Raw genomic sequence first — 44,960 nt, 5'->3', positions numbered from 1 at the left:
TCAGATACATCAAGCAGGTGTTTGGTTACGACAAAGTCCGCTATCGAGGCTTGGCCAAGAACAAGAGCCGGCTCTATCTGTTGGCGGCCTTCAGCAATCTGCTGATGGCAAGGAAAGAGCTGCAGGTATAGGGGCAGTGAGCCCAGATGACGCCCCACAGGGGGGGAAGATCCAAAATGGCCGGAAAAACACTCTGAATATTCGGCCATATATCGTCGAGAGTTTGAATTACCTCAGAACCTTGGGGTTATTCAGACTCTCCTTAGTTCTCAATTTGGCTTTAAGACTTCCTTCATGCGGGAATCTTTATGCGTATTTATTTGACAGAGCCATCCTAACTATTTCATAAATGAAAGGTAATTGGATAAAAATGAAAGTTGAGTTTGCAAAAATGAACAGTGATCTTCGCTGGGAGGACCTGAGGGTGATTCTCGCGATCTACAAATCGGGTTCACTTTCTGGTGCTGCCAGAGTGTTAGAAGTCAGCCACGCGACGGTCTTTCGTCGGTTGCAGGGTATAGAATCCCGAATAGGTGCATCCTTATTTGAGCGACACAGAAGCGGGTATGAGCCGACCCTGGCAGGAGAGGATCTGGCGCAGACAGCTGAGCGGGTGGAGTTGGAGATACTTGGGGCCGAACGAAGGGTCATGGGTCGTGATCTGAAGTTGTCCGGTACTATCCGCGTCACAACGACAGATACACTGTTATCCGGAATGCTATCCCCCATTTTTCATCAATTTGGTGCCCATAACCCTGAAATATGTCTTGAGGTGGTGGTTTCCAATAGGGTCTTCAACTTGTCCAAACGAGACGCGGATGTCGCTGTAAGGCCCTCCATATCACCGCCTGATCATTTAGTCGGGCGACTTCTCGGACGAATAACCATGGCGATATACGGGTCTGTGGACCTGGTCCCGGACAAGACGGATGACCAGGAGATAAGTCGATTGCAATGGATCGGGCCGGATAGTCATATGGGCTATCCGGCTCTGGAAAAATGGATGGAGGATCATTCGTACCATGATCGTTGCCGTTATCGAGTGGATAGTTTGCTGGCAATGTTGTGGGCTGCTCGGGAAGGTGCTGGGCTGGCGGTATTGCCTTGTTATCTGGCTGAAAATGATGCTGGTTTGCGGCGGCTGGGTGATCCTGTCCCGGAATTGGAAACAGATCTTTGGATCTTAACTCATCCGGATTTGAGAAATGTGATGCGGATACGCCGTTTTCTAGACCATATCGGCGAGTCTGTACGTGGTCAGGAGCTTATTACTCCACCTGGGAAGTTTTGAGTCTGCTGGGAAAGAGAGCGGGGTGGTATCCAACCAGACCCACTCCGTCCGGATTAAAGTCGAAGCTGGCCCAGAGCCAACTTCAATTGTCGTTCCTGTTTCTCAAGAAACGAGACCATTTTTGATCCCTGCAGGAAATTTTCTGACCAGTAATGCTTTTTCCTGATGTCTGCCCAGCAATGGTGTTGGTTAAGCTGCTTGAGGAGCTGTTTCATCTGTATAAGCTTTTCTGAGGGGACTGTCGGACTGGTAAAGAATCCACGCCAGTTCGCGAGCTCAACGTCGAACCCCTGCTCGTTGAACGTGGCGATCTCCGGCAATTCCGGCAGACGTGTCGGGCTGGTTATGCCCAGTATTCTGACTTTCCCTTCTCTGTATGCCTGGACCATTTCGCCACCCCCCCCGATCAGTGCAGTTCCGTATCCCTGCTCAAGAAGGTGCATCGCTTCTCCACCTCCATCGGCTGAAACGTAGCGGATGTTGCCGGGGGGAAGTCCGGCTGACCTGGCGATCAGCTCAATGGAAATATGGTCGAGGCTGCCGTAGGAGGAGCCGCCGATAATGGGGTGTGTGACCGGTGCTTCCCTGAGTGATGAAAGCAGCTCACTGGCGGTGTGGAAATTGGAGGCCGACGGAACTGCTATGGCTTGATATTCTGTAATCATGATGCTGACCGGATGAATATCTCTAAATCCGTACTTGATGGTTCCCGTTAATTTGCGCAGGAGCAGGGGGGTGGACTGGACCATCAAGGTATCCTGGTATTGTTCGGCGTTTTCCACCATGTCTATGATGGCTCTCCCGCCCCCAGCACCCACCAGATTCTGATAAGACGCCTGATCAATTAAGCGGGAAGACAGAAGTACCTTACCAACCTCTCTGGCAGTGGTATCCCAGCCGCCACCTTCGCCACTGGGAATAAGGAAATGAATAAAGCCAATCTTGCCTGCATGTGCATGCAGTGCAAACAGACCAAATATCAGAATCATCAGATATCTGGAAATCCCCGACAATGCTCCCTTTGAAGGAGTTGTGGCCTGGCGGGATTTCTCCCTCAGGCCTGTCACGATGATATTCATATCATTGCTGTGCTTCGCTATCGGTAAGTGAAATGTGCCAGTTGGGTTTGCAGATCTTCTGACAGACTGCTGATCAACTGGGAAACCTCAGCCGAATTGGCTGCAAAGTCCTTAACCCCGATAGATAATTCATTTATTTTATTTATTTCCAGGTCAACGCCGCCAACGGCCTGTTGTTGCTCCTGAGTGATAGAAGCAATGGTTTGATTGCGTTCCACCAGATGTGCCAGATCCTGAATAATCTCTTCCAGTGACTGGCTGGCCTGTTTTGAGAGTGTTACGCCACTTTCCATCTGGCTACGATTTTCCTCCAGCGCTTTGATGGCATCATTGGCCAGCTTTTGCAGCAGATTGACCATGTTCTGGATCTCCTGGGTGGATTCGGCAGTTCTCACGGCCAGGGTCCTGACTTCATCTGCCACCACGGCAAATCCACGTCCCTGATCACCCGCTCGGGCGGCCTCAATGGCTGCATTCAAGGCCAGAAGGTTGGTTTGCTCGGCAATACTGTTTATAACATCCAGTACGCCACCAATGGAAAGACTTTGCTCCGCCAACTGATTGACAACGGACTCAGCTTCTTCAAAGCGCTCAGCCAGTTGTTGTATTGCGGAGGCGGTGTTATTGACGTCCTGACGGCCGCTGTTGGTTTTCTGATCCAGCAACTCCACCAGTTCAAGGCCGGATTTGGCAGTATTGGAAATATCTTCAGAACTGGCTCCAAGCTCAGTGGCTGCTGCCGCAATGGTTTCTGTGAGGCGCTGTTGCTCCATGCAAGACTCATGGGTCTGCTGGCTGAGGTGTAGCCCATTGCCGGATTTCTCAATTAATTGAGCGGCAACATCTCCCACCGCGACTAGGGTCTCTCGAATATGAGTGATGACATTTCTTGTGGCATCAGCCATCTCATTCACTTCGTTGCGGCCTTTGTACTCAACCTCCAGTGGTTGAGTGAGGTCCTGTTGACGATCAATTAGGGCCAGTTTGTTTCTCAGGCCGTGCAGTGGCTTCGTTATAGAAAATACAATGAGCAGAGCCACAACAATCGTGACAGGAACACATATGCCTAGTATGGCCAGGATCATCCCCTGGATATCTTCGATTCTGGCAGTGTTCTGTTGACTGGAGTTGGCAACGTCTTCACTGCCTGCCTGGGTTTGTTTGAGCGAATCCTGAATCAGCGCGTTGGAGGTGTTCAGCTTATCCTGTAGCATGAGTCCGATCTGCAGGAGGCTTTCATTCATGCTCTCAATTTCGATTTTGGCCTCGGAGATTTCCGATCCTCCTAGATTGTTTTTACCCACCATGTAGTATTGAATGGCCTGGTCCATGAACTGACGATAGCTGGTCAATCGTTCTCTGATATTGCTGACTTCCGGGCTGAGGGCACTGTCCTGATTCAATGTTTCCAGGCTGGCGGCGAGAGTTTCTGCAGATTCATTGGCACGGTTGACAGAGTCGGGAAACAGGGACACGGAGCCATCGAAATACCAAAATACCATGTCTGAATAGGATTTTTGTATCTGCTGGAGCTGCTGTAACAAGGCTTGGGTGTCGGCCTGATTATGAATGAGTTCTGCCTGTTGCTGGATCAGTTCCTTCTGATGTTCGGCTTTGGCCAGCTGTTCCAGACTCTCTGATTTAACGTCAGTAACCGCCGTCAGAGTAAAGAAAAGCGCCAAACCAAATACAATGATTGAAAAAGTTGCCAGAACCATAATCCGGACGACAACACGGGTCAGAGAAAGCCACTTGTAGATTACGTTCATCGTTAGTTACCACTTGCTCAACTGCCACCGGCACTAAAAAATTAATCAATATTTTTGACAAATTTGCTGATGGTTCTTTCCTGGGTTTGCAGGAAGGCTTCAGCGTTGTCACTGGTAATGTAAAAGGGTTCCCAACCATATTTTTGGCGGGTCTGTTTCCATTCCTGTGACAGGTTCATGTCGGCAAGAAGACCTTTATAGGTGTTGAGAAGTTCAGCATTAACTTTTCTGGAAGCGAAGAATCCGCGCCAATTGGCCAGAATGACGTTAATGCCCTGTTCTTTCATGGTAGGGGCATTCAGGCCCTCGATACGTTGCTCGCTGGTGATGCCCAGTATCCTGAACTCGCCGCTCTTGACCTGGTCTATCACCTCGCCGAGCCCGGTGACCATCGCCAGAGCATAGCCCACGGAAAACTTGCGTATGGCATCGCCGCCGCCATTGCTGGGAGAGTAGCGAAGCTTTGAGGAAGGAATGTCAGCCGCCTCCAATACTGCGAGAGCAGTGATGTGATCAAGGCTGCCTTTTGCAGAACCGCCGACGAGGGGCTTTTTCTTGCCGTGTTCTTTGATGGCGGCAAGCAGATCATTCATGTTCTGGAAAGGAGAGTCTTTAGTCACCACGACTACCTGGTATTCGGCAATCATAATAGCGACCGGAAGAATATCCCGAAAAGAGTGATCGTACTGGCCGCTGATATTACGCATGATCAGCGGCAGTGATTGCACCATCAGATGATCCCGATAAAGGGTGTTGTTAATAATTTCACTGAGCGCCCGGCCTCCACCATTACCTGAGAGATTGGTGTAGTTGGCGGTTTCCACCAGGTTGAGTTGCTGGAGAGTATTTCCGGCTTCTCTGGCGGTAGTGTCCCATCCGCCGCCTTGTCCGGCAGGAATGAGGATATTCAGATCTGATAAGGACGCAGCCTGGCTGAGTGGGCTGTGAAATGAGAAAAGAATGAAGACTAGACGGAGTATGCAGGCGGTGAATTTTCGCATGGTTATTCCACTTCTTTCTTGTTGGACTGGAATGCTTGTTTACCGTATATGCCTCTTAGACAATGCCCCAAAAGGTCTACCGGCCGTAATATATGAGCTTAGGCCAGGCAATAGGAGATTGTAGGAATAATCAAATAAGGGGTATTTTGTTTTAAAAGAGCTTTTTGTTCATAAAGTTCACTGGGTCTGTTTACTCTAAATCGATAGGCGTATTTTTTAGTCGCAACAGATGTCATCAATTTCCTGTGAGCAGACCCTACCGTAGAATATGAGGGGCGGCTGTTCCCTGAGTGGGCACAGCCGGTAAAGAAAGCCCATCATTTTGGTGGAAACATGGGCGGATGGCGGGTTAATAACGGAGAAACCAAGAGGTTACCTGATCAGGGACTTGGCAATATTCTGCCAACTCACCATTTTGAAGTTTTGGTTTTCAAGCCCATAGTGGCTGTCAACGTTATACCAGTCCTGCGCGATGAAAAGACCCTCCGGGTAGTCAGGTCCCAGAGCTGCCGATATCACATCGATCCCGTCACTATCGCTGGCTCCGTCAACACCAATACTGTCGTCACCGATAATGGCGAAAGTGCCAACATAGCCGTTGTCATCCAGCAGATTGTAAACCACATAAGTATTGTTGCCCTGGCTGGAGGCAATCAGATACTTTTCTGAGCCATTATCAAAGATTGTCAACCCTTCCACATCGGCGACCAATCGGTCCCCATCAGTGGAGGCAAATAGCGTGGCGGTGGTATCGGCAGACTCATCTGCGTTGAATATCCAGATGCCGATGTCTTCTTCGCCTACATAAAGTTTTCCTGTAGTGTCATCTGCCACGCATCCCTCGGGTTGTGTGTCCACTTTCAGGTGGCGCACAATGCGTCCTTCAATACCTTCTTCCGTCGGCGTCAGTCGCCATTGTTCAATCTCACCATTCTTGCCATTCACAAAGACATAAGGCGTGCCGTCTACTGATTGGTACATACAAAGACCATAGACCTCGTCCACATTCGAGATCAGTTGGGCTTGTTCTGCGTGAACGTCGTCTCCAACTGCCGCCAAGGGTTGGATGGGGAGCTGAGTATCGGTGGCTTCGACTATACGATACAGGGCAAGGGTGTTCAGTTCGCGATTTGAGGCGGCGGCCAATGAGAAGACCGTATTATTCCAGTCTCTGACTTCCCGGCGCAGGTCAATGTTATTGGGTTCTCCACCTTCCAGGTACTGTAACTCGTTGCCGGACAAATCGTAGGCTATTAAACCGCCTTGTTTGTTGGTGGCTATCAGCAGGCTCTTGGTGGCGTCGTTCGGGTGCAGCCAGATGGCTGGGTCATCAGCCGCGTCACCGTCATCATTCACTTCAGCTATTTCGCCTTTGGCTGCCACAAGCTGGACGTTCTGCACTTCCAGATCCCGGTGGGAGATAGGTTGATTCAGGGAGATCTGCCTGGAAGACAAGAATTTAGCCAGATCAGACATCATCAGCTTTTCGTACACGGGATCATCTTTGCCGGTGTTACCCAACCAAAGAGATTCCGTGGATATGGCAAGGATTTTGGCTTCTGCAAAATCCTTGATGCTGAGCTTTGTTTCATAGGCGTAGTCACCATCACGACGATACAGAAGGAAACCAGCGCCCTCGTCCGCGACGACCAGATAGCCCTTACCGTTCTGAGCGTATATCAGGTCAAGTCCTTCGATTTCTTCCAGTTTTCCCAGCGGAGCGATGGCATCGACCAGTTGTCGCGTTTTGATGTTTTCAGCGTCGGCCCCGTAAGCCCAAACCCCCAGATCCTGTTCGGCGATAAACAAGATACCATTTTCATCGTCCGTTATGCAGGCACTGATTTCTCCGCCCACGGTAAAGCGACGTACTGGGACAGGTACTCCCATTCCGTCGTCGATGGCACTGATGATATTGCTGCCGTCATAGCGCAGTTTGTATTGAATAATCTCGCCATCTTCGGAAAACCCGCTGATGGTCAGTTCATCGGTCGTCACATTTTTGTAAAGGCACACACCTGCTGGCTCCAGCTCAATATCCAAGGTGCCGAGGTCTGTGAGGGGATTTTCCGGATCGTCATTCACGGTGTAAAAAGCGAAGGCTTCTTCATCAGGAATGGTCACCGCCAGCAAATCGATAGCATTGCCCAACTCATCACTGACGCCATAGCGGATATCAGCGCCGAGAGTTACTCGACGCTCATCCTGCCATAGTCGAATACCCTGATGATCAAAGACGGCAAGTCCATCGCCCTCAAGGGTGCCGATCAGCAGGTTTCGAGAAGAATCTGTAGGGTGTTCCCAGATCGCTGCATCTGCCAGATCCTCATAACTGTTTGCGGTTGAAAGTCGGGTGGAAAGTATTTGGTTTGAGTCAGAATCTACGCCACTCCTTGTATCGTTAGGGGAATTGCTGTTGTCACATCCTGACAGGGTTAAGCCCAGCGCAAGCAATGCGTGAAAAGTAAGTGCAGGAAAAGCAGGTACGGGTAAAGTAATTCCGGGTAAAGAATGTAGCCTGGGAAAAGAAATGAGGAGCGCATTCCGTCTCATAAAGTAGTCCTTGTCGTTTTCGTGATATTTGTGGCAATTGTCTGTATCAGCAGGTACCCGCGTTAAATACGGTGGAGTGCCTGCTTTGGAACCGTTGTCTGGCTGTACACTAAAAAGGACGAATGACACTAGTGTGACGTACACTCTGAATGCTGGCTCAGAGACCTGAAATAGGTCGCAGTTTAAGGTCTTTATCTGATCAAGAGGGCTCTCGGGAATTTTAAATCAGAGGATGTTGGGGGGAGAGAACGAAGTGACCGGTTTACAGACTCCCTAACTTGCTCCAGTTGGCGACGAATCCTAATGGTGGGTTGTGTTCGGTATGTTCAAGGTCTGCGCAGTAATTTCCGATATTTTCTGGAAGCTCTTCAATATATGTCAGATGTAATCCGACATTTATGGCTGCCATCAGAATGTCGCTCATGGTGTGATGAAACCAGTAGTTCTTTTTGGCCTTGTATTTAACGTGGTTGAAGTAGTCCAGGCCGTTTTCGTCTTCAAAGGGCTTTTTGTCAAAGTAGGAAGCGCCGATATAAGACGTTTCGTCTTCCACATACATGGATAAGATCGGGTGAATTTCTTCCACAACAAGCTGCCCACCTTTTTTGAGGACAGAGGCACAGTTTTTCATAAAATGCGGTAAGTCAGGCATCCAGTTCAAAACACCGACGGTAATCAGGGCAATATCGAACTGGCAGAGGAATGTCTCTGGCAATTCATAGATGTTGTGGCATTGAAACTCTATGGCTTTGAGATTGGCTGCGGCGGATAAAGTCTGGGCCTTGTCAATAAACTGTTGCGATCCATCAATGCCAAGACAGTACCCAGCCCCTTTTTTCTTAAGTGAAATCAGATCGATACCATTATTACAGCAGATCTGGATGCAGGACTTCCCCTTAATATCGATCGTTTCCAGCAATAACCTGGTCAGGTGCGTATCCAGATTTGAATAGTGTGCATTTTGAACCTCCTGAAGCAGGTGTCGATTGATTCTGGCGTGCAATGGCGCCGCTTCGTCCCAGGAGGCCAGGTTTTGTCGGGTGTACCTGAGCAGCGAGTCTTTGTCCATTCTGATTACCCCAGAGCGAGCCTTAATCCATCAGGAACAGGTACCGGCTTTTTGGTTTCAGGTGAGATGCATACTTGTGTGATTGTCGCCGTGAAAGCGTCAATGTTCAGGGGAAGTCTACCAACCACTGAGAAGGTAATTGAGCTTTCGCCCAGCTCTGCTACGCGGACTTCTATTGCCAGCTCGTCATCCCAGGTGACAGGGTGCAGGAATTCCAGGGTTAAGGCTCTGGCAGGTGGTAATATACCGAACCTCATCAGATTTCTAAGACCCGGGCCTTCAAGCCATTCACCCAATGCTTCATGGATGGCTTCTAAAGCGAAATAGGTGAATCTCGGGGTGTAGACAATACCTTCTGGATCGCAATCTCCAAACAGGACTTTTCTGCATATTGTAACCGGGTTGGGCACGGTAATAGCCTCGGCTTTCAGGAAAACATTTTCTTATTGAGCAGGAGATAAATGACTCCTCCTAACACGCCACTGTACAGGCAGATCTTGTGCAGTGTTGCGACTGTGATCACACCCAGGAAACCGTTGTTGTCTGTAAACGGGTAAAAAGGGGCAAGATCTCCGTGCATGATACTGTCCAGCAATACATGAGTGAAGCTGCCGATAAAGGCACTGGTAAATGTCACCCACCATGAAATTCTGACAGAAGAACCGTTTTCGGCCACGCCCAGAAACTTCAGTCCCAGCTCAGATAAATATTTGCCGCTGAGGGCTGCTACCAGAGCAATTAGTGTCGCTCCAATATAGGTGTGGGTAAAGCCGTGCAGGTGCCCTTCACCGGTCAGTAAGACGATCAGTGGCTGGATATCCATGACGATTTGGGTCCAGCCGAACACCATCAGGCTGAAAGCTCCCTGCAATAGGGATTTGATCAGGATTCCCGGTCCCATGTGAATTGGTGTGAATGGCATGCATTTTCCTGAGTTAAAAGATAATAAACAGAGGATGCGTTAAATGAGTGCATGAGTTTAAAAGCCCAGTTGGTGCGACTCAATATTTGCAAACGCAGTCACAACCAATGGCCGGGTAGGTATTTGACGATGAGCGAATTAGCTCAGTTTTTCTGGCATCTTAGGGGGAAGTGGTAAAGCGGGGAGGATAGGAAAAACAATAAAGCAGACTACACTTGTTGATACGACCCACGGCTCTTTATCGCATAGAGATGTCATACTATGAACAGGCATGCGGTGAAAAAACTACTTCAGTTGCTTTGTATTATCGGAACTATCCAAGTGGCTTATGCTAGTTCTTTGGCTGAAAATCGAATAACCCTGGTGACGACGAATTACCCGCCCTATGAAATAGAAAATCCAGAAGATGGTCTACCTGGCTATGATGTTGAAGTGATTCAGGAAGCATTTCGGCGGGCGGATATTCATGCCGAAATTCTGTTTATTCCATGGAAAAGGGCGGTGAGGCAATTAAGGACTGGAGACTCAATAGCCGGGTTTTCTGTGACGGATGCACCAGAGAGACGCGATATGTGTGCGTTTTCTGATCCGATCAGCACTTTGACTCCTGTTCTTGCCGTTAGGGCGGACTATGACGGCTTTGTTCCAAAAACATTAGCGGAGTCTACTAAATTATACGGTATCGGGCTCAACGGATACGCCTATCAGAATGAGCTCAAAGAAATCGGTGCTCCCCATGCCATCCTGACATCCGATGAACAGGCATTATTGTTTCTCATCCGTTCGAGAGCCGATGTTTTTTATACGGCTAAAGAAAGTACGCAGTATATTGCCAAGAGTATGGGGATCTCTGAAAAGATCCGGTATCTGGAACTTGAGGATAAAAGTATCGATAATTTTCATGTGTGTTTCAGTAAAGCCTGGCCGGGACATCAACACTATTTGAAAATATTTGACCGGGAACTTAACGGCATGAAGGAAGATGGTACTTACGACCGTATTCATCGTAAGTACCAGTAATCAGGGGAATTCACACTGGATTTTATTGTCCGGCTGCTGCATTGGTGATTCCTGATAGTGCCTTTTCAATTTTGGTCATGACTTTTTCACAGCCGCTGAGATCGTGTCGCTGATGTAGATACTTGGGATCGTTATAGGATATCCATACTTTGGAGGCTTCATCTTCCCAGATCAGAGCTTTCTGAGGCAGATCTATCGCGACACTTTGCTGGCACTTCATCAGGAGGCTGCCTACTTTGGGGTTCCCGAAAATCACCAGTTCAGTGGGTCTTAATTCAATATCCACCTTGGTGGCGGCCTCCGAATGTCTGATGCGATTGAACACGGTCATGCCTTTTTCTCCAAGCACCTTTTCCAGCCGGTCGGCAGTTTCTGTGACATTGAAGTTGCTGGGAACGTTGATCAACCCATCAGCTGCGTTGACGGAAAGGGCGAGTTGAAGCAATAGGAGTGCGGCAAGAACTTTTCTCATTGTGTTTGCTCCTGGTAGGACTGAACTGGCAGTGCCTTGGTTGATTTCTTGTTTCATTTGTCCGTTGACACTCTTCCATATTTCTTCTCGGAACTCCATATGTCGTTGGAGCCATAAGCACAACGAATTGCCAGGGAAGAGTTAGGGTTAGCGAGTGTCAGGGAATAGGAAGTGTCAGGGAATAGGAAGTGTCAGGGAATAGAGATTGGGGATAGAAAGGTAGATAGCCTGCGTCGTCGCCAAGGGGGCAAATAAAGCTGGCACAAAGCCCCATTCAGGGGCTGCAGGCGTTGCTTTCAATTAAAGGTAATGGGATGAAAGTCACCCCATATTCGACAACTCGTTTTTTAATTCTTCATTGAGTTCGTCGGGAGACATCATCCATATGGAAGTGTCGGTCGCTGTCGGAAAGACGCTGATAAAGAGCTCGTCTCGCTTCAGGCCTGGTATCCATTTGTTCAGGAAATGAGGCAGTGAGATGCTTTTGGGAGAAAGCGCTTTGTCCGTTTCCGAGGCATAATGGCTGGCAAAGTCTTTGCTGGGCCAAACAGGAAGATATTCAAGATCCTCTTCTTCTGAGTAGAGCTTCAGAAAACAGTCGTCTTCGTTAACAAGAATCCAGATATCTTTGCTTTCCACAACATCCATCAGGAAGTAATCGAACCTCTCTTCGCAGTTCAGTCCGAGTATATTATTCAGGTCGTTCTGATTCATTTTGTCTTTTGGGCGCTTCGCGTCTTTGTGCCGATACAGATTGCAAGTGTACCCCGAAGCGGGATGGAATGCGCCTGATTTCTGTCAATCGTCCGCAATCATTCTGTTTCCTGAAGATGAGGTAATGGGGCTTTCTGCGTGGGAGTGTACGACGGATTAAAGAATTAAGTGGCTGTACCCGAAGCTTTGAATACTTTTTTCAGGTACAGCCAGAGCTTCCAGGTAGGGCCTGAGCTCCAAGTACAGTCAGAATGGCCTGTCAGGCTGTTGCAGCCTTGCTGGTTCTCTTGGGCTTTGTGGTTTTTCTTGCTCTCGTGGTTCTTGGGGACTTGGGTTTTGCTGGTTTGACCAGTTTTTCCAGCTCTTCAAGAGCCTCACCGGTATATACCGCAAGACGTTGCATGCTTGGCAAAGTATCGCGGCAGCCCGTATAACCGAAATTCAGTGACCCGGCATAACTCAGGCAGGTAATGTTGAGCGCACCACCGTGGGCAATGAGTGACACCGGATACATGGCCTCAAGCTTGGCCCCTTCAAAGTAGAGGCTTTCCTCAGGCCCGGGAACATTGGAGATAGTAATGTTGAACGCCGGGCGCATTCTGCCACCCAGACCGGTCATCAGTTGCAGGATGTAGGGTGACATCAGCAACATGGTGTACTGGTTCAGCGCACTGCGAGGCAGACTTTGCAGATGCTCTTTGGCTGTGCGGGTGGAATCCATAATGGTTTGCAGACGTTCTCTGGGACCGGCAACGTCGGTCGCAAGGCTGGCAATCATAAAACTGATTGCCGTGCCGGTGCCGTCGTCGTCAGCTGGGCGAATATTTACCGGAATTCCGGCTGTTAACGCATGCTCTGGAAGGCTGTCACGCTCCAGCAGAAATCGTCTCAGAGCCGTTCCACACAGATACAGCACGATATCGTTCAGGGAGGCATCCACCTCATGGGCGAGGGTTTTTAGTCGGTCCAACTGATATTGCTGCGTGGCGAATCTGCGCTGGGCTGTGACTCTTTTGTTTAATATCGATTGTGGGCCTACGAAGGGGGCGGCCAGATGACTGTCGTCATGGCTGGCAGAATAGGTCATGCGCCCGAGAGCTCCAAGCAATTTCGGAAGTGTTGAAGCTTGTTGACGCAATGCGCCGATTGCCTGCAGAGCCGCACCCTGAACCGTGGGTACATGGTCTTCTGCCAATCCATGTGGTTTGCGCTTCGGACCGATAGACCAGGGGGCCAGCATGTTTTTGGCATTGGGATTTTTTGAGAGAATTTTCTGAGTCAGGCGCACGCCACTGATGCCATCTATCAGGGAATGATGCATCTTTGTGTACATGGCAAAGCGGTTATTCTCCAAGCCTTCAATAATATGGCACTCCCAAAGTGGACGCTTGAAGTCCAGGTGATTGGAATGAAGCCTGGAGACCAGTATCCCGAGTTCTCTTTCTCCGCCCGGGTTCGGCAGGGCGGAATGCCTGACGTGATAATCCAGGTCGATATCTTTGTCGATTTTCCAGGAAGGAGCGACGGTTCTGCCTATCGGCCCGGGGTAGGCGAGTTTCAGATTCCAGGGAGGAACCACTTCGTTGGTTTCTTTCATTCTCTGTACCAGATCGCGCAGAAAAGTGTCCGGTGCACCCTCCGGCAGAGAATAGATATGCAAATTACCGACATGCATCGGCGTATCATCTGATTCCACTGCCAGCCAGGCAGCGTCCAGAATATTGACTCGCTTCATATTTGGGCTCTTTCCGTGATGATGAGTGTAGTCTTAAGTTATATAGAGTTATTTTCTTTATTTATTATTTTTATTTGTTATCAACATCATTATAGCCATGTTGAATGGAGAAAAACTGTGATCAGGGCCATTAGTTGTATAGACACCAGTGCACAGGAAACTGGATTGATGCCTCTCTGTTTATGATTTCGATATCGACTGAACAATGGTGAGTACTCAATGATTATCGCTTGCCTGTTTTGTGAACGTTGTTCAATCACGGTGGCCGGACGTCATCTAGTATTCACAGGGCGCTGATATAAGTCAGTGACCTCAAAGAGACTAGGGAGTCCAATAAAATGACGATAAAAATAAACAGACGTGCTTTTATGAAGTCGTCGCTGCTGGTGTCTGGTGTTGCTGTTACCACGGGTATGCTGAGCGGTTGCGCAACGGGGGAGTTTGTTCATGGGATCGCCAGCGGTGATCCTTTACAGGACGGTGTCATCATCTGGACCCGGGTAACTCCGCAGGGGAGTGGCAAGCTGCCTGTAGAATGGGAAGTGGCGACAGATCCGGGATGTCAGGATGTGGTTCAGAGAGGGATCTACATCACAGACGATTTTCGTGATTACACGGTAAAAGTGGATGTGAAAGGTCTAATTCCGGGGACGAAATACTACTACCGTTTTCGTACCAGTATGGACAGCTCACCAATCGGCGAAACCCGGACCCTTCCTCAGGGCAGTGTCGATCGCTTCAAAGTGGCTGTGTTTTCCTGTTCCAATTATCCCGCCGGATATTTCAATGTCTACAAGCATGCTGCCGGGCAGGACGACCTCGATGCGGTAATGCATATCGGAGACTATTTCTATGAATACGGTATGGGCGAATACGCTACCGAAGATGCCGAAGCACTTGGACGAGTGCCGGCACCGGAAACCGAATTATTGACTCTGCAGGATTACCGGACCCGATATGCGCAATATCATACTGATCCGGATTTGCAGGCACTTCATGCAAAGCTTCCGTTCATTACTGTGTGGGATGACCATGAGATCGCCAATGACGCCTGGAAAGCCGGTGCTGAAAACCATAATGACGGGGAGGGGGATTATTTTCTCCGCAAGGCCAATGCGATAAAGGCCTACTTTGAATGGATGCCGATCCGGGAGCGTCATGGAGAAGATAATGACGATATTTACCGGTCATTCGAAGTGGGCGATCTTGTCAGTTTGTATATGCTGGAAACCCGGGTATTAGCCAGGGATAAACAGCTCGATTATGCCGACTATATGACTCCCACCGGTGGTTTCGACAGTGACCGCTTTCTGGCGGACTTATCCAACCCAGGCAGGGCGCTTCTGGGCGATGAGCAAAAAGCCTGGTTGCAAAACAGCATGGCGACATCCGGGGCTACCTGGCAGGTTCTCGGCCAGCAGATATTAATGGGCAGGATGAATCTGCCGATTCCTCTGACCACCTTCCAGATCGGATTTGCTGATTATATTCAACTGGTCCAGCTGGCCCAGACGAACCCTGATCAAGTGACACCTGAACAATGGGCAATTCTGCAGGCACCTTCAGTTCCCTATAACCTGGATGCCTGGGATGGCTATCCGGTTGAGCGCGAAACAGTGCTGGAGACTTCCCGTTTGCTGAATAAGAATCTCATTGTTCTCGCCGGAGATACCCATAATGCCTGGGCAAGTAATCTCAAAACGCTTACCGGTGAATCTGTCGGTGTGGAGTTCGCGACACCTGGCGTGACATCTCCGGGTCTGGAGTCCTATCTGGTCGGGCAGGATCCTAACCTGGTGGCCGCAGGGGCTGTGGAATTTATTCCTGACCTGAAATGGGCGAATACCCAGTACCGAGGTTACATGACCGTCACCTTTACACCCGAAGAGGCGGTGTCCCAGTGGATTCTGGTTGACACGGTGAAGAGCCAGGATTTCAATGTGCTCGATGTCTTTGGCAAGTCCCTGAAAGTTTTGCCGGGAGTTGGTAATCGGCAAATCATGGAGGTGTAGTTTGTTGAGCTGCCGGCGCAGTCTTGCGCCGGCAGAATGGCAATGATTGTTCCAGATACGGCGCTCAGGATTCCAAATAATGCCGTTAATTGATTTGTGTTAATATCGGCAATGAGGTTGTAGATGGAGTATGTATATGGAAAGCTCAATAGGCCTGGCGGCCATCGCTTTATTGATTCTCTGGCTCTGGTCTAGCGCTGCCGGCATTATTTCAGTTGTTCGTGACCATTCACTTGATTCCTTTCAAAAGAAAGCTCAGATCAGTGTGATTCTGTTACTCCCATTCTTAGGTGCGGTTTTTATTTTGATGCTGGTAAACCAGCATTCTCCTGAAGCGATACCTAAAAGACTGTTTCCCTGGCCTTTCAGTTTGCTGTTAGGGCATTCCAGTTATGGCAATACGGACAGAAATGATCGTGATGGGTTTGGCACGGACTTGGCTGTCAGCCATCGCCAGGACAATCGTATGGATTTAGGAGGGGATTCGGGGAGTAGTGACTGAATGGTTCCGTCTCAGACGCTAGTCTGAGAGCTGCATGTGTCACTCAATATTTTGTCAGATCCAAAATTTGCGTGCTATAATCCGGTCGAGTCCGTAATTTCCACTAGTGAGGCGCTTGATGAAAGGTCCTGGTCCTTTAGTGATATAAGGCTGCAAACTCTGAGCTTGATTCGGTTTTTTACCGATTTTAGACACATTTCCCGTCGCTAGATGGTTATTATTACTACTTTTCAGTAGTCTTTCAGTGCTTCCTTTAATTCCCGCGTGCTGATCAGCCAGTCATCAAATTGTTTTTTCACCTGTTTTAGTGCGCTGACATAGCGCTTTCTGTCGTTTTTCACCAGTTCCAGATACTCCTTATCCATCACCGATCGGCACATAAAGCGTGCCCGAGACGCATTTTCCTCGAATTTGATAAAGGCTTTGAGAACCTCCTCCTCAACCAGCCAGAAATGTTCTTCATCCATCAGTTTGGTGCGGATGATGTCCTCATTGGATACGGAAACATGCGCAATATAATTCTCATCCTCGGCGGCCTTTTCTATCTGTTGTTCTATCTGGTAGGACACCTTATCGAAGACAGACGTGGAAGTGTTGTCACCAAAGAAGTCCAGCGTCTTGTCTGCCATCACCTTCATAATCGTGAGGATAAGTTCTCTCCCTTTTTTCTGTTCCAGGCGATATTTATATATAAGGGATAAGCACCTGCCCACTCATAAAGGTCATCAATGCAACAAGTGCACCGGCGAGCAGGGAGATTTCTCTCATCGTCATAGGAACATAAGTGGAATCCTGAGCCAGAGCACAAGGACTCACCAGCGTTAGAAAGGCTACTGCGCTGGGAAACCTGAAAAAGTGATAACAGGACTTTGCCATCGAGAAAAGGCTGTCAGTGGGTGTCGTTCCCTGGATCATTCTGATGTCCTGGAAGGTTTATATAAGGGAGACCGTTAAATTGCCGAGGTCAACTCTGACAAGAACTTGCGTAATTTATCGCTATCGTAAGTGCCAATCAACTGGCCGGCCAGTTTGCCGTCAGGGTTCAGCACGCTAAGCAACGAGTTGTGATTGATTGAATAGAAGCCGGAAGAATCCGGCGGGGTGTTTTCAAACACGGTGCCCATTTCATTGGCAAATGTTGAGACTTCTTCCACGGAACCAGTTGCGCCCTGATATTCTGGATTAAAATAACTCAGATAGCCGAGCAGTTCCTCGGACGAATCCCTGGCCGGGTCCATGGTCACGTAGAGGACGTTAATGTTGTCCGGTAACGACGGGGGGGACTGATTTAGCGCCTGGTGTATGGCCGCCATATTGACCGGGCAGATATCCGGACAGGAAAGATAGCCAAAATTGACGATTGTCCAGTGGCCCATCAATGTTTCTTTGGTTAGTTCACTTCCATCTACGCCTGTGAGAACGGGCAAAGATAAATCCCTGGCCGGCTCGAAGCGGACACCGCCGTTAATGGACATGGCCTGAGCCGGGTTGTTCATTTGGGAAACCCAGAGATACACCATCAGGATCACAACCAATGCCATGCCTGTCATGGGAAGGCCCAAGCCGACAATGATCGCAGGCAGTGAAGTCTTCGAAGGGGCAGACTTGGTTTTCTTGGATCTTGAAGCTTTGGAGGTTCGCACAAGTGGGCTCTGATAGGTAGTGTGAATGAGTTAGATGGTCTCAATGATTTTAGGAGTGAAACTGATCAATACCAAGTCTGCCTGTGTTGATTGCCCAATATCAAGTTTAGAGTGCGGCTCCCCAGGTAATACCCACTGCGCCGTAGTTGTTGTCGGCAGCCACGGATTGGTTGTGAGTCCACTCCAGCCTTATCGCCAGGCTCTCACGTAGCCGGTAACGATAGCTCATACCCAACCAGGTGGGGTCTTCGTCCATATCGGTCAGGCCGGAATCGCTTGCCAGGCTTTCTCCGGCAGCACCAATCAAGTGGTTGTCCAAATTCAAAAGCGCATAACGTACGGCAAGAAGATGTTTTCCTGCCTCCAGTTCCGGTTGTATCCAGTATCCATAGTAGCGCCCTTCCAGTGATGCTGCGCGGGTGTCGTCAGTGAGATTTCCGTCTACTCTGACGTGATGTACTTCCCCGCTGATTCGCCATTGCCAGCCATTTTCCAGCATCTGGCCGAAAGTGAGGTGGAACCCGGCGGCTTGTTGCGCACCATCAAAGTAGATATTGGCGGCATCCTCTGAATCTGTGGTGCCGTGTTGATGATCTCTGCTGAGTCGATCGTCGGTTCTGGCATCCCCCCGTGAATTGAAGATCCAGCCACCGATTCGCCACCAATGGGTGTCAGCCTGACCCAACCAGTAAAGGTAAATGTCCTGGGCTTCTCCCCCGGTACCCGCTGTTGCCGGGAATTGATCACCGCGCCAGATTTCAGTTCCCAGGGTGAGGCTGCCGGAACTTAGTTCGAAGCGAACACCTTCGTCCGCATAGTGACCTCCGTAAAAGGCGTCGTAGAGTAGATCATTTTCACTGAACGGACGCTGATAGGCGTGGGTAGTGTTTTCGGGAGAAAAGGCTGCTTTTAGGCTGCCTCCTGTGAACTCAAGATTGAGGGTGTCGGTCAACTCGAAGTCCAGGCCCGCATAGGCTTCTTCCATCTCCAGATCATGGTCACCATGCTTACTGAACTCCAACCCGGCGAAGACTCCGTCCGGATGCTTCCAATCGAACATCAGACTGGCATCATCGAGAGAAAAGCTTTTCTCGGGAGCATGGGCATCGCCTCCCATCAGAACACCGGGGATCTGCCAGACACTATTTTCAGCAATAGTATCCTCCCGGTAAGTGGCAGACAGGCCTGCACTGATTCGTGTATATGACAGCAGGTTATCCAGACTGCTGGAAGAATCAGAGGATGAACCAAATGGGACGTCACTGTGTGCCAACGCCGTTGTCGATAGGGAGGCGAGTATTGTGACGAGTAAGTAAACCAGTAAGGTGAATAGCAAAGTGGCTGGTAAAGATCGATACATCAGAGGGTACTCCAGGGATCGGAGAAACGTTCGTTCGTCAAAAAGGTTTCATCCGTTAAACTATTGAGGAATGCAATAAGATCGGCTTTTTCCTGTTCGGTAATATCAAACCCGGTAACAAAGCCGTCTTTAAAGGGGTTGAGTCTTCCGTCTCCGGCGTGTGGACCGCTTTCGATATTTCTGCCTCCGGCAGCATAAAAGTCAATAACCTCCTCAAGAGATACGAGGCTTCCGTCATGCATATAGGGGGCGGTCAGTGCAATGTTGCGCAGAGACGGAGCACGGAATTTACCCATGTCTGCAGGGTCTTCAGTAATCTCAAAGACGCCCTGATTGTTGCTGGGAAAGTCGCCGGTGCCGTTAATATTGAACAGGCCCGTATTGTGAAAAGGGCGTTCTATAAAGGTCATTGTCCTGTCAAAAGTGGAATCACTGAGGTTATAACCTCCATGGCAATGAAAGCACTCCAGCTCTTCGCCAAAAAACAGCTTTCGGCCTTGTTGGGCGCTGGCGCTTAAAGCAGATGACTGGCCGCGCTCATAACGATCAAAATCACTGTTAAACGACACCATGCCACGGACGAATGACGCGATTGCTTTAACGATATTCTCATAGTCAATAGGGTCGCCAAGTTCAGGGTAGGCCTCCGCAAACAAAGTCTGATAGCGAGGTTCATCCCTTAATCTGTCCAGCACTTCCTCCCGGTTTCCATCGTTGATCCCCTGTTCAACAGGAAACTCCCCGAACAGAGGCACAAGGATCTGTTGTTCCAGAGTGACCAACGAGGGGTTTGCCCAGGTCAGGGTTGCGTTGTAGGCGACATTCAACAGAGGTTGAGCGTTGCGCGGGTGAAGGTCTCCTGTTGAGCCGACGGACACGACCAATCCGTCAGTAAATCCGATATTCTGTTGGTGACAGTCGGCACAGGATTGCTCTCCGTTGCCTGACAGTCGACGGTCGAAGAACAGATGTCGGCCAAGCTGAAACTTGGCCTCCGTCATCGGATTATTTTCCGGTTCAAAGGGCAGAGGAACAGAAGCCGGCAATTGCCAATCAAAGGCTGTCCGATTCACTCCTTGATCATCAAAAGTTGTTTCGCTGGTACCGCCACAGGCGGTCAGTAAAACGATGACCGCAATCAGTAGAGAGTGGAGGAAAAAGTTGCGAGCTCGGGACAGATTGCCCATCAGGGGGATTGATACATCCAGCATATGCCATCCCCGCACTTAATTCAGGCGGAAAACGGTTTGATTGTTGGCGTTATCCTGGTCCCCTGAAATTAAATCCAGCCCCAGTGCTGTAAAAATTCCCTGGCACTCTGGATCAGTGCTGCCGGACATGCATCCCGACGGTCCGGCTTCGTCCTGGCCAAGGTTATTATTGGCAATGAGAACGCCATAATCCATGACGATGGTGTCTTCACCGAGAGTGAAATTGTCCAGAGAAATTTTCGGACGGTTGATTCTGTCGCAGTTCACTTCTTCGTCCAATGCAGGATCGCCACTGCAATCAGTGCTGCCGAGATGAAGGAACCAGTTGGTGCTGTTGTATGTGCCGTCTGTTGGACGGGTGATACCGCCAACCGGCGCAATGTCCAGGCGCATGTATTTGTGTCCTACCTGCCAGCCCCAGCTCAGGCTGGGGATATTCATCGGACTGTCAGCTTCCGTCAGATTTTGATGATTCAGTACTGTCGGTAGTCCGACGGTAAAATTTACACCGTTAACTGATTCACCTTCGTTGAGATTAACGCTGCCGGTCACCGAAGTATGGGTTTCCTTTGCATCTCCCTCACAGCTATCGCTCTTGTTTTGAAAATCCAGTAGGGCGACACCGTTTGACTGCCAGGGATTGGTATCCAGCGTGAGTGCAAGAGTTCGGCTGGCGTCAGTCGTCAGTTCAATATCATGTATGTAAAACCGAAAATCCTTGACTGTGGCGTCAGTGCCTGCGATTCCCAGTCCTGTCAGATCTGCATCGCAATCAATCTGGATATCGTTGGCGCTTGCTTGGAACGGAATAGTGACAGTGGTAATGGTCGAATCGTTGCTAGAGGTGCTGGTAGATCCTCCGCTACTGCAGGCAATCAGAATCAATGCAGACAAAGGTAGAGCGAAAAAAGGTGTAAGCTTCTTCATGGTGACTTCCCATTTTATTGTGGTTTATTGGTATTAGAGATTTTCTGGCTAAAGCTGTGGATAAGAAAAAAGGGCACAAGATGCCTTGTGCCAATACCATTCATTCTTACTTGAGAGATTCAGGTTTGAGCTGAGATCCCACAATCTACGTGGAGGATCAGTTGCCACCTGCAGGGTTGCTGGAGGCAACTGATCCAATGATTTCATTTCACTGGCTAAGTCAGGAGGTTTCTTTCTGCCAAGAACTCGGATGTCGCTATCATAATGGTGTTGCAGCCAAGAGCGTTCAGGCTATGCAAACACCGCATTTCCAGATTCTGACTGTTCATGTGTGGAGCCAGACACGGTCAAGCCACTAGTGCGATAAAGGCTGCCGCCAGAAAAAAGCGGTTGCATAGATACTTCTTGCCGAAATAGCTACAGGGCTGAATCAGTTACACATTGCCTGTGCAGTACAGCCAAACAAATAGGTGTACGTTTGAGATAGCTTGATGCTATGTGGCCAGAAAAGAAGCCTTATTCAGGAAGCAGGTGGTGCGCGGGAAGGCGGTAGGGAATAGGTAGGTTGCAGTACTCCCAGAGGTGGATCATACCCTGTATATCCGGTCGTTATTGCAGATGTGTATAAATTGGAAACATCGGGAATGCTTAGCGTGGCAGACTGAGCAAAGGTGGTGAAGGTACAGAGGTTATGGCTCTCTGCCTGATAGTGAGAATCCTGATCCTGTGGACTGACCTGATCAGGATCATCATTGAGTTCAAGGCCACAAAATACCAGTGCTCCTTCACCGGCGGCAAGATCTCCCGGCATATAGCCGTGGGGTATCAGTGCCTGCAACATCAAACAGGACAACAGCAGCGTCAGCAGGAGCTGATGACAGAGATGCCTTGGTTGAGGTTGAATTTGATGAGTCCCTTTCATCTTTCCCGAGTCGTTTTGTCGTTATTTAGACGATCAGGAAATTTAGCCATAGTTAAAGAACTTTAACAAGGCATATTTCATCGAAGCTTTGAATGGTTGCAATGATGATGATACGAGGCACTTCAATATAGAAGTATTCAGATATAGAGATTGCCACCACAGAATAACCTGGATGTCAGGGTCTTCCTGACTACTGTTTTATGTAGGTGACTATCTCTATAAATAATGGCTCTAAAGAGAGCTAGCTTCTACGCGTCGACAACATATTGGTCGGCTGTAACAGTTCATCCAATTGCTCGACGGACATCAGTTTCTCTTCCAGCACCAGTTCCACCACACCGCGCCCGGTCTCCAGTGCTTTTTTGGCAATTCTGGTGGCGTTCTGATAGCCGATGTAGGGATTTAACGCAGTGATGATACCGATACTGTTTTTCACCTGATTGGCACAATGTTCCACGTTGGCTGTGATGCCGGAGATACACTTGGTCTCCAGCATGCTGACCGCTTTCCCTAGCATGCGCATACCATTCAGCAGGTTGTAGATAATCAGGGGCTCCATGGCGTTGAGCTGCAACTGGCCGGCTTCTGCCGCCATGGTAATGGCCATGTCGTTACCGATAACCTGAAATGCGGTTTGGTTAACGGCCTCTGGAATTACAGGGTTTACCTTGCCGGGCATGATAGATGAGCCTGGCTGCATCGCGGGCAGGTTGATCTCATTCAAACCGGTGCGCGGACCGCTGGAAAGCAGTCGCAGGTCATTGCAGATCTTGGATAGTTTGACGGCCAGACGCTTAAGCACACCGGAAAACAGGACAAATGCGCCCATGTCGGAAGTGGCTTCCACTAAATTGTGGGCCAGTTGCATCGGACGGCCGGAGATTTGTGTCAGTTCGGCGATGGCATAGTCAGGGTAGTCCGGATGTGCATTAAGGCCGGTCCCGATAGCCGTACCACCGAGATTGACCTCATGTAGCAGGCTGGCGGCGTATTCGATACGGTCAATGTCTTCCCGTAAGGTGACGGCAAAAGCCCCAAACTCCTGGCCCAATGTCATGGGAACAGCATCCTGCATCTGAGTGCGTCCCATTTTGATCACTTCGTTAAACTCGGTTGCCTTGGATTCAAGCGCTCTGATCAGGTTATGCAGATGCTGGCGTAAAGGCTCTGAAGCAAAGATGATCGCCATGGAAGCCGCTGTGGGATAGGCATCGTTGGTAGACTGGGACATGTTGACATCATTATTGGGATGTAGATGCTGATATTCCCCTTTCTGATGTCCAAGATGTTCCAGAGCCCGGTTGGCAATCACCTCGTTGGCGTTCATGTTGGTCGAGGTTCCGGCACCCCCCTGAATCAGGTCGACGATGAAATGATCATGCAGGTCGCCGTCAATGATGTCCTGACAGGCTTTTTCAATGACGGTCAGTTTATCTTCTGGCAAGTGGCCGGTTTTGGCATTGGCTCTGGCAGCTGCCATCTTTACCATGGCCAGGCTCATGATCAGCTCAGGGAAGTGGCTGATGGGGACACCGGTAATATTGAAGTTTCGTTGTGCCCGGAGGGTCTGGATGCCGTAGTAAGCTTCAGCGGGGACGGCTTCGTCTCCCAGTAAATCATGTTCCAGACGGGTATCAGACATCATCGCCTCCAGTAGACAGAAAAATTGCCGCCTCGACAGCAGCTTGGGGTAATATTAGGTGCGCGCTATAGGAACATAAGCCCGGGAACTCCAACAATCGGGTAGACTACTTATATGATCAATTATCACCAGTAGATGCCCTGCAATGGCGATTCTTTGAAATAAGCGCCGGGGAACCCCTTTCAATATAAACTCTCTAGATTACAGAACTAATTCTCTGATTTGGCAAATGAGAAGTTGAGATCACCTAGTTCTGCTCGAACCAACAGGTGAGTTCCTTTCTGAGCTGTTGTATCGCCTGTTTTCTGCCGGTCAGCTCGAACTCCTCTGCCAGATCCTGCAAGTCCGGCGGTAGTCGATGGGCCGCATTTCGTCTTATATATTGAAGTGATTCGTATTTTGAAACTTTTGGCAGTCTGACCAACAGGTGTTCTACTGTTTCAAAAGGGCGTGCACCGCTGGCAAAAAGCTGCAGGTTTTGTCTGTCTTCTGCCGCCAACCTTTGTCGAGCTGACCAGAGTGGGGAAGCTGCCAACGTATTATCCTGCGCTTTTAATATGAGTTCTGCTGTATCCGAGGGATAGGTATTAAAATGCAGATTGTACCGGCTCCGCTTCTGAAAATGTGAAAGCGCCATACGCTGAATATTCCTGCCGTCAGCATCTGTCGCGCACAACACCATCGCAGCGTAGGTGCCGCTGATGTGATCTCGTTTGGAGCCCAGACGAACCAGATAGTACCCATTGCGCAGCCAGAACTGGACAACTTCAGGTTCTCCAGCAAAGCTGGCGCCAAGTAGGGATACTTCTGGTTTAAGAAGCTTTTTGACTTGCGCCAGTACTTGGGAGCCAATGCCCTGGTGCTGCAAAGTGGGATGAACGGCAACCCGAATGATCCTCGCCGCGGGTAGGGTAAGCCCCTCTTTGATACTCAGTTGCTGGGCAAGTGATTGCTGTAGAAGGTGTCCTCTGGGGCGACGTTCGCCGCGCCAGATTCCCTCAATCACTGCTGTTTCTGTAAAAGGCTCCTCCATGGATATCAGAACTGCAGCGACCAGCCTTTCTGCATGCATTACTGTGTAGACTTTGACACCGGGGGCGTCCAGCATTGTCCGCAGATCGTCCGGTGTCGTGCGGTAGTGAGCCATGGTGAGCAATTGCATTAACTTCTGCAGTAATGTCTTGTCTGTCAGAAGGGAAGGCTGAGGGACATGCTGTACTAGCAATCTGGAAAGCTGGATAGCTTGGTCTGACTGAACAACGTGATCGTGACGCTTTGGGAATTTCCGGGGGCTGGTGACGCTATCCAGGAAAAAGCTTTTCTCGATAAAGCGTTCCAATGGATCATATGCCTGCCATCTGACAGGAGAGCTCATAGAGACCTGTTTCCAATCGGGAAACATTCTCGACAGGACGGGAAAGAACTTCAGTGAAAATCCCTGACCTGTTCCTTCATAGCCATGTGTGGTGGTCGCGAATACCAGACGTGGAAACAGCTTGGCCATCGTTGTCAGCAGGCTGGTGGGAATTGCGGCGGCCTCGTCGACAATGACCAGGCCTGGACGCTCCTCGGGTTTCAGTTCCCGGGCTTTGTGCAAAAGGTCATCCGGTGGGTAAAACTCGACATGTGATGTTGTGCCGAGAAATCTGAAGTAGCTGTTTAGTGTAGCTTTGGCTGGCCCTGTGACCCATATATTGCCACCGAACCTGTCCTGCCATTGTTTGGTCGCGATTCCCAGACCGGCGGATTTTCCCCGGCCTCGACCCGCAGTCACCACGATGACATTCTTTTTCTCGGGAGATAGCCGGAGTATCCGGTTCACCAGCTTTTGCTGCTCTTTGGTAGGGGGGCAGTGTTCAGTTTGATGATCAGAATTTGAATGCTCTTCTGAAATTGATTTGGCTTTCAGTGTCTTCAGGTTCCTGGGTATACGTCCCGGTCGAACGACTTCAAAGCGAGGACTCTCGTCCTGCAAATCCAGATCGATCAACGTCCAGTGCCTGGACGAGTTGATCTGCTGAGCCAGATAAGTCAGAAAATGTCCTTTCACCTCGTGCAGGTGGCCCGGATAAGCCAGTAGACGTTGGTATTCAGGATCTTTAAAGGCGGACCAGTATTTTAATTCCGGTCCTACCAATATCAATGCGCCGCCTGCTTTGAGGGTGCCACTTAAAGCGGCAAAGGCATCCGGATGAAGACCAGAAAACATATCGTAAACGATACAATCAAATTCCTGCCCGAGAACTGAGGAGTACTTGGCGGGGGGAAGGTGCTGAATGTCTACGGCATAATTCTGGTGCGATGTTTCAGTCTTGCCAGAACTGACCCAAAGCACTTTGCTGAACGCCTTCTGACTGGTCATCCATGCCAAAACCCTGACGTGAGCGTTTTCAGGTTGATGAGGAGAAATTCGGCCGTGGTTTTTTACTTGTATCAGTACTGGAAATCGGTGGCGCGCCAGCCGAAATGCCTGTTTCTGAGTCCACAGCCAACGGGCGACCGCCGGTGAAATGATTGGGGGCTCTGGTACTACGGTTGACATCAGATGTTTTTGGGCCGCCTGTCTCCCTGCATATATTTGGCGACAAATACACAGTGTCCGTATTTCTCAAAGGACCAGGCCATTGTCTGATTTAATGCCGTCATTACTTTATCAAATTCACCGAAAACCTGGGTACTCATACGGTTTGAGTGAACTTCAATATCCGTAAAGGAGTTCAATTTGGCAATGACGTCTTTTACCGGTGGTTTAAAGTCGGCGTTAAAGGGGTAAAAACTGAGTTCAACAGAAAGTTCCATGGTGACCTCCCGTTTTAAATATTTTCGTTAGGGTTCCAGTATTCATAACAGCATGGTATCAATCAGGCTTCATGCTGTCATGGGATTGTTCAAGGCTAGGGGTCATGACGAAAGTAAGACCTCTACAAGCCCTGATTGATCGGATCAGAGCATCGCTTCCCGATTCAATCCTCTCTATAATTAACCTCCAGGAAATGAGTATGCATTCCTCATCTCCGATGACGAAATGATCTGCTGCTGAATCACTCTGCAGTCACACTATTTAAACCGATGGAGGAGCTTGCCAGTGTTCGATATCAGGCGTTTGGCTGAATGTAGCCAGGAAATTATCAGTGCTGGACAGTTCTTGTATGGTAAAGGCTGGTCTCCTGCCACCAGCAGCAATTATTCTTCCCGGATTGATTGGGAGCATGTGGCGATCACGGTTTCAGGCAAGCATAAAGGAGAGCTCACACCAAAAGATATCATGGTGGTGGATCTCAAAGGACAGCCGGTTGCCAGTGAGGCCAAACCCTCCGCTGAGACCCTTCTTCATACGGTGATTTATGAAGAAAAACCGGAGGTAGGTGCCGTTCTCCATACCCATTCTGTGGGAGCGACTGTAGTATCGCGTTATTATTCTGATCAGGATAATCTGGAACTACAGGATTACGAATTGCAGAAAGCCTTCTCCGGCATTACCAGCCATGAGGGCATGATCAATATACCAATCTATGAAAACACTCAGGATATCGCCCGACTTGCTGAGGAAACGCGTAAGCTGTTTCTTGAACGCCCGGAATGTCCAGCCTACCTGATTCGCGGACATGGCGTATATACCTGGGGACAAACCATGCAGGAATGCCTGCGCCATATTGAGGCCATGGAGTTTCTGCTGAGCTGTGAATTGGAAATGCTGAGGATCAAACGATGAGTAGCTTGCGAATATATTCTGATACTGATTTCAGTGAACCGGTGTTGTTCACTGAAGAGGGTGATGAAATCAGTCGACAGTTAAATGAAATGGGCGTGCGGTTTGAGCGTTGGTCCACTCGGGAATTGGGATCAAATGCATCTTCCGATGAAATTTTGAGCGCCTATGCCGATGAAGTTGAGCGTTTGAAAGCGGAAAATGGTTTTACAACGGCGGATGTGATCAGCCTTAACAGTGAGCATCCCCAGAAAGATGAACTGCGTAAAAAGTTTCTGGATGAGCATCGTCATTCAGAGGATGAGGTTCGTTTTTTTGTGAGAGGGCAGGGGCTGTTCTATTTACATCTGGAAGACAAGGTTTACGTGGTGCAATGTTGCCAGGATGACCTGATCAGTGTCCCCAATGGCACCAAGCATTGGTTTGATATGGGACCTGCGCCTGAATTTACCTGTGTGCGTCTGTTTACCAACCCCGAAGGATGGGTGGCGCAATTCACGGGTGATGATATCGCCTCCAAAGGGCCAAGATTCGAGCAGTTGTTACCGGAAGCCTGTTGACTTTGACTTCAGCTGGTTTTGATACCAGAAGGTTTCGAGTCTGCCGACTCAGATACCTGGTGAGCAATCGAAAAACTGACGAAACACTGAATTCTATTAACTGACTGACAAGAAATACGCCTGACGATCAAGGGGAAGCATGAGCATAAAAGCAATTTTAACCGACATTGAAGGCACCACGAGCAGCATCAGCTTTGTTCATGATGTGCTGTTTCCCTATGCGGCAGAGCATCTAGAAGCTTTCGTGAAAGAACACTATCAGGATGCTGAGGTGAAGGTGCAGTTGGAAGCCACCGCCGAATTTGCGGGGTTAGATGTAGAAAATGTGGATGCCCTTTGTCAGCAGCTCCTGGAGTGGATTCGAGAAGACAAAAAGATTACGCCACTGAAAGCGCTCCAGGGGATGATCTGGAAACAGGGGTATGCGCAGGGGGACTTTACCGGTCATGTCTATCAGGATGCCGTTGAAAATCTGCGGAAATGGCATGAGAGTGGCTTAAAGCTGTATGTTTATTCTTCTGGCTCAGTGGCCGCTCAGAAGCTTATTTTTGGATATTCCGATTTTGGAGATCTGACTCCCCTGTTCTCAGGTTATTTTGATACTAAGGTTGGCGGCAAGAAGGAAGCGGCCTCCTATGCGGCCATTGTCAGTCAGATTGGTATTCGTTCTGATGAAATTCTTTTTCTCTCTGATGTGCCAGCGGAATTGGATGCGGCGGTGGCGTCAGGGCTGAAAGTATGCCATTTGGTCAGGGATGACAAAGTGGAGAAGCAGGATCGTTACCCGCCTGCGGTTGATTTTGATGCAGTGAGCGCTCTCCTTTGTGAGTGATCACTGTTGTTTAATATCCCACGCATAAAGCTGTTTGAAAGCCCACCACTCAATCCATGGATGTGTATGTGCCGTATCATCCTGACCACAGATTGAGTGGAGGGTGGCGTGTACGCTCTATTGCGTGTTCTATTGCTGGTTGGGCTGTTACCCATTGCGGCTTGCGAAAATGGTGACACCCTGCAAGGCCGCATGCTGGACTATCAGGAGCGGCTTGAACGCGTTCTGGAGACAGAATTTACTGAAGTCGACACGACCTTTCCTGAGGTGCGCTACCCCCTCCCCAAGCAACTTCGTCGAGAAACGACAAGCTTTACTATCAACTGGTTGGACTTTTTTTCAATCATAAGCTGTGATCTTAATCGTCTGATTGGTGAGCGCAACAGCTCTTTGGGTAAGGTGATGAGTGCCAGCCAGCATTGGCGTTATGAGCAGGAGTTTCTGATTGTCGGTCAACAATGTCTGGAACAATTGGAAAAAGACCAAGCTAAATCTGATTTAAAAAAAGAGCTTGCGGAGATACTGCGAACTAAACGATCAGAAATTATGAATGTTGCTTGGAATGCTACTTGGGCCGGGCCTGAGTTTCAGGAACTGATGAGCTTTCATGATGGACCTCTTCCCATAGATTTTCATTACGCGGACTGGTCTGAATTAAGTTCTGCCCTGGGGCAACTATCCGTATGGTCTGGTCAACCTGCACAGATAGAAAGCAGTAAAACTCATGAGAAGATGAATCTGACATTAATCTCCTATCCCATCATTGGCCGGTTGATATTGTCGATCAATGAATCCAGGCTGCTGATGGAAAATATCAATCAAGGACTTCGTGAAGCCATCGACGGTCGCCCAATTTGCTTTAACAGCACCCCGAACCCGAAATCCAGAATTCTCAGCAATATTCTGACGAACGTCTTTGTTCAGAATGTTCAACCTCAATTGTCTGAACTCAGCAAGGCAATGGAGCATTGGCGATCGTTGCTTGAGCACAGTTATGTTGCTTTGGCCGGCGATGTGGATGCTCCGTTTTATCAGTTATACCTCACAGATGAGTCGTTGATTCGGGAATTCAAAGATACCATGGCGGAACACGGCGCGCTCTGGACTGAACTTTTGGCCCAGTGTGGGTTACGTCCGGGCAGCCTGCCGGATTGAGTATGGCCGGACGATAGAATGGATAGGATCAGCATTGTGAGCTCACTTGTAAGAAAATCAGTTTATCCGCTACTCGTACTGATGATTGTCTTGGGAGTTTATTATTTCTCTGCCTCACTTTCAGAAAATAGACGCTACTCACAGTATTCTATTGATTATCTGCTGCTGACACCTGCGATCCTCAAAGAGCAACCGGTTCAAGGGGCAACTGACGTCGTTTATTTTTATAGTGCCGCTGATGGAAATAAGCCGACAGTGATCACGATGGAGTTTAGGTCGGCAATTGCTTTGTCGGAGATAAAAAAGTTATTGGCCGATTATTTTAAATCTCAGGGATTTAAGCCAAATAATATCGGAATATTTACGAAGCAAAACGAAGAAGTGTTGGTAGAGATCACTCACGATAACGGAGATAACAATCAAAGCATAAAGTTATCCTTATTGGAGTATCTGTGGAATAGCTAGGGAACCTCTGAAAAACTACCTGCGTTGACATTGCGGCGTCAAAAATTGGCTCAAAATGCTCATTTATTCACGATAAACTGCGCTTTTTCGCCAAATTTTTCCTTGCACTGTCGGCCTCGCCAACGTTTTTCAGAGGTTCCCTAGTGATTCTGACGGGATCAATTGCAGTGAGAGATTAGGTGAAAATAGAATTCAAGATTATCGAAGGGCCACTCGAAAGTAAGCCAGAAATTGTAAGAGTCGAGTTTGATCCCCAACGGCTAACTGTTGAATTAGACGCGTCAGGCCATAGTTCAATGATTTCTGTGGTATTTGATTACCCAACTGGTTTTCGGGTTTTAGATGAGGGAGACTTGTTGGAGTTTTGGGATACTTTCAGTCTCAAGGATGGGTGGCTATACGAAATTGTCTCCGGAGGATGGCTAGACCTTGAATCGAAGCGCAGCGGTTTTATGAGTCAGCACCTGAATGGTATCAGAGAATATCTCATTGTTGGAATAAGCGAGTGTATCAGTGTTTTGACTACCACGCCGCCAACGTTTTTCAGAGATTCCCTGGGTGACAGAAAAGATAGATAAGAACCTGAAGTCATTATGAAGTTAATCCTGAACATTCGCGTTCTATTATCCTTGTGTTTGATCATCGCTCTCGGGCTCGTTTGGTTTTATGGTCGAGCAATCTGGCATCCCATGTATTTAAAAATTACTGGTAAAAGAACTGTTGCAGAAGTGATTGAACTGTACGGTGCTGATTCCAGATCTCGCTTACAGCCTCTTTTCGAAGTTGCAGGGGTTGCTTATCCTCCAAAAGAGCTGACTTTTCTGGCAATGAAAGACAGCAACCAGATGGAGCTCTGGGCTTCTGATGGGGAGAGGTGGCATAAGATATCAAACTATGACATCAAAGGTGCCAGTGGAGGCCCCGGTCCCAAATTAAGGGAAGGGGATAAACAGGTTCCGGAGGGGATATACCGGGTGACCGGGTTGAATCCCAACAGCGCTTATCACTTATCCATGAAGCTTAACTATCCGAACAGTTTCGATCTCAAATGGGCAAAACTTGAAAACAGAAATGAGCCCGGCAGCAATATATTTATTCATGGCAAGTCTCTTTCCATTGGATGCCTTGCAATGGGAGATGAGGTGATTGAGGATCTGTTCGTTTTATCGAATGATGTCGGAATTGCCAATATTCAAGTCATCATTGCGCCGGCTGACCCAAGGATGAATAAACTTCTCTTGCCTGACGGAGCAAACCCTTGGGTTCAGGATCTTTATCATGATATTGAAACCGCTGTGACTCCTTTCAGCAGCTAATCCGTTTCTGACGAGAAAAAGAGAGCCTATGTCATTTGTCCGCTTGGCAAGGCTGGTTATTTTTTGATAAGGTTCAATCCGCTGGCATGGATAGCCCAGAAAATGATCATGACAACACGGATGTAGTTTCTATGGAAATAACCCTGTCTATTATTGGAACCAACACCGGTTCTTTTATTCAACCTACCCACACTTTCACGACTCGCGGTGGACTGATCGGTCGTTCAGATGATTGCGACTGGCGTTTTCCGGTCGATCAAAGTATTGGTCCTCGCCATGCAAAAATTCTCTATGCCGACGGTGAATTTTTGCTGAAAGGACTTATCGCCAACGGCTTATTACTGAAACACCGAAATCAAGTATTGGAGAAAGGCAAGCCACATCCGATACGGCATGGTGATTGTTTCCTGATGGGCAATTATCATGTCCTGGCAAAGTATCATGCCGATACTTTCTCCACCAGCAGGCTGTCCACTCCCTGGGCTTCCGCCGATATATCATCCGGCCATTGTGGCATGAGTGGCCTGGCAGAAGTGAAACCTGCCTGTCTGTCTGGAGTGTTTGCTGAAATAAATGATACAGAATTCGAAATGCTGGCGAAGCTGCTGGATGACAATCCGCAAAGCGGCCCACATTAACCAGATTTCACTAGAACTCAATGATTAACTTATCAAGGAAGGATACAACACCATGGATGGAAGCGTCGTAACTCTTCAGCCTGCTTTAACTTTAAAGCCAACATTAAAGACTTCTCCGAAACTTAATACCGGTGCTTTTTCCAGCCGTAGTGCGAGCAAAGCCTTTGCTGTCGGGCAGATAATTAATGACCGATACCTGTTGGTTGAAAAAGCCTGCTTTGGCGGCGCTTTTATTGTGTATAAAGCACAGGATCTCTACCGATTGGCTGAACTACAACAAAATTACTATGTCGCCATTAAGACGCTTCGACAGCAGTGGGTCGATTGTGAGGAGGCCGTTAATACGTTGCGTTATGAGGCGGATCTTCTGCAGCAGATTCGCATGGAATCGGTCGTCAGAAGCCACACTTCCGGCAGTGAAGATGGCGTCCCCTATATGTTGCTGGAATGGGTGGAAGGGCGCTCCCTAAAAGCAATATTGAATGACGCCACCAGTTTGCTCCGGGTTCAGGATAAACGGCGAATATTATGGCAACTGGCCACCACAATCAGGTCCCTTCATCAACAGGGGATTATTCATGGTGATATTAACCCTGCGAACATCTACGTAAAGTCAGACGGTTCTACTTGTCTTATCAATTTTGGTGCTGCTCACCTGCGTGGCAGGTCCGGCTCAGAGCCTCGACTTCGTCGGGCTTCTCTGGATTTTGTCATCAAAAACCACAATCCGGCACAGGCACCTGATATGGAAGGTGACTGGTATGCATTGCTCCAGGTTCTTCGATGTTTGTACTTCGGGAAAGCCAGGACCCGAATGCGACCGCGCCCGGGAATGTCATTCTTTCAGATTCGGGCATTGCGTAAAGCGCTATGGAAGCTTGAAAGACGCAAAATGCCTGACTGGAAAATTCTGGATGAAATATTGGGAATACCGATTGACCAGTTAAGTCAGTACAACCAGCAGGGAATAGTGACGGCGGGCCCTGCACAGGCAAGTGACAGCATCAGGACATACAGAACTGAAGCGATGGTTGTCTTGGGTATTGCGTTTGGGTATCTGGCAGCCAGCCTGGATGACATCGCCGGTATTCTGAAAATTCTGTGGATGACAATATTGTCATCGTTTTAGGTAACTGTTTGTCAATACGGTGAATGGGCCAGCGAATACGCGTCCGTACCGGCTTTTCTGAGTGTCGTTTTTCAGTGCTGGAGACAATCGGACTAGGATAAATTCAGGACGCCTGGGTCGCCACTTTGTGGCTATTATCGGACCTGGGTGGTCCTTGAAAAACACGATAACAAGTTGACACCCTGACATCTTGGGCGTACAAAAAATATACAGTATCACATTCTCGCAATGCCTCTGAAGGTGCATAAATCTGAAGAAGCAGAAAAAGGTCAGATTACCGATTGTGGGAGTGTGCCACTCGTGCGTAGTTGCCAGTTTGCAGTATCAGGTATTTGCACGGATTGATGGATACGACAGATGTGGACAAGCAGCTATGCTTCGGGGACTGGGATAACTTCCGCACTGAATACTTTTCCTCATGAAAGCTCCTGAATCATAGATGTGCCGGACAGCAGTATTGGCCGAAAGCATGCTCCTCGTCTGCTGAGGTTTGGCTCAACATGATGAATCGTCAGGAGGTAGCTCCCCATGATGGGATCCATTACTGCAACCCTGCTGAATGTTCGGGATCAACCAAACGTGCACGGCCGTGTCCTGGGGGAGTTGGTCAAGGGCATGGTCATAGAGGTCTATGGCCAGCAGCATGGTTGGTTTGAGATTCAGTTTCAGGGGCGCCCGGCCTTTATCTATGGGGATTATGTGCAAGTTGATCCCCAGAAACAGCGCCAGGTGGGGGTGGTCTCGGCTGATTTACTAAATGTCAGGTCTCGTCCCTCTCTGGATGGGCTGATTAAAGGTAAGTTAGCCAAGGGAGCTGTGGTGGAGGTGGTCTCAGTGATGTCAGGATGGCTTGAGATTTCCTATCAGGGTGAAATCGGATATTGCTCCAGCACCTACGTGCAGCTTCATCAGCAGGAAAGTCGCCGTCACGGAATGGTTACCGCCAGTCTTCTGAATGTTCGTTTAAGACCTGGTAAAGATGCACCGGTTCTAGGCCAGCTGACAGGTGAGTCTCGAGTGGTGATTGAGTCCTCTTTAGGTGATTGGTACAAAATCGTCTTCAACAATGATAAAGGATATGTGGCATCCGAGTACGTCAGAGTTTTGCCTGAAGCTGACGACGGCACATCAATTCCTATCGCCGCGAACGATCCTGGGGAGCCTGTGCCGCCAGAGGTTAATAGCCATCCGACAGAAAACAGCAATGGCCTGTTACCGGATTATCAGATTCCGGTCGCTGGGTCTTCAGAGGAGCGCAGTGTCGCTGCGACCTGGAACCAGTATGGCGGTTTACTCAGCTCACTAAGTCGTGAAAAACAGTTTGATGTGGCCTGTTCTGTCGCCGTCCTGTGTGTAGAAAGCTCCGGTAATGGATTTGATTCTGAAAACGATCAGAGGATGGTTATTCGGTTTGAAAACCACAAGTTCTGGAAGTATTGGGGTAGGACTGATCCTGAGCAATTCCGTCAACATTTTACTTATGATTCTGATCAGGTCTGGAAAGGTCATAAATGGCGCCAATCACCGGACAGTCCCTGGCAGAGTTTTCATGGCATCCAGCGATCTGAATGGGAGGTGCTGGATTTTGCCAGATCCATAGACAACACCGCTGCACTGTTATCCATCAGTATGGGAGCCCCCCAGATTATGGGATTTAACTATGAAGGGATTGGGTTTCAGTCAGTCCAGGAAATGTTTAAAGCTTTTTCTGAAGGAATCGGTGCTCAGATTACCGGTATGTTTGAGTTTATGTCGCCAGCCATGATTCGTTTTTTACAGCAACGAGACTTTACCGGATTTGCCGGCCTTTACAACGGGAGTGGTCAAAAAGAGGTATACGGCCGTCGAATCAAGAACCATTACGACGCCTTTAAGCGCATAGCCTGAATCATTGAGAAATACCAAGGAGACTATCCATGAATGTCCTGTCCCTGATCAGCAGCATTTTTGAGCCGGCAGTCAAGCTGGTGGATGAACTGCATACCAGTGATGAAGAAAAGCTGAATATGCGGCGAAGGATACAGCAGATTGAAAATGAGTTCCTGGGCAAGGTGCTGGAATACGAAACCAAATTGATGGATAACCAGGCAGCCATCATCAAGGCTGAAGCGACGGGGCAATCATGGCTTCAACGTAGCTGGCGACCGATCACCATGCTGACTTTTCTGGTTCTGGTTGTTTTTGACAGTTTCGGTATTTTGGCGACGCCGCTGGCGGACGAAGCTTGGCTGTTATTGCAGATAGGATTGGGCGGTTATGTGGCAGGACGTTCCGCCGAGAAAATCACCAGCCAAGTGATGGGGGCTAGATCTCGACGCGATAGTGAAGCAAAAGGCTAGCCTGGAAAGGAGGTAGAGTATATCGAAGAGCGCGAATCAGCTCTCTTCGATATACGGAGGATTCTCACCGAGAAGGTCAATGATTATCTGGCCCGCTTTAGACTATTCTGAGTGAAATCATTGTCATCCAGGCCGGTTTTGAATTCGATCTTATCTGTCTTTAGCAGGGTTTTCTTACCGGTCTGCTTGTTTTCCATCAGGCTGTGATGCGCGCGCCAATACTTGTTCAGGTATTGCTTGAAATCCGTTGCTGTCAGAGTTTTCAACAAGCTATCTTTGCGATCATAAAACTCGACCAGGAATGTCCGGTATTCCTGCTGGTCAATCCAGTTAATCTGTTTGCTGTATCCAGAGTTTTCGTCAACGGGATAGCTCTCTACGACAAAACACATAATATCCTGGTAAGGAGCCGGGCAAGGTTCATCCCGCAGGTATTTATAAGTATATTTTTCAACTTCCTGGGAGGAGAGATCTTCGAAGGCGAACTCGCTTCCCATGAAAGGACCGGATTTGTTTTTCGATGCAATTCGTTTCACTCTCTTGAGAGCTGGCAGGTATAGCCACTGATCGTCATCGTCCACTTTATGGGAATAAGTCAGAAGCTTGGTACCGCGAACATCCCGGGGGCTGTCAAAAATCGTCAGACTTTTGTCTCCATCGAGCCGGACTTCCAGCCCCCACATGCGCATATCCCTGACAGTTTCGTCACCGGATTTATTAATCAGAATCATTTTGACTTCTGCCTGGCTGTCTTTCCAGCCGCGGTCGCGCCGGTCAGCCTGCTTGGCTATTTCAAGGCCTCGGTCTTCAGCGGACATTTCCGCCAGACTGCCCATGGTCAGCGTGAGCAGGCCGATGCCAAAAAATACTTTGGTTAGTTTCATGTTATCCCTCTCTTTTTCTGGCGTTCAACGAATTACACCAAAAGGCGTTTTTAATCTTTGACCTGGACTCTTTATTCAAGACTTAGTTGTGAAGATGGGGTTACCCGGAGCACTTCGTCAATGGTGGTCATCCCGTTGGCGACTTTTTGTGCGCCGCTGAGTCTCAGGGTTTTCATTCCCTCTTTTAGGGCAATCTTTCTGATGCGATCCAGGTCACAGTCTGCTGTTACTGCTTCCTTGACCTGTTCAGACATCAACAGAATTTCGTAGACACCTGCTCTTCCCCGGTAACCCGTATTTCGACACTCCAGGCAGCCTACCGGCACACAGGTATGGTCGGGCATAGTTGCCTTCCAGGGATGAATCAGCGTTTGCCAATCTTCTGTGGTAATAGTGCTGGTCTGCTTACAGTTAGGGCAGAGTATCCTCACCAGACGTTGCGCCATGACTCCCAGAACCGTTGCTTTCACCAGATAGTTCGGAACGCCCAGTTCCAACAGTCGGGAAATGGCGGAAGGTGCATCGTTGGTGTGTAACGTGGATAGAACCAAATGCCCAGTGAGAGCCGCTTGTATTGCCATTTCTGCGGTCTCCAGGTCCCTGATCTCGCCCACCATAATAATGTCTGGATCCTGACGCAGTAATGCGCGTACACCAGAGGCGAAGTCCACACCAATGTTGCTCTGGACCTGCATCTGGTTAAATGCGGGCTCCACCATCTCAATGGGGTCCTCAATGGTACAGACATTGACTTCAGGCGTAGCAAGTGATTTTAGAGTGGAATAGAGCGTCGTGGTTTTTCCCGAGCCGGTCGGGCCGGTGACCAGAATGATGCCGTTCGGCTGCCGCGTCATACTATTCCAGCGTTTATTATCCTCCTGCCCAAAACCTAAATCATTGAAAGACCTCAGCAGCACCTCGGGATCAAAAACCCGCATAACGAGTTTTTCCCCAAAAGCTGTTGGTAAGGTGGAAAGTCGCAACTCGATTTCCAGCCCGTCTGGATTCTTGGTCTTAATCCGGCCATCCTGGGGTTTGCGTTTCTCTGCGACGTTAATGCGGCTGAGGATTTTCAGGCGGCTGACCACTGCCGTTGAAACCTGGGCGGGCAGTTCGTAGACATTGTGCAGCACTCCGTCTATGCGGAACCTGACTTGTCCGATTTCCCGGCGGGGCTCTATGTGAATATCACTGGCGCGCTGGTCAAAGGCATATTGCAGCAGCCAGTCAACGATATTGATAATGTGCTGGTCGTTGGCATCCGGGTTGGCCACATTCCCAAGTTCCAGCAACTGCTCAAAGTTACCGATCGTGGATGCAGCGGTCGTCTGACCACCGATTGCTTTGTCAACCGATGAAGCCAGGCGATAAAACTCGACGGTAAATCTGGCGATGTCTGCCGGATTGGCAACCACTCTGCGGATATCTTTGCGAATAACATGGCGCAGGTTTTCTTCCCAGCCACTGACAAAAGGTTCTGCGCTGGCGATCACTACATGGTCAGGTCGGATTTCCACGCCCAGAATACGATGTCGCTGAGCGTAGGCAAAGCTCATCAGAGAAGCTACTCCGCGAGTGTCTATTTTCAGTGGGTCTATATGGAAATAAGGTTGCCCGGATTCTTTTGCCAGCCACTCTGTGAGTTTTTCAAGATCGAATTTTTTACCCGTTTTCAGATTGTGAAGTTCTGCATTAACAATTTGTTCCAGGGGGTGCAACGCCTTGTCTTCCTTGCCGGTTGGTATTGACAAAAACTTGTCAGCCTCATCCTGGGCAAGATGGCCTGTTCTGATCAGGCGGTTGAGCACATCGATTGGCGTGAGCCAATCTCTGGAGAGTTCTTTTGATGCAGGGTTCATGGGGCGATAGGGTCCGTTCTTGATTTCGCTTTCGTCATTATAGCTTATCGGTTATATGCCAATGAGTGGATTAACCTTCCGATAATCTGGCTTTTCGTGCCTTCCCGTTGGCCCTGATGAACAACAGAATAAAGGTAAACAGGCCGGCAGAAAATATTGCCTGGCTGGCGTTTAATGCTGTTGGGGCTGTTGTCATGGTGTGGACCACAGCATTGGTAAAATAGAGGCAAAGCACAAAGCTTAACCAAATCAGTCCGCGAACGTTATTTTTGAAGATCGCTGGGGCAAATGCCAATAGAGGGAGCATTCTGACAGCCGCAATCATCAGGCTTGAGGCTTCTGTCTGTTGGATACTGTGCCAGGTGCTCACTGCGGTTAGTAGCAGGAGGATGCCATAGCTGGTCTGGTAGGCGTAGCGAAATAGGTTGATGCTTTGCAATGTAGAGTCCTGAATATAGAGTGTTAAAGGTCGCAAGCGCCTGAATCAAGCGGCGTTCTTAAGTTGTTGCGCCAGTCTGGCAACGCGTTCACCCAGCGATCGGCAGAGAGCGAGCTCTGTTTCATCAGGTTGCCGGGAGCCGTCGGGACCGGACCAGTGGCTCGCTCCATAGGGCGTTCCGCCTCCCTGGGTTTGCTGCAGGTGGCCGTCACCGTAGGGTAATCCAGCCAAAACCATCCCATGATGCAATAGTGGTAGCATCATTGATAACAAGGTGGCTTCCTGGCCACCGTGAAGACTGCTGGTGGAAGTAAACACCGCTGCAGGCTTGTCGGCCAGCTTTCCTGCCTGCCAGAGGGCGCCGGTCTGGTCGAGAAAATACTTCAGTGGCGCAGCCATGTTACCGAATCGGGTGGGCGAGCCCAATATCAGGCCGTCTGCTTTCTCAAGATCTTCGAGTGTACAGTAAATATCGCCCTCGATAGGTATATCAGGTTCCGTGGCTTCGCAAACCGTTGAAATTTGGGGGACTGTACGGACGCGTGCCTCCATCCCACTCACTTTTCCCACACCACGGGCGATATGGTGTGCCAGCTGTCGCGTGGCGCCGTGATGACTATAGTAGAGGACCAGAATATAGGGCACCGTAAGTCTCCAGATTGGTAATTTGAATCAACAGGTGATAGGAATCTTCAGTAAATCAGTTAAAGCAGCGATTTAACGTTTTCTGGAGGTCGCCCCAAAACCGCTTTGCTGCCTTTAATCACAACCGGGCGCTCGATCAGCTTGGGGGCTTTGACCATAGCCTGGATCAATTCCTCTTCACTCAACTCAGAATTGGCGAGATTCAGGGCTTTGTATTCCTCTTCCCCTTTTCTGAGTAACTCGCGGGCTGAAATACCAAGTTTTTTCAACGTGTCTTTGATTTCTTCCGCGGAGGGCGGTGTTTCCAAATATTTGACCACATTGGCATCTGTTCCTGATTCCTCAATCAGAGCCAACGTTTGACGTGATTTTGAGCAACGGGGATTGTGCCAGATCGTTAAACCGGTCATGAATATTCCTCAAAGTATGGCCCGCAGGATGCTTGGTTTAAGGGAGAATATTGGCCAAAAAACAAACACCAGCCTTGGGCGAGTCAATAATTTTCTAATGGGGTTGTGATGGGTAGGCAAGTTTAAAGTAGAATGCCCAAGATCGCCATGTTGCTCATTGACCTGATCAGAGTCTTTTATCCATTCGGGATCTTTGATTAGTTTAGGGAAAGGTATTGGGCACATAATAATTTTCAACTGCTTGGGATGCGTGCTTTGACTTCAGTTGGGAAAGCTAATTGCTTCAGGAAAGCTAATTGGTCCAGGAAGGCCGTCTGGATTGGTGGAATGTGGCTAATGTTGGCGGGGATGACCGCCTGCGAGCAGGATGTGCTGGTCAGTGGTAACCCGTCTGGTTCTGCAGTAACAGCCGTGGAAACTGCAGCCGCCATGGAGATAGAAACAGCCAATGCGGGGACGATTCAACTGGATTCGTATGACGGCCGGTGGCTCGTTGTTAACTTCTGGGCACAATGGTGTGCACCTTGCAGGATAGAGATACCGGAACTGAATGAATTAAATAAACGTGAGGGAATTCAGGTTTTCGGGGTCGATTTTGACCGTCACCAGGATGCAGAGCTGGCGCAGGTGATTGATAAAATGGCAATTGAGTTCCCTGTCCTGTATGACGAGAGGCTGGGGGATCTGACGTTACCCTGGCCTTCTGTTCTGCCCGTGACCTATCTGGTCCGCGACGGGCGTATAGTGGAAACTTTGCAAGGGCCGCAAACCCAGGAAGGGTTATTGGAAATGATGAGCGAAGAGCCGACTGAAATCGCTGGGAACTGATTCAGCTGCCAGGGCTCCGGCATTGTCTTGGCTTTGTATAATTTGCCTGGCGTTATACGGTTTCGTAAAGCCTGGAATGACAAAGCCTGGCCGGTATGTACAAATATGAGAGGTCTATTGCCCGATGGGCGACTTTATACATTTAAGAATTCATTCGGAATACTCGCTGGTTGATGGTCTGGTCAAAATAAAACCATTAGTCGGCAAACTGGTCGATATGAAAATGCCTGCAGCGGCAATTACCGACCAATCCAACATGTGCTGCCTGGTGAAATATTTCAAGGCAGCTACCGGGGCCGGAATCAAACCAATTGTCGGTGTCGATGTCTGGGTGGAGAACCTGGAGGAAGAAGAGGCCCCATTCAGGCTGACTTTATATGCCCGCAATGACAAAGGCTATCTCAACCTGACAGAGCTGGTTTCCAAAGGATATACGGAAGGTCAGCATCATGGACGCCCGATTCTGAAGGAAGAGTGGATAAGAGCCCAGGCTGAAGGGCTTCTGGCGCTTTCCGGCGCGAGGCTAGGGGATGTCGGCCAAGCTCTGCTGGCCGGGAAGACCGAACTTGCCGAGCAACGTCTGGCCCGCTGGATGGAGGTGTTTCCAGATGCGTTTTATCTGGAGTTGCAGCGTACCAACAGGATTGGCGACGAAGAGTGTGTGCATGCCAGTGTCGAACTGGCGATAGCAACAGGTTGCCCGGTGGTGGCGACAAACGACGTCCACTTTCTGGCTGCGGATGACTTTGACGCCCATGAGGCCCGAGTCTGTATTCACGACAGCAAGACTATTGATGATCCTCGCCGAGAAAGACGATTCAGTGAGCAGCAGTACCTGAAGAGCGGCGAGGAAATGATCGAGCTGTTTAGTGATATCCCCGAGGCCATCGAGAATACGGTGGAAATTGCCAAACGTTGTAATGTCAATTTACGACTTGGCAAGTATTTCCTGCCTAACTATCCCATCCCTGAGGGGATGACGATGGATGAGTTTTTCATCAAGATCACGGAAGAGGGGCTTGAGGAACGACTTGAGACCCTGTTGGATAAGTCTTCCCCTGATTATGAGCAAAAACGTCAAAGGTATTATGACCGGCTGAAATTTGAACTGGATATTATTATTCAGATGGGATTCCCCGGGTACTTCCTGATCGTTATGGACTTTATCAAGTGGGCAAAAAATAACGGTGTACCGGTAGGACCGGGACGAGGCTCCGGGGCCGGTTCGCTGGTGGCCTATGCTCAGAAAATCACCGATCTTGACCCAATGGAATATGACCTCCTGTTTGAGCGATTCCTCAATCCGGAACGGGTATCGATGCCCGACTTCGACGTTGACTTCTGTATGGACGGGCGCGATCGGGTTATCAGTTATGTTGCGGACACATATGGACGAAACGCGGTCAGCCAGATCATAACGTTCGGTACCATGGCGGCCAAAGCTGTGGTCCGGGACGTTGCCCGGGTACAGGGTAAACCCTATTCCCTTGGGGATCGTCTGTCCAAGCTGATTCCATTTGAGGTGGGGATGACGCTGGCTAAAGCCTATGAGGCGGAAGAGCCATTGCGTGAATATCTGGCTAACGACGAAGAGGCCATGGATGTCTGGGAAATGGCCCGCAAGCTTGAAGGGGTGACCCGGAACGTTGGTAAGCATGCCGGTGGGGTGGTCATTGCTCCCACCAAACTGACGGACTTTGCTGCCCTGTATTGTGATGAGGCCGGACAGGGCCTGGTTACCCAGTTTGATAAAGACGACGTGGAACAGGCGGGCCTGGTAAAATTCGACTTCCTCGGATTGCGGACACTGACGATCGTCGACTGGGCCGTCAAGATGATCAATCCAAAGCTCGAGGCAGAAGGTAAGCCGCCGCTGGATATCAACTTTATCCCCATTGACGATGAAGCGACCTTCCGGCTATTGAAAAACGGCGAGACCACCGCGGTATTCCAGCTTGAATCCCGGGGTATGAAAGAATTGATCAAGCGTCTGCAGCCGGACTGTTTCGAAGATATTATCGCTCTGGTGGCCCTGTTCCGTCCGGGACCGTTGCAGTCAGGGATGGTAGACGACTTTATCAACCGGAAGCATGGCCGGGCTGAGCTTGCTTACCCGCATCCGGACTATCAATTGGAGTCACTGAAGCCGGTTCTGCAGCCGACCTACGGAATTATTCTGTACCAGGAACAGGTCATGCAGATTGCTCAGGTGATGGCCGGTTATACTCTCGGTGGCGCTGACCTTCTGCGACGCGCGATGGGTAAAAAGAAGCCCGAGGAGATGGCAAAACAAAAAGCCATCTTCGTTGAGGGGAGTGTCAATGAAGGCATCGAGCAGGATTTGGCGGAAAAAATCTTTGACCTGGTGGAAAAGTTCGCCGGTTATGGGTTTAACAAATCGCACTCGGCCGCTTATGCACTGGTTTCTTACCAGACGGCCTGGCTAAAGCAGCATTATCCGGCGCCATTTATGGCTGCGGTATTGACTGCGGATATGCAGAACACTGACAAGGTGGTCACGCTCATCGAAGAATGCCGTCGCATGAAACTGGAGTTGGTGTTGCCTGATGTCAATAACAGTCAGTACACCTTTACCGTGGATGATGATAACCGCATTGTCTACGGACTGGGCGCAGTCAAGGGGTTGGGGGAAGGGCCCATTCAGAGCATTCTGGACGCCAGAGCTGACGGCGGTCCGTTTCGGGATCTGTTTGACTTCTGTAAGCGGGTTGATCTGCGTCGGGTAAATAAGCGTGCACTGGAAGCACTGATTCGATCGGGGGCCATGGATAAGCTTGGACCCGGTCGGGCCAGAATGATGGCGTCTATCAACGAGGCCGTGCAACGGGCTGATCAGCATGCCCGTAATGAAAATGCCGGTATGATGGATCTGTTCGGTGAGGTGGTGCCCGAGGATGATTCCGATGCATACTCCGCGTCGGTTCATGTCAAGGAATGGCCCGAGAAAGAACGACTGAAGCTCGAGAAGGATACGCTGGGATTATATTTGACCGGTCACCCTTTTGATGAATATGAAGAAGAAGTCAGGCGGTTTGTGCGCACACCGATTTCCGAGCTAAGGCCGGGCAAAGGCATTCAGACTGTTTCTGGTCTGGTGGTCGCCGTTCGTACCATGAAAAGCAAGCGCGGTGGATATATTGGCTTTGTGACGCTGGATGACAGAAGTGGGCGTATAGAAGTCACTCTATTTTCCAATGCTTACGAAGAAGCAAAAGAATTGCTGCATACTGACCGGATTCTGGTTGTTGAGGGAAATGTGGAGGACGATGAGTACTCCGGTGGCCTGTCTGTTCGCGCCAAATCCGTCACAGATATCAGTCAAGCCCGACTCAAGTTCGCCAAAGAGCTTATACTATTTCTTAACAAAAACGATTTTAATAATGGTTTCGTTGATGAATTGGGTAATGCCCTGGGTGAACCTTTTGATGAGGGTTGCCCTGTGGTTATTCATTATGAAACAGAAACCGCCAGGACCAAGCTTCGATTGAGCGAGTCCTGGAAAGTGAATCCCAGTGACGATCTGATCCAGGGACTGCGTACCATGTTGGGCAGCGAACGGGTGCAGTTGAGGTATAACAGTTGATATGCTTGACTGTTTTATCTGAGTCAGATGCTGGGGTTGCATGAATACATTTAACGGACATGTGAACACTTATGAGTAATTCAGCCAAGTCTATGAATCTCAACTACCTGGATTTTGAACAGCCGATTGCTGAGCTGGAAGAAAAAATTGAAGAACTGCGCTTGGTGGGCAATGATACTGAGGTCAATATCTCGGATGAAATCAATCGGCTGAAAGCAAAAAGTGTCAGTCTGACAGAATCCATATTTGCCGACCTCTCTCCCTGGGACACCTCCCGGGTCTCCCGGCACCCTAAGCGGCCATA

43 protein-coding genes (1 of these 43 only partly in view) are annotated in these 44,960 nt (G+C 49.3%); 18 read left to right on the top strand and 25 right to left on the bottom strand.

The features are described from left to right. Nucleotides 1-370 precede the first annotated feature (370 nt). Nucleotides 371-1,291 (top strand): LysR family transcriptional regulator, encoded by a 921-nt coding sequence (locus F566_RS0117495; RefSeq protein WP_020408316.1) that lies wholly within the window; start codon nucleotides 371-373, stop codon nucleotides 1,289-1,291. Nucleotides 1,292-1,344: 53 nt separating this feature from the next. Here the strand turns inward: F566_RS0117495 and F566_RS0117490 are convergent, their stop codons facing one another. From F566_RS0117490 to F566_RS0117460, 7 genes are all read right to left on the bottom strand, one after another. Then, a complete protein-coding gene (locus tag F566_RS0117490; RefSeq protein WP_020408315.1) occupies nucleotides 1,345-2,370 on the bottom strand; it encodes a tripartite tricarboxylate transporter substrate-binding protein in 1,026 nt (341 codons plus the stop codon). A gap of 17 nt (nucleotides 2,371-2,387) precedes the next feature. Beyond that, entirely contained in the window at nucleotides 2,388-4,139 is a 1,752-nt protein-coding gene (locus F566_RS0117485) for a methyl-accepting chemotaxis protein (RefSeq protein ID WP_020408314.1), read from the bottom strand. A gap of 41 nt (nucleotides 4,140-4,180) precedes the next feature. Next, the gene (locus F566_RS0117480; RefSeq protein ID WP_020408313.1) at nucleotides 4,181-5,140 is read right to left on the bottom strand and encodes a tripartite tricarboxylate transporter substrate binding protein; all 960 of its coding nucleotides are present in this window, start codon (nucleotides 5,138-5,140) and stop codon (nucleotides 4,181-4,183) included. Between the two features lie 372 nt (nucleotides 5,141-5,512). Then, nucleotides 5,513-7,693 (bottom strand): phytase, encoded by a 2,181-nt coding sequence (locus F566_RS0117475; protein WP_020408312.1) that lies wholly within the window; start codon nucleotides 7,691-7,693, stop codon nucleotides 5,513-5,515. A gap of 262 nt (nucleotides 7,694-7,955) precedes the next feature. Next, nucleotides 7,956-8,762 (bottom strand): class I SAM-dependent methyltransferase, encoded by an 807-nt coding sequence (locus tag F566_RS0117470; RefSeq protein ID WP_020408311.1) that lies wholly within the window; start codon nucleotides 8,760-8,762, stop codon nucleotides 7,956-7,958. Between the two features lie 5 nt (nucleotides 8,763-8,767). Continuing rightward, nucleotides 8,768-9,172: an acyl-CoA thioesterase gene (locus F566_RS0117465; protein WP_020408310.1), complete on the bottom strand. Its 405-nt coding sequence runs from the start codon at nucleotides 9,170-9,172 to the stop codon at nucleotides 8,768-8,770. A gap of 17 nt (nucleotides 9,173-9,189) precedes the next feature. After that, nucleotides 9,190-9,684 (bottom strand): metal-dependent hydrolase, encoded by a 495-nt coding sequence (locus tag F566_RS0117460; RefSeq protein WP_020408309.1) that lies wholly within the window; start codon nucleotides 9,682-9,684, stop codon nucleotides 9,190-9,192. A gap of 261 nt (nucleotides 9,685-9,945) precedes the next feature. On the opposite strand from F566_RS0117460, the gene F566_RS0117455 reads away from it, so the two are divergent. Then, nucleotides 9,946-10,704, top strand: coding sequence for a substrate-binding periplasmic protein (locus tag F566_RS0117455; RefSeq protein WP_020408308.1), 759 nt, complete (start codon nucleotides 9,946-9,948; stop codon nucleotides 10,702-10,704). A gap of 22 nt (nucleotides 10,705-10,726) precedes the next feature. On the opposite strand, the gene F566_RS0117450 is transcribed toward F566_RS0117455, so the two are convergent. From F566_RS0117450 to F566_RS0117440, 3 genes are all read right to left on the bottom strand, one after another. After that, nucleotides 10,727-11,176, bottom strand: a complete 450-nt coding sequence (locus F566_RS0117450) for a DUF302 domain-containing protein (protein WP_020408307.1) — start codon at nucleotides 11,174-11,176, stop codon at nucleotides 10,727-10,729. A 321-nt stretch (nucleotides 11,177-11,497) separates the two neighbouring features. Further along, nucleotides 11,498-11,890 (bottom strand): DUF2750 domain-containing protein, encoded by a 393-nt coding sequence (locus F566_RS0117445; protein ID WP_020408306.1) that lies wholly within the window; start codon nucleotides 11,888-11,890, stop codon nucleotides 11,498-11,500. Nucleotides 11,891-12,149: 259 nt separating this feature from the next. Further along, the gene (locus F566_RS0117440; protein WP_020408305.1) at nucleotides 12,150-13,625 is read right to left on the bottom strand and encodes a WS/DGAT/MGAT family O-acyltransferase; all 1,476 of its coding nucleotides are present in this window, start codon (nucleotides 13,623-13,625) and stop codon (nucleotides 12,150-12,152) included. Between the two features lie 338 nt (nucleotides 13,626-13,963). On the opposite strand from F566_RS0117440, the gene F566_RS0117435 reads away from it, so the two are divergent. After that, a complete protein-coding gene (locus tag F566_RS0117435) occupies nucleotides 13,964-15,637 on the top strand; it encodes an alkaline phosphatase D family protein (protein ID WP_026180094.1) in 1,674 nt (557 codons plus the stop codon). Between the two features lie 136 nt (nucleotides 15,638-15,773). Then, nucleotides 15,774-16,139 carry a hypothetical protein gene (locus F566_RS0117430; protein WP_020408303.1) on the top strand — a complete coding sequence of 122 codons (366 nt, stop codon included), beginning with the start codon at nucleotides 15,774-15,776 and terminating at the stop codon, nucleotides 16,137-16,139. A gap of 230 nt (nucleotides 16,140-16,369) precedes the next feature. Here the strand turns inward: F566_RS0117430 and F566_RS0117425 are convergent, their stop codons facing one another. The 10 genes from F566_RS0117425 to F566_RS0117380 all read right to left on the bottom strand — a co-directional run bounded on the left by F566_RS0117425 (nucleotide 16,370) and on the right by F566_RS0117380 (nucleotide 26,643). Continuing rightward, the gene (locus F566_RS0117425) at nucleotides 16,370-16,768 is read right to left on the bottom strand and encodes a hypothetical protein (protein ID WP_157496853.1); all 399 of its coding nucleotides are present in this window, start codon (nucleotides 16,766-16,768) and stop codon (nucleotides 16,370-16,372) included. A 55-nt stretch (nucleotides 16,769-16,823) separates the two neighbouring features. Beyond that, the gene (locus F566_RS0117420) at nucleotides 16,824-17,054 is read right to left on the bottom strand and encodes a hypothetical protein (protein ID WP_020408301.1); all 231 of its coding nucleotides are present in this window, start codon (nucleotides 17,052-17,054) and stop codon (nucleotides 16,824-16,826) included. 35 nt (nucleotides 17,055-17,089) lie between these two features. After that, complete coding sequence (locus F566_RS0117415) at nucleotides 17,090-17,782, bottom strand: SCO family protein (RefSeq protein ID WP_020408300.1); 693 nt, start codon at nucleotides 17,780-17,782, stop codon at nucleotides 17,090-17,092. Between the two features lie 106 nt (nucleotides 17,783-17,888). Next, nucleotides 17,889-19,142, bottom strand: coding sequence for a hypothetical protein (locus F566_RS0117410; protein WP_020408299.1), 1,254 nt, complete (start codon nucleotides 19,140-19,142; stop codon nucleotides 17,889-17,891). After that, nucleotides 19,142-20,353, bottom strand: coding sequence for a methanobactin export MATE transporter MbnM (locus F566_RS0117405; protein ID WP_020408298.1), 1,212 nt, complete (start codon nucleotides 20,351-20,353; stop codon nucleotides 19,142-19,144). The genes F566_RS0117410 and F566_RS0117405 overlap by 1 nt, the downstream gene beginning before the upstream one ends. A 15-nt stretch (nucleotides 20,354-20,368) precedes the next feature. Next, complete coding sequence (locus F566_RS33260; RefSeq protein ID WP_020408297.1) at nucleotides 20,369-21,280, bottom strand: MbnP family copper-binding protein; 912 nt, start codon at nucleotides 21,278-21,280, stop codon at nucleotides 20,369-20,371. A 520-nt stretch (nucleotides 21,281-21,800) separates the two neighbouring features. Then, on the bottom strand, nucleotides 21,801-22,202 hold the full coding sequence (locus F566_RS0117395; RefSeq protein WP_020408296.1) for a hypothetical protein: 402 nt from the start codon (nucleotides 22,200-22,202) through the stop codon (nucleotides 21,801-21,803). Between the two features lie 241 nt (nucleotides 22,203-22,443). Beyond that, on the bottom strand, nucleotides 22,444-23,844 hold the full coding sequence (locus F566_RS0117390; protein ID WP_020408295.1) for an aspartate ammonia-lyase: 1,401 nt from the start codon (nucleotides 23,842-23,844) through the stop codon (nucleotides 22,444-22,446). Nucleotides 23,845-24,091: 247 nt separating this feature from the next. Next, nucleotides 24,092-26,386 carry a tRNA(Met) cytidine acetyltransferase TmcA domain-containing protein gene (locus tag F566_RS0117385; RefSeq protein ID WP_020408294.1) on the bottom strand — a complete coding sequence of 765 codons (2,295 nt, stop codon included), beginning with the start codon at nucleotides 26,384-26,386 and terminating at the stop codon, nucleotides 24,092-24,094. Next, the gene (locus F566_RS0117380; RefSeq protein ID WP_020408293.1) at nucleotides 26,386-26,643 is read right to left on the bottom strand and encodes a hypothetical protein; all 258 of its coding nucleotides are present in this window, start codon (nucleotides 26,641-26,643) and stop codon (nucleotides 26,386-26,388) included. Before F566_RS0117380 ends, F566_RS0117385 begins: the two co-directional genes overlap by 1 nt. Nucleotides 26,644-26,929: 286 nt before the next feature. Here F566_RS0117380 and F566_RS0117375 point away from each other — a divergent pair, with 286 nt between their 5' ends. The 11 genes from F566_RS0117375 (at nucleotide 26,930) to F566_RS0117325 (ending at nucleotide 35,987) form a co-directional block, all read left to right on the top strand. After that, entirely contained in the window at nucleotides 26,930-27,556 is a 627-nt protein-coding gene (locus tag F566_RS0117375) for a methylthioribulose 1-phosphate dehydratase (RefSeq protein ID WP_020408292.1), read from the top strand. After that, nucleotides 27,553-28,113 (top strand): 1,2-dihydroxy-3-keto-5-methylthiopentene dioxygenase, encoded by a 561-nt coding sequence (locus F566_RS0117370; protein ID WP_020408291.1) that lies wholly within the window; start codon nucleotides 27,553-27,555, stop codon nucleotides 28,111-28,113. The genes F566_RS0117375 and F566_RS0117370 overlap by 4 nt, the downstream gene beginning before the upstream one ends. Nucleotides 28,114-28,252: 139 nt before the next feature. Beyond that, on the top strand, nucleotides 28,253-28,945 hold the full coding sequence (gene mtnC, locus F566_RS0117365) for an acireductone synthase (protein ID WP_020408290.1): 693 nt from the start codon (nucleotides 28,253-28,255) through the stop codon (nucleotides 28,943-28,945). Between the two features lie 108 nt (nucleotides 28,946-29,053). Then, nucleotides 29,054-30,100 (top strand): DUF3080 family protein, encoded by a 1,047-nt coding sequence (locus F566_RS0117360; protein WP_020408289.1) that lies wholly within the window; start codon nucleotides 29,054-29,056, stop codon nucleotides 30,098-30,100. Between the two features lie 36 nt (nucleotides 30,101-30,136). Next, nucleotides 30,137-30,565: a hypothetical protein gene (locus F566_RS0117355; RefSeq protein WP_157496850.1), complete on the top strand. Its 429-nt coding sequence runs from the start codon at nucleotides 30,137-30,139 to the stop codon at nucleotides 30,563-30,565. A gap of 179 nt (nucleotides 30,566-30,744) precedes the next feature. Further along, entirely contained in the window at nucleotides 30,745-31,143 is a 399-nt protein-coding gene (locus F566_RS33255) for a hypothetical protein (RefSeq protein WP_020408287.1), read from the top strand. A gap of 111 nt (nucleotides 31,144-31,254) precedes the next feature. Beyond that, nucleotides 31,255-31,881 carry a L,D-transpeptidase family protein gene (locus tag F566_RS0117345; protein ID WP_245555269.1) on the top strand — a complete coding sequence of 209 codons (627 nt, stop codon included), beginning with the start codon at nucleotides 31,255-31,257 and terminating at the stop codon, nucleotides 31,879-31,881. Between the two features lie 86 nt (nucleotides 31,882-31,967). Continuing rightward, nucleotides 31,968-32,519, top strand: coding sequence for an FHA domain-containing protein (locus F566_RS0117340; RefSeq protein WP_020408285.1), 552 nt, complete (start codon nucleotides 31,968-31,970; stop codon nucleotides 32,517-32,519). A gap of 52 nt (nucleotides 32,520-32,571) precedes the next feature. After that, nucleotides 32,572-33,648, top strand: a complete 1,077-nt coding sequence (locus F566_RS0117335) for a serine/threonine-protein kinase (RefSeq protein ID WP_020408284.1) — start codon at nucleotides 32,572-32,574, stop codon at nucleotides 33,646-33,648. Nucleotides 33,649-34,176: 528 nt separating this feature from the next. Continuing rightward, the gene (locus F566_RS0117330) at nucleotides 34,177-35,535 is read left to right on the top strand and encodes an N-acetylmuramidase domain-containing protein (RefSeq protein ID WP_020408283.1); all 1,359 of its coding nucleotides are present in this window, start codon (nucleotides 34,177-34,179) and stop codon (nucleotides 35,533-35,535) included. Between the two features lie 29 nt (nucleotides 35,536-35,564). Continuing rightward, nucleotides 35,565-35,987: a 3TM-type holin gene (locus F566_RS0117325; RefSeq protein ID WP_020408282.1), complete on the top strand. Its 423-nt coding sequence runs from the start codon at nucleotides 35,565-35,567 to the stop codon at nucleotides 35,985-35,987. 83 nt (nucleotides 35,988-36,070) lie between these two features. On the opposite strand, the gene F566_RS0117320 is transcribed toward F566_RS0117325, so the two are convergent. From F566_RS0117320 to arsC, 5 genes are all read right to left on the bottom strand, one after another. Continuing rightward, complete coding sequence (locus F566_RS0117320) at nucleotides 36,071-36,871, bottom strand: outer membrane lipoprotein-sorting protein (RefSeq protein ID WP_020408281.1); 801 nt, start codon at nucleotides 36,869-36,871, stop codon at nucleotides 36,071-36,073. 71 nt (nucleotides 36,872-36,942) lie between these two features. Next, nucleotides 36,943-38,730, bottom strand: a complete 1,788-nt coding sequence (gene tfpB, locus F566_RS0117315; RefSeq protein ID WP_020408280.1) for a type IV pilus assembly ATPase TfpB — start codon at nucleotides 38,728-38,730, stop codon at nucleotides 36,943-36,945. Between the two features lie 70 nt (nucleotides 38,731-38,800). Next, nucleotides 38,801-39,169 carry a DUF2069 domain-containing protein gene (locus F566_RS35565; protein WP_020408279.1) on the bottom strand — a complete coding sequence of 123 codons (369 nt, stop codon included), beginning with the start codon at nucleotides 39,167-39,169 and terminating at the stop codon, nucleotides 38,801-38,803. Between the two features lie 45 nt (nucleotides 39,170-39,214). Then, nucleotides 39,215-39,814: an NAD(P)H:quinone oxidoreductase gene (gene wrbA, locus F566_RS0117305; RefSeq protein WP_020408278.1), complete on the bottom strand. Its 600-nt coding sequence runs from the start codon at nucleotides 39,812-39,814 to the stop codon at nucleotides 39,215-39,217. A gap of 59 nt (nucleotides 39,815-39,873) precedes the next feature. Further along, nucleotides 39,874-40,224, bottom strand: a complete 351-nt coding sequence (arsC, locus tag F566_RS0117300) for an arsenate reductase (glutaredoxin) (RefSeq protein ID WP_020408277.1) — start codon at nucleotides 40,222-40,224, stop codon at nucleotides 39,874-39,876. Between the two features lie 327 nt (nucleotides 40,225-40,551). Here arsC and F566_RS33245 point away from each other — a divergent pair, with 327 nt between their 5' ends. The 3 genes from F566_RS33245 to accA form a co-directional block, all read left to right on the top strand. After that, a complete protein-coding gene (locus tag F566_RS33245; RefSeq protein ID WP_157496848.1) occupies nucleotides 40,552-41,052 on the top strand; it encodes a TlpA disulfide reductase family protein in 501 nt (166 codons plus the stop codon). 124 nt (nucleotides 41,053-41,176) lie between these two features. Beyond that, nucleotides 41,177-44,656, top strand: coding sequence for a DNA polymerase III subunit alpha (gene dnaE / locus F566_RS0117290; RefSeq protein ID WP_020408275.1), 3,480 nt, complete (start codon nucleotides 41,177-41,179; stop codon nucleotides 44,654-44,656). Between the two features lie 92 nt (nucleotides 44,657-44,748). Next, a protein-coding gene (gene accA / locus F566_RS0117285; RefSeq protein WP_026180091.1) for an acetyl-CoA carboxylase carboxyl transferase subunit alpha crosses the window boundary here: on the top strand, nucleotides 44,749-44,960 show its 5' end (the start). The gene runs 745 nt beyond the window's last position; only the first 212 of its 957 coding nucleotides appear in the window; its start codon is at nucleotides 44,749-44,751; its stop codon lies off the right edge, out of view.

Source organism: Hahella ganghwensis DSM 17046, assembly GCF_000376785.1.
Lineage (GTDB): Bacteria > Pseudomonadota > Gammaproteobacteria > Pseudomonadales > Oleiphilaceae > Hahella > Hahella ganghwensis.
This window is presented reverse-complemented; position numbering and strand designations above follow the sequence as displayed.

Excerpts from the sequence above, each read along its gene's own strand:
- F566_RS0117495 (WP_020408316.1), top strand. The coding sequence starts at position 371 with ATGAAAGTTGAGTTTGCAAAAATGAACAGTGATCTTCGCTGGGAGGAC.
- F566_RS0117490 (WP_020408315.1), bottom strand. The coding sequence starts at position 2,370 with ATGAATATCATCGTGACAGGCCTGAGGGAGAAATCCCGCCAGGCCACA.
- F566_RS0117485 (WP_020408314.1), bottom strand. The coding sequence starts at position 4,139 with ATGAACGTAATCTACAAGTGGCTTTCTCTGACCCGTGTTGTCGTCCGG.
- F566_RS0117480 (WP_020408313.1), bottom strand. The coding sequence starts at position 5,140 with ATGCGAAAATTCACCGCCTGCATACTCCGTCTAGTCTTCATTCTTTTC.
- F566_RS0117475 (WP_020408312.1), bottom strand. The coding sequence starts at position 7,693 with ATGAGACGGAATGCGCTCCTCATTTCTTTTCCCAGGCTACATTCTTTA.
- F566_RS0117470 (WP_020408311.1), bottom strand. The coding sequence starts at position 8,762 with ATGGACAAAGACTCGCTGCTCAGGTACACCCGACAAAACCTGGCCTCC.
- F566_RS0117460 (WP_020408309.1), bottom strand. The coding sequence starts at position 9,684 with ATGCCATTCACACCAATTCACATGGGACCGGGAATCCTGATCAAATCC.
- F566_RS0117455 (WP_020408308.1), top strand. The coding sequence starts at position 9,946 with ATGAACAGGCATGCGGTGAAAAAACTACTTCAGTTGCTTTGTATTATC.
- F566_RS0117450 (WP_020408307.1), bottom strand. The coding sequence starts at position 11,176 with ATGAGAAAAGTTCTTGCCGCACTCCTATTGCTTCAACTCGCCCTTTCC.
- F566_RS0117445 (WP_020408306.1), bottom strand. The coding sequence starts at position 11,890 with ATGAATCAGAACGACCTGAATAATATACTCGGACTGAACTGCGAAGAG.
- F566_RS0117440 (WP_020408305.1), bottom strand. The coding sequence starts at position 13,625 with ATGAAGCGAGTCAATATTCTGGACGCTGCCTGGCTGGCAGTGGAATCA.
- F566_RS0117435 (WP_026180094.1), top strand. The coding sequence starts at position 13,964 with ATGACGATAAAAATAAACAGACGTGCTTTTATGAAGTCGTCGCTGCTG.
- F566_RS0117430 (WP_020408303.1), top strand. The coding sequence starts at position 15,774 with ATGGAAAGCTCAATAGGCCTGGCGGCCATCGCTTTATTGATTCTCTGG.
- F566_RS0117425 (WP_157496853.1), bottom strand. The coding sequence starts at position 16,768 with ATGGCAGACAAGACGCTGGACTTCTTTGGTGACAACACTTCCACGTCT.
- F566_RS0117420 (WP_020408301.1), bottom strand. The coding sequence starts at position 17,054 with ATGATCCAGGGAACGACACCCACTGACAGCCTTTTCTCGATGGCAAAG.
- F566_RS0117410 (WP_020408299.1), bottom strand. The coding sequence starts at position 19,142 with ATGTATCGATCTTTACCAGCCACTTTGCTATTCACCTTACTGGTTTAC.
- F566_RS0117405 (WP_020408298.1), bottom strand. The coding sequence starts at position 20,353 with ATGCTGGATGTATCAATCCCCCTGATGGGCAATCTGTCCCGAGCTCGC.
- F566_RS33260 (WP_020408297.1), bottom strand. The coding sequence starts at position 21,280 with ATGAAGAAGCTTACACCTTTTTTCGCTCTACCTTTGTCTGCATTGATT.
- F566_RS0117395 (WP_020408296.1), bottom strand. The coding sequence starts at position 22,202 with ATGAAAGGGACTCATCAAATTCAACCTCAACCAAGGCATCTCTGTCAT.
- F566_RS0117390 (WP_020408295.1), bottom strand. The coding sequence starts at position 23,844 with ATGTCTGATACCCGTCTGGAACATGATTTACTGGGAGACGAAGCCGTC.
- F566_RS0117385 (WP_020408294.1), bottom strand. The coding sequence starts at position 26,386 with ATGTCAACCGTAGTACCAGAGCCCCCAATCATTTCACCGGCGGTCGCC.
- F566_RS0117380 (WP_020408293.1), bottom strand. The coding sequence starts at position 26,643 with ATGGAACTTTCTGTTGAACTCAGTTTTTACCCCTTTAACGCCGACTTT.
- F566_RS0117370 (WP_020408291.1), top strand. The coding sequence starts at position 27,553 with ATGAGTAGCTTGCGAATATATTCTGATACTGATTTCAGTGAACCGGTG.
- mtnC (WP_020408290.1), top strand. The coding sequence starts at position 28,253 with ATGAGCATAAAAGCAATTTTAACCGACATTGAAGGCACCACGAGCAGC.
- F566_RS0117345 (WP_245555269.1), top strand. The coding sequence starts at position 31,255 with ATGTATTTAAAAATTACTGGTAAAAGAACTGTTGCAGAAGTGATTGAA.
- F566_RS0117340 (WP_020408285.1), top strand. The coding sequence starts at position 31,968 with ATGGATAGCCCAGAAAATGATCATGACAACACGGATGTAGTTTCTATG.
- F566_RS0117335 (WP_020408284.1), top strand. The coding sequence starts at position 32,572 with ATGGATGGAAGCGTCGTAACTCTTCAGCCTGCTTTAACTTTAAAGCCA.
- F566_RS0117330 (WP_020408283.1), top strand. The coding sequence starts at position 34,177 with ATGATGGGATCCATTACTGCAACCCTGCTGAATGTTCGGGATCAACCA.
- F566_RS0117325 (WP_020408282.1), top strand. The coding sequence starts at position 35,565 with ATGAATGTCCTGTCCCTGATCAGCAGCATTTTTGAGCCGGCAGTCAAG.
- F566_RS0117320 (WP_020408281.1), bottom strand. The coding sequence starts at position 36,871 with ATGAAACTAACCAAAGTATTTTTTGGCATCGGCCTGCTCACGCTGACC.
- tfpB (WP_020408280.1), bottom strand. The coding sequence starts at position 38,730 with ATGAACCCTGCATCAAAAGAACTCTCCAGAGATTGGCTCACGCCAATC.
- arsC (WP_020408277.1), bottom strand. The coding sequence starts at position 40,224 with ATGACCGGTTTAACGATCTGGCACAATCCCCGTTGCTCAAAATCACGT.
- F566_RS33245 (WP_157496848.1), top strand. The coding sequence starts at position 40,552 with ATGTGGCTAATGTTGGCGGGGATGACCGCCTGCGAGCAGGATGTGCTG.
- dnaE (WP_020408275.1), top strand. The coding sequence starts at position 41,177 with ATGGGCGACTTTATACATTTAAGAATTCATTCGGAATACTCGCTGGTT.